Annotated in this window: 55 protein-coding genes (2 of these 55 only partly in view); 33 read left to right on the plus strand and 22 right to left on the minus strand. The window is 70.4% G+C overall.

Features of this window, described 5'->3' with window-relative positions:
• From ABT137_RS02645 to ABT137_RS02680, 8 genes are all read left to right on the plus strand, one after another.
• On the plus strand, window positions 1-170 hold the final stretch of the coding sequence (locus tag ABT137_RS02645; protein WP_351701273.1) for an ABC transporter substrate-binding protein. It extends 1405 nt beyond the left edge of the window; the window shows 170 of its 1575 coding nt (coding positions 1406-1575); its start codon lies beyond the left edge, outside the window; the stop codon is at window positions 168-170.
• On the plus strand, window positions 155-1204 hold the full coding sequence (locus ABT137_RS02650) for an ABC transporter ATP-binding protein (RefSeq protein ID WP_351701275.1): 1050 nt from the start codon (window positions 155-157) through the stop codon (window positions 1202-1204). Before ABT137_RS02645 ends, ABT137_RS02650 begins: the two co-directional genes overlap by 16 nt.
• Window positions 1194-2282 (plus strand): ABC transporter ATP-binding protein, encoded by a 1089-nt coding sequence (locus ABT137_RS02655; protein ID WP_351701278.1) that lies wholly within the window; start codon window positions 1194-1196, stop codon window positions 2280-2282. The genes ABT137_RS02650 and ABT137_RS02655 overlap by 11 nt, the downstream gene beginning before the upstream one ends.
• Window positions 2275-3111 (plus strand): SDR family oxidoreductase, encoded by an 837-nt coding sequence (locus ABT137_RS02660; RefSeq protein WP_351701281.1) that lies wholly within the window; start codon window positions 2275-2277, stop codon window positions 3109-3111. The genes ABT137_RS02655 and ABT137_RS02660 overlap by 8 nt, the downstream gene beginning before the upstream one ends.
• A 182-nt stretch (window positions 3112-3293) precedes the next feature.
• Window positions 3294-4301, plus strand: a complete 1008-nt coding sequence (locus ABT137_RS02665; protein WP_351701284.1) for a zinc-dependent alcohol dehydrogenase — start codon at window positions 3294-3296, stop codon at window positions 4299-4301.
• A gap of 47 nt (window positions 4302-4348) precedes the next feature.
• Window positions 4349-5098, plus strand: a complete 750-nt coding sequence (locus ABT137_RS02670) for an NADPH-dependent F420 reductase (protein WP_351701287.1) — start codon at window positions 4349-4351, stop codon at window positions 5096-5098.
• Window positions 5099-5147: 49 nt separating this feature from the next.
• Complete coding sequence (locus tag ABT137_RS02675) at window positions 5148-6035, plus strand: MBL fold metallo-hydrolase (protein ID WP_351701290.1); 888 nt, start codon at window positions 5148-5150, stop codon at window positions 6033-6035.
• Between the two features lie 210 nt (window positions 6036-6245).
• Window positions 6246-7556 carry a sialidase family protein gene (locus tag ABT137_RS02680; protein WP_351701293.1) on the plus strand — a complete coding sequence of 437 codons (1311 nt, stop codon included), beginning with the start codon at window positions 6246-6248 and terminating at the stop codon, window positions 7554-7556.
• An 80-nt stretch (window positions 7557-7636) separates the two neighbouring features.
• Here the strand turns inward: ABT137_RS02680 and ABT137_RS02685 are convergent, their stop codons facing one another.
• From ABT137_RS02685 to ABT137_RS02695, 3 genes are all read right to left on the minus strand, one after another.
• Window positions 7637-8545: an HpcH/HpaI aldolase/citrate lyase family protein gene (locus ABT137_RS02685; RefSeq protein WP_351701296.1), complete on the minus strand. Its 909-nt coding sequence runs from the start codon at window positions 8543-8545 to the stop codon at window positions 7637-7639.
• 38 nt (window positions 8546-8583) lie between these two features.
• Window positions 8584-9963 (minus strand): LLM class flavin-dependent oxidoreductase, encoded by a 1380-nt coding sequence (locus ABT137_RS02690; RefSeq protein WP_351701299.1) that lies wholly within the window; start codon window positions 9961-9963, stop codon window positions 8584-8586.
• 79 nt (window positions 9964-10042) lie between these two features.
• Entirely contained in the window at window positions 10043-10606 is a 564-nt protein-coding gene (locus ABT137_RS02695) for a nuclear transport factor 2 family protein (RefSeq protein WP_351701302.1), read from the minus strand.
• 320 nt (window positions 10607-10926) lie between these two features.
• On the opposite strand from ABT137_RS02695, the gene ABT137_RS02700 reads away from it, so the two are divergent.
• From ABT137_RS02700 to ABT137_RS02710, 3 genes are all read left to right on the plus strand, one after another.
• Window positions 10927-12123, plus strand: coding sequence for a CaiB/BaiF CoA transferase family protein (locus ABT137_RS02700; RefSeq protein WP_351701305.1), 1197 nt, complete (start codon window positions 10927-10929; stop codon window positions 12121-12123).
• A 55-nt stretch (window positions 12124-12178) separates the two neighbouring features.
• Complete coding sequence (locus tag ABT137_RS02705; RefSeq protein ID WP_351701308.1) at window positions 12179-13636, plus strand: aldehyde dehydrogenase family protein; 1458 nt, start codon at window positions 12179-12181, stop codon at window positions 13634-13636.
• 128 nt (window positions 13637-13764) lie between these two features.
• Entirely contained in the window at window positions 13765-14490 is a 726-nt protein-coding gene (locus tag ABT137_RS02710; protein WP_351701311.1) for a DUF4241 domain-containing protein, read from the plus strand.
• 7 nt (window positions 14491-14497) lie between these two features.
• Here ABT137_RS02710 and ABT137_RS02715 read toward each other — a convergent pair whose 3' ends face one another.
• From ABT137_RS02715 to ABT137_RS02755, 9 genes are read right to left on the minus strand one after another with little or no spacing between them, the layout of a single operon-like run.
• The gene (locus ABT137_RS02715) at window positions 14498-15442 is read right to left on the minus strand and encodes a hypothetical protein (protein WP_351701314.1); all 945 of its coding nucleotides are present in this window, start codon (window positions 15440-15442) and stop codon (window positions 14498-14500) included.
• A 35-nt stretch (window positions 15443-15477) separates the two neighbouring features.
• Window positions 15478-15891: a nuclear transport factor 2 family protein gene (locus ABT137_RS02720; RefSeq protein ID WP_351701317.1), complete on the minus strand. Its 414-nt coding sequence runs from the start codon at window positions 15889-15891 to the stop codon at window positions 15478-15480.
• A gap of 8 nt (window positions 15892-15899) precedes the next feature.
• The gene (locus tag ABT137_RS02725; RefSeq protein WP_351701320.1) at window positions 15900-16835 is read right to left on the minus strand and encodes a cyclase family protein; all 936 of its coding nucleotides are present in this window, start codon (window positions 16833-16835) and stop codon (window positions 15900-15902) included.
• On the minus strand, window positions 16832-17779 hold the full coding sequence (locus tag ABT137_RS02730; RefSeq protein WP_351701323.1) for an SDR family NAD(P)-dependent oxidoreductase: 948 nt from the start codon (window positions 17777-17779) through the stop codon (window positions 16832-16834). The genes ABT137_RS02725 and ABT137_RS02730 overlap by 4 nt, the downstream gene beginning before the upstream one ends.
• 16 nt (window positions 17780-17795) lie before the next feature.
• Window positions 17796-19415 carry a flavin-containing monooxygenase gene (locus ABT137_RS02735; protein ID WP_351701326.1) on the minus strand — a complete coding sequence of 540 codons (1620 nt, stop codon included), beginning with the start codon at window positions 19413-19415 and terminating at the stop codon, window positions 17796-17798.
• Between the two features lie 5 nt (window positions 19416-19420).
• Window positions 19421-20365 (minus strand): VOC family protein, encoded by a 945-nt coding sequence (locus ABT137_RS02740; protein WP_351701329.1) that lies wholly within the window; start codon window positions 20363-20365, stop codon window positions 19421-19423.
• A gap of 51 nt (window positions 20366-20416) precedes the next feature.
• Window positions 20417-21658 carry a cytochrome P450 gene (locus ABT137_RS02745; RefSeq protein ID WP_351701332.1) on the minus strand — a complete coding sequence of 414 codons (1242 nt, stop codon included), beginning with the start codon at window positions 21656-21658 and terminating at the stop codon, window positions 20417-20419.
• A gap of 59 nt (window positions 21659-21717) precedes the next feature.
• Window positions 21718-22458 carry an SDR family NAD(P)-dependent oxidoreductase gene (locus tag ABT137_RS02750; RefSeq protein WP_351701335.1) on the minus strand — a complete coding sequence of 247 codons (741 nt, stop codon included), beginning with the start codon at window positions 22456-22458 and terminating at the stop codon, window positions 21718-21720.
• Window positions 22459-22477: 19 nt separating this feature from the next.
• Window positions 22478-22855, minus strand: coding sequence for a carboxymuconolactone decarboxylase family protein (locus ABT137_RS02755; RefSeq protein ID WP_351701338.1), 378 nt, complete (start codon window positions 22853-22855; stop codon window positions 22478-22480).
• A 475-nt stretch (window positions 22856-23330) separates the two neighbouring features.
• Between ABT137_RS02755 and ABT137_RS02760 the strand changes: the two genes are divergently transcribed.
• Window positions 23331-25559: an MMPL family transporter gene (locus ABT137_RS02760; RefSeq protein ID WP_351701341.1), complete on the plus strand. Its 2229-nt coding sequence runs from the start codon at window positions 23331-23333 to the stop codon at window positions 25557-25559.
• Between the two features lie 135 nt (window positions 25560-25694).
• Here the strand turns inward: ABT137_RS02760 and ABT137_RS02765 are convergent, their stop codons facing one another.
• Window positions 25695-26348 carry a LuxR C-terminal-related transcriptional regulator gene (locus ABT137_RS02765; protein WP_350777214.1) on the minus strand — a complete coding sequence of 218 codons (654 nt, stop codon included), beginning with the start codon at window positions 26346-26348 and terminating at the stop codon, window positions 25695-25697.
• On the minus strand, window positions 26336-27553 hold the full coding sequence (locus ABT137_RS02770; RefSeq protein ID WP_351701344.1) for a sensor histidine kinase: 1218 nt from the start codon (window positions 27551-27553) through the stop codon (window positions 26336-26338). Before ABT137_RS02770 ends, ABT137_RS02765 begins: the two co-directional genes overlap by 13 nt.
• A gap of 271 nt (window positions 27554-27824) precedes the next feature.
• Here ABT137_RS02770 and ABT137_RS02775 point away from each other — a divergent pair, with 271 nt between their 5' ends.
• On the plus strand, window positions 27825-28220 hold the full coding sequence (locus ABT137_RS02775; RefSeq protein WP_351701347.1) for a hypothetical protein: 396 nt from the start codon (window positions 27825-27827) through the stop codon (window positions 28218-28220).
• A gap of 74 nt (window positions 28221-28294) precedes the next feature.
• The gene (locus tag ABT137_RS02780) at window positions 28295-29119 is read left to right on the plus strand and encodes an SDR family oxidoreductase (protein WP_351701350.1); all 825 of its coding nucleotides are present in this window, start codon (window positions 28295-28297) and stop codon (window positions 29117-29119) included.
• 129 nt (window positions 29120-29248) lie between these two features.
• Here the strand turns inward: ABT137_RS02780 and ABT137_RS02785 are convergent, their stop codons facing one another.
• Both ABT137_RS02785 and ABT137_RS02790 read right to left on the minus strand, forming a co-directional pair.
• A complete protein-coding gene (locus ABT137_RS02785; RefSeq protein ID WP_089103688.1) occupies window positions 29249-29950 on the minus strand; it encodes a TetR/AcrR family transcriptional regulator in 702 nt (233 codons plus the stop codon).
• A gap of 480 nt (window positions 29951-30430) precedes the next feature.
• Window positions 30431-31477 (minus strand): cyclase family protein, encoded by a 1047-nt coding sequence (locus ABT137_RS02790; protein WP_351701354.1) that lies wholly within the window; start codon window positions 31475-31477, stop codon window positions 30431-30433.
• A gap of 194 nt (window positions 31478-31671) precedes the next feature.
• On the opposite strand from ABT137_RS02790, the gene ABT137_RS02795 reads away from it, so the two are divergent.
• Both ABT137_RS02795 and ABT137_RS02800 read left to right on the plus strand, forming a co-directional pair.
• Entirely contained in the window at window positions 31672-32070 is a 399-nt protein-coding gene (locus ABT137_RS02795) for a nuclear transport factor 2 family protein (protein WP_089103690.1), read from the plus strand.
• Window positions 32071-32126: 56 nt separating this feature from the next.
• Window positions 32127-32519, plus strand: coding sequence for a nuclear transport factor 2 family protein (locus ABT137_RS02800; protein WP_089103691.1), 393 nt, complete (start codon window positions 32127-32129; stop codon window positions 32517-32519).
• A 193-nt stretch (window positions 32520-32712) separates the two neighbouring features.
• Here the strand turns inward: ABT137_RS02800 and ABT137_RS02805 are convergent, their stop codons facing one another.
• Window positions 32713-33279 (minus strand): GtrA family protein, encoded by a 567-nt coding sequence (locus tag ABT137_RS02805; protein ID WP_351701359.1) that lies wholly within the window; start codon window positions 33277-33279, stop codon window positions 32713-32715.
• Window positions 33280-33530: 251 nt separating this feature from the next.
• Here ABT137_RS02805 and ABT137_RS02810 point away from each other — a divergent pair, with 251 nt between their 5' ends.
• Window positions 33531-33731 carry an acyl-CoA-like ligand-binding transcription factor gene (locus ABT137_RS02810; protein ID WP_351702336.1) on the plus strand — a complete coding sequence of 67 codons (201 nt, stop codon included), beginning with the start codon at window positions 33531-33533 and terminating at the stop codon, window positions 33729-33731.
• 44 nt (window positions 33732-33775) lie between these two features.
• Here ABT137_RS02810 and mftG read toward each other — a convergent pair whose 3' ends face one another.
• Complete coding sequence (gene mftG / locus ABT137_RS02815) at window positions 33776-35350, minus strand: mycofactocin dehydrogenase MftG (protein WP_351701362.1); 1575 nt, start codon at window positions 35348-35350, stop codon at window positions 33776-33778.
• Between the two features lie 227 nt (window positions 35351-35577).
• Between mftG and mftA the strand changes: the two genes are divergently transcribed.
• The 10 genes from mftA (at window position 35578) to ABT137_RS02865 (ending at window position 45322) form a co-directional block, all read left to right on the plus strand.
• Window positions 35578-35718 (plus strand): mycofactocin precursor MftA, encoded by a 141-nt coding sequence (gene mftA, locus ABT137_RS02820; protein WP_351701365.1) that lies wholly within the window; start codon window positions 35578-35580, stop codon window positions 35716-35718.
• A 10-nt stretch (window positions 35719-35728) separates the two neighbouring features.
• Complete coding sequence (gene mftB / locus ABT137_RS02825) at window positions 35729-36004, plus strand: mycofactocin biosynthesis chaperone MftB (protein WP_329530381.1); 276 nt, start codon at window positions 35729-35731, stop codon at window positions 36002-36004.
• A complete protein-coding gene (mftC, locus tag ABT137_RS02830) occupies window positions 36001-37224 on the plus strand; it encodes a mycofactocin radical SAM maturase (protein WP_351701370.1) in 1224 nt (407 codons plus the stop codon). Before mftB ends, mftC begins: the two co-directional genes overlap by 4 nt.
• A gap of 33 nt (window positions 37225-37257) precedes the next feature.
• Complete coding sequence (gene mftD, locus ABT137_RS02835) at window positions 37258-38493, plus strand: pre-mycofactocin synthase MftD (RefSeq protein ID WP_351701373.1); 1236 nt, start codon at window positions 37258-37260, stop codon at window positions 38491-38493.
• 20 nt (window positions 38494-38513) lie between these two features.
• The gene (gene mftE / locus ABT137_RS02840; RefSeq protein ID WP_351701376.1) at window positions 38514-39251 is read left to right on the plus strand and encodes a mycofactocin biosynthesis peptidyl-dipeptidase MftE; all 738 of its coding nucleotides are present in this window, start codon (window positions 38514-38516) and stop codon (window positions 39249-39251) included.
• Complete coding sequence (gene mftF, locus ABT137_RS02845) at window positions 39248-40633, plus strand: mycofactocin biosynthesis glycosyltransferase MftF (RefSeq protein WP_351701379.1); 1386 nt, start codon at window positions 39248-39250, stop codon at window positions 40631-40633. The genes mftE and mftF overlap by 4 nt, the downstream gene beginning before the upstream one ends.
• Before the next feature lie 142 nt (window positions 40634-40775).
• Window positions 40776-42032, plus strand: a complete 1257-nt coding sequence (locus ABT137_RS02850) for an amidohydrolase family protein (RefSeq protein WP_351701382.1) — start codon at window positions 40776-40778, stop codon at window positions 42030-42032.
• Between the two features lie 212 nt (window positions 42033-42244).
• Window positions 42245-43450, plus strand: coding sequence for a cytochrome P450 (locus tag ABT137_RS02855; RefSeq protein WP_351701385.1), 1206 nt, complete (start codon window positions 42245-42247; stop codon window positions 43448-43450).
• Window positions 43451-43565: 115 nt separating this feature from the next.
• Complete coding sequence (locus tag ABT137_RS02860; protein ID WP_351701387.1) at window positions 43566-45038, plus strand: FadR/GntR family transcriptional regulator; 1473 nt, start codon at window positions 43566-43568, stop codon at window positions 45036-45038.
• A gap of 95 nt (window positions 45039-45133) precedes the next feature.
• Window positions 45134-45322: a ferredoxin gene (locus ABT137_RS02865; protein WP_089103703.1), complete on the plus strand. Its 189-nt coding sequence runs from the start codon at window positions 45134-45136 to the stop codon at window positions 45320-45322.
• A 59-nt stretch (window positions 45323-45381) separates the two neighbouring features.
• Here the strand turns inward: ABT137_RS02865 and ABT137_RS02870 are convergent, their stop codons facing one another.
• Window positions 45382-46230, minus strand: coding sequence for a VOC family protein (locus ABT137_RS02870; RefSeq protein ID WP_351701391.1), 849 nt, complete (start codon window positions 46228-46230; stop codon window positions 45382-45384).
• A 286-nt stretch (window positions 46231-46516) separates the two neighbouring features.
• On the opposite strand from ABT137_RS02870, the gene ABT137_RS02875 reads away from it, so the two are divergent.
• The gene (locus tag ABT137_RS02875) at window positions 46517-46780 is read left to right on the plus strand and encodes a carboxymuconolactone decarboxylase family protein (RefSeq protein WP_351701394.1); all 264 of its coding nucleotides are present in this window, start codon (window positions 46517-46519) and stop codon (window positions 46778-46780) included.
• An 86-nt stretch (window positions 46781-46866) separates the two neighbouring features.
• Window positions 46867-48105 (plus strand): cytochrome P450, encoded by a 1239-nt coding sequence (locus tag ABT137_RS02880; protein ID WP_351701397.1) that lies wholly within the window; start codon window positions 46867-46869, stop codon window positions 48103-48105.
• Between the two features lie 165 nt (window positions 48106-48270).
• On the opposite strand, the gene ABT137_RS02885 is transcribed toward ABT137_RS02880, so the two are convergent.
• The 3 genes from ABT137_RS02885 to ABT137_RS02895 all read right to left on the minus strand — a co-directional run bounded on the left by ABT137_RS02885 (window position 48271) and on the right by ABT137_RS02895 (window position 52374).
• Window positions 48271-49728: an MFS transporter gene (locus ABT137_RS02885; RefSeq protein WP_351701400.1), complete on the minus strand. Its 1458-nt coding sequence runs from the start codon at window positions 49726-49728 to the stop codon at window positions 48271-48273.
• Window positions 49729-50062: 334 nt separating this feature from the next.
• Window positions 50063-50836 carry an SDR family NAD(P)-dependent oxidoreductase gene (locus ABT137_RS02890; protein WP_351701403.1) on the minus strand — a complete coding sequence of 258 codons (774 nt, stop codon included), beginning with the start codon at window positions 50834-50836 and terminating at the stop codon, window positions 50063-50065.
• The gene (locus tag ABT137_RS02895) at window positions 50833-52374 is read right to left on the minus strand and encodes an acyl-CoA synthetase (protein ID WP_351701406.1); all 1542 of its coding nucleotides are present in this window, start codon (window positions 52372-52374) and stop codon (window positions 50833-50835) included. The genes ABT137_RS02890 and ABT137_RS02895 overlap by 4 nt, the downstream gene beginning before the upstream one ends.
• A gap of 166 nt (window positions 52375-52540) precedes the next feature.
• Here ABT137_RS02895 and ABT137_RS02900 point away from each other — a divergent pair, with 166 nt between their 5' ends.
• The 4 genes from ABT137_RS02900 to ABT137_RS02915 all read left to right on the plus strand — a co-directional run.
• Window positions 52541-53368: an enoyl-CoA hydratase/isomerase family protein gene (locus tag ABT137_RS02900; RefSeq protein WP_351701409.1), complete on the plus strand. Its 828-nt coding sequence runs from the start codon at window positions 52541-52543 to the stop codon at window positions 53366-53368.
• Window positions 53365-54423, plus strand: a complete 1059-nt coding sequence (locus tag ABT137_RS02905) for an alcohol dehydrogenase catalytic domain-containing protein (protein ID WP_351701412.1) — start codon at window positions 53365-53367, stop codon at window positions 54421-54423. Before ABT137_RS02900 ends, ABT137_RS02905 begins: the two co-directional genes overlap by 4 nt.
• Before the next feature lies 1 nt (window position 54424).
• Window positions 54425-55579 carry an acyl-CoA dehydrogenase family protein gene (locus ABT137_RS02910; protein ID WP_351701415.1) on the plus strand — a complete coding sequence of 385 codons (1155 nt, stop codon included), beginning with the start codon at window positions 54425-54427 and terminating at the stop codon, window positions 55577-55579.
• Window positions 55580-55658: 79 nt separating this feature from the next.
• Window positions 55659-56671: the 5' portion of an alpha-ketoacid dehydrogenase subunit alpha/beta gene (locus ABT137_RS02915; protein ID WP_351701418.1), read on the plus strand. 985 nt of this gene lie beyond the right edge of the window; 1013 of the gene's 1998 nt are visible here — the first part of the coding sequence; it begins with the start codon at window positions 55659-55661; its stop codon lies off the right edge, out of view.

Here is a 56671-nt window from a genome sequence, read left to right on the forward strand (position 1 = left end):
CGGACCGCAAGGCCGCCTACGAGACCGTGCAGCGGCGGCTCGTGGCACTGCGCCCCATGCTCTGGATCCTGCGCAGCGCCGGTAGCGCGATCTCCGGCAAGAACGTCGGCGGCCTCACCCAGTACGGGTTCGGCTCGCTGCTTCCGGAGGACCTGTGGATCAAGCACTAGGCGCCCCGGCCGGCTCGACCGACTTGATCGACCCCATCCTCGAAGTCCGCGATCTCCGGGTCCACATCGGGACGCCGCGCGGTGTCGTACGGGCCGTCGACGACGTCTCCCTCACGATCGGGCACGGACAGGCGCTGGGCGTCGTGGGGGAGTCGGGTTCCGGCAAGTCGGTGACAGCGAAGGCGGTCATGGGCATGCTGCCGAGGGGTGCGGGGTGCAGCGGTCACATCCTCTTCCGGGGACGGGACTTGCTCACCCTGTCCCGGAGCGAGCTCAGGAAGATCTGGGGCACGCAGGTCGCCATGGTGCTCCAGGACCCGGGGAGGTCGCTCAACCCGGTCGTACGGGTGGAGCGGCAGCTCACCGAGGGCATGCGCCGGCACCTCGGCGTCGGGCGCGCGGAGGCGCGGGGGCGGGCCGTCGATCTCCTCGTCGAGGTGGGCGTGCCCGACCCGGAGCGTCGGCTGCGCAACTATCCGCACGAACTGTCCGGGGGCTTGCGCCAGCGCGTGATGATCGCCATCGCGCTGGCGTGTGAACCCGACCTGGTCATCGCGGACGAGCCGACGACGGCACTTGACGTGACCGTCCAGCGCCAGGTCCTCGACCTGTTGCGCCGCATCCAGCGGGACCGGGGCACGGCCCTCATGCTGATCAGCCACGATCTCGCCGTGGTCGCCGGACGCACCGACCGTACGGCCGTGATGTACGCGGGCCGCCTCGCCGAAGTCGGGGCGACGCGGACCGTGTTCACGGCACCGCGCCACCGGTACACCCACGCCCTGCTGGAGGCGGTTCCCACGATCGACCACGAACGGCACACCCCCTTGCGCCTGATCCCCGGCACACTGCCGGATCCCGTCGCACCGCCGCCGGGCTGCCGGTTCGGACCCCGCTGCACCGCGGTACGGACCGAGTGCGGTGTGCCGGGGCCCGTCATGACCTCCGTGGGACCCGACCACCGGGTCGCGTGCTGCGTTCCGGTCGGCGCGCCCGGCACACCGCCGGTGACGGGGGGCCACGATGGCCGGTAGCGGGAACGCCCATCTCCGGGGTGACGGCGCCCTGTTGACCGTACGGGACCTGGTCGTCGAGTACGCCACCGATGCCGGGGTCGTGCAGGCGGTGTCCGGGGTCAGCTTCGACGTCCTGCCCGGCGAGACCCTCGGCATCGTCGGCGAGTCGGGTTGCGGCAAGTCCACCACGGGCCGGGCCGTGCTGCGCCTGGACCACGCGACCGGCGGCACGATCGAGTTCGACGGCGAGCGCATCGACCGGGCCCGCCCACAGCGGATGCGCACCCTCCGACGTGACATGCAGATGGTCTTCCAGGACCCGGTGGCCTCGCTGAACCCACGCCGCAGGGTCCGGGACGTGGTCGAGGAGGGCCTGGTGATCGGAGGCATGCCGGTCGCCGAGCGCACCGAGCGGGCTGCCACGGTCCTGGCCCAAGTGGGGCTCGCCGAGCCGCGGTTCGCCGAAATGATGCCTCGTCAGCTGTCCGGCGGCCAGGCGCAGCGGGTCGCCATAGCCAGGGCCCTGGCGCTGAATCCGAAGCTGTTGATCTGCGACGAGCCGGTGTCGGCCCTCGATGTCTCCGTGCAGGCCCAGACGCTCAACCTGATCGAGGACATCAAGGCCGCCTACGCGCTGACCGTCGTGTTCATCGCTCATGACCTCAGCGTCGTCCGCGCGGTCAGCGACGACGTCATGGTGATGTATCTGGGCAAGGTGTGCGAGTTCGGTGATGCCGACCTGGTGTACGAGCGGCCCGCCCACCCCTACACCAGGGCCCTGCTCGATTCGGTGCCGCTGATCGACTCCGACCGGGGGTTCGCCGGACCCGCTCTCGAAGGGGACATCCCCTCACCCCTGGCGCCCCCCTCGGGCTGCCGGTTCCGTACCCGGTGCCCGAGGGCGGAGGACCGGTGCGCCGTCAGCGAGCCGCAGGTGCGGGAGGTGCGCGCGGACCAGTATGTCGCCTGCCACTTCCCGCTTCAGGACACGCCCACGGGCGACGATCCGTCGGTGACCACACTGGCCGTCGATCCCCTGACCCAGCGGGGATGCCGGACGCCGGACCTTGGAAAGGCGGAGCGTGGTCATGCATGAACTCGGCACGAGCAAGCGGCCGGACTGGAGTCTGGCGGTGGTGGTCGGGGCCGGCGGCCTCGGCACGGCGGTGGCGCGACGGCTCGGCCAGCACCACCGGCTGCTCATCGCGGACATCGACAAGGACAAGGCGGACGAGGTCGCGCAGAGAATGCGCGACGAGGGCGGCGACGCCGAGCCGGTGCACTGTGACATCACGCGGCCTGAGTCGGTCCTGGAACTCGCCGAAGAGGTGAAGCGGCGAGGAGGGTTCGCCGCGCTCGCGCACGTCGCCGGGCTCTCCCCGTCGGCCGCGGACTTCGAGAGCGTCGTGCGGGTCAACCTCACCGGAGCCGCACTCGTCACGCGCGCGCTGCTGCCCTGCGCGGAGCCCGGCGCGGCGGCGATCCTCATCGCGTCCCTCGCCGCGCACACCGTGACACCGAGCGCCGCCGCCGAGGCCGTACTGCGCGACCCGCACGACGCCCGGACGCCGACCCGTCTCAAGGAGGCGCTCGGCGAAGAGGAGCGCACCTCCGCGATGGCGTACCAGCTCTCCAAATACGGTCTGCTGTCCCTGTGCCGACGTGAGGCATGGACGTGGGGACAGCGGGGGGCGCGGATCGTCAGTCTCTCTCCGGGGCTCATCGCCACCCCCATGGGGGCGTTCGAGTTCGCGCGCAGTCCGGTCAAACACGATCTCTATGTCAGGACCCCGCTCGCCCGTGAGTGCACGATGATCGAGATCGCCGGCGTGGTCGCCTTCCTCGCCTCCGACCAGGCGTCGTTCATCTCCGGCACCGACATCCTGGTCGACGGGGGCCTGGCCGGGACACTGCGCGGCGACTGAGCGCGCCGGTGCCGGCCCGGAGCCCGCGGAGAAAGTAGTCCGCCCAGCGGGACACCGGCCTCGGCGCGAGCCCCCACCGCCCTAGCTTTTCGCGAGCCGTGACTCCCCGGCGCGGTCAACACGCTCGCGGTGATCACCACGGGGAGACCTGGTGCCCCCTCTCGGACCGGAAGGACCCCACGATGAAATCCGCCATCTACAACGGGCCGTTCGACATCACCGTCACCGAGCTGGTGACACCCACCTGCGGTCCGCGGGACGTGCTGCTGCGCAACCTGTACGCCGGCATCTGCGGTTCGGACGTGTCGGTCTACCGGCACGGTCCCGGGGCGCACCAGATCCTGAAGGGCGAGCAGTTCGGCCACGAGGTCGTGTCCGAGATCGCCGAGGTGGGCAGCGAGGTGACCGGCCTGTCCGTCGGCGACCGCGTCTACCCCTACCCCCTGACGGCCAAGGGCGACCCGAGTCGCGCCGGATGCCTGGGCGGGTTCTCCGAGTACATCCTCGTCCCGAACTGCCGTGTGGGTGAGCAGGTGTTCAAGGTCGACGACCGGATCCCGACACCTGTGGCCGGACTCATCGAGCCTTTCACGGTGGCCCACCGCGCTGTGCGTCGCTGCCGTCCGCGGCAGGGGGAGAAGGCCGTCGTCGTCGGTGCCGGCACGATCGGGATCGCCGCGGCGGTGGCGCTGAAGAGCTTCGGTGCCGCGGAGGTCATGGTGGTGGACCTGTCCGACTTCCGGCTGGCGAAGGCCGCCGGACTCGGATTCGTGACCTGCAACTCCGCGCGGGAGGACCTGCGCAGGCGAGCCGATGAGGTGTTCGGCGAGGTGAAGACCCTGATGGGGACCTTCCCCGACGTCGACATCTACGTCGAGGCGGCGGGGCCCGACGAACTGTTCGCCACCATCCAGTCCATGGCGAAGCCCGGCGCGCGCATCGGCGCGGTCGCCGTCCACCCCAAGCCGGTCGCCGTCGACCTGGTCCGGCTGGCCTACGGCGAGCAGGAGATCATCGGACCGGGCGGCTACCGGCCCGAGGACGTCGTGGACGTCATGAAGATCATGGAGAGCGGACGGTTCGAACTCGCCTCCATCATCACCCACACCTTCGAGCTCGACCGGATCATCGAGGCGATCGAGACGGCGGGCGACCGCGAGTCGGCCCTCCACGTCGCCATCGCCTACTGAGGCACCGCTCGGCCCTCGCCGAACGGCGGCAAGGAAGGACCAGGGAAGTGACGAAGACCCTCGGGCTCATCGGAGCCGGACGGATCGGCGGGGCGCTGGCCCGGCTGGCGCTCACCGCCGGACTGGACGTGGTCGTCAGCAACTCGCGCGGCCCGCAGACGCTCATCGACACGGTGGGGCAGTGGGGAGAGGGCGCCAGGGCCGCCACGGTGGCGGACGCGGCGCGCCTGGGCGACATCGTGGTGGCCACCGTCCCCCTCGGCGCGCTCCGGCAGTTGCCCGTCGACGCCCTCGCGGGGAAGACCGTGGTGGACACCATGAACTACTACCCCGGGCGCGACGGCTCCCTCGCCGAACTGGACTCCCGCGAGCTGACCTCCAGCGAGCTGGTGCAGCGTCACCTTCCCGGGGCGCGGGTGGTCAAGGTGTTCAACAACATCGACTTCCGGCGGCTGGAGATCCTGGCCCGGCCCATCGGCGCCGTGGACCGCAGCGCGCTGCCTTTGGCCGGTGACAGCGCCGCCGCCAAGGAGGAGACGATCCGGCTGCTCGATGTCCTGGGGTACGACGCCGTCGACCTGGGTCCCCTGTCGGAGAGCTGGCGCAGCGAGCCCAACACGGCGGTCTACGTCCAGCCGTACCTGCCCGAACGCCCGGCGGGGCCGACCGGGGACGCGGACGTCATGAGGTGGTTCCTGGACTGCCCCGGTGCCCCGCTCCCCGCCGACCGGCTCGCCGGCCTGCTGCGCGATGCCGTGCGGCAGTCTCCCGCCGACGCACGGGAGCGCCTCGGCTGACGGCCGACCGCACGCCACCGCGAGACGTACTCACCGAAGGCATGACGACATGCGGACACTCAGCCTGGGCCATGCCCTGGTCGACCGGGTCGAGGAGCACACCCTGCCGGTCTCCCTGACCTTCCTGACCGGCGACGAGGCTCTCATCGCGCGGCGCGTGGACCCGCTGCCCAGCGGGTTCCTGGACCGGGCCACGATGAACTTCCAGTTCTCCAACCACAGTTGGGTGCTGCGGGTGGACGGCCGCGCGGTACTGGTCGACCCGTGTACCGGCAACGGCCGTACCGGCAGGGGGCCTTACTTCGACGGACTAGACGTGCCCTATCTGGACCGGCTCGCGGCGGCGGGTGTGTCGCCAGAGGCGGTCGACATCGTCTTCTGCACGCACTTCCACCACGACCACTGCGGCTGGAACACCCGGCGGAGCGAGGGGAGATGGGTGCCCACGTTCCCCAACGCCGAGTACGTGTTCGCGGCGGACGAGTACCGGCGGTGGGACACGGCGAGGCCGCCGCACTCCAACGACTTCAGCCCCAACGTGTTCGACGAGTGCATACGTCCGGTCGCCGAAGCGGGTCTGGCCAGGGTCGTCTCGCTGCCGTACGAGATCTCGCCGAGCCTGACCGTCGAGCACGCACCCGGCCACACGCTCGGTCACGCGGTGCTGGCGCTCGACTCCGCGGGCGTGCGGGCGTACTTCACCGGAGACGCCTTCCACCACCCGGTCCAGCTGACCCGTCCCGAACTGCACCTGCCGGGCTGCGACGACCTGGAGACGGCCGTCGCCACCCGGCGCGCACTCGTGCGACGGGCGCTGGACGAAGACGCGTTCCTCTTTCCCGCCCACTTCCCCGCCCCGCACTACGGCCGACTCGCCCTCGACGGCGACGAGGTCTGCTTCGTGCCGGGCGGCGCGATCCACACCACCGTTGGCTGACCGGCCCCGGGTCTGGTCCTCGAACGGCGCTCGCACCTCGCAGGCAGGAGCACTACGTCCTTCAAGACGTCCTTCAAAGGAGCAGGCATGAGATCACCGCACGGAGACGTCCCACCAGCGAGTGCGGACCCACAGTTACCCGAACGGCCCCGGGCAACGCGTCGGGTGACGGCGCCCGGGAAGTCGTTCCGCGCGCGGGTGAGGAGCGGGGTGAGGGTGTTCGGCGCCGGCCTGTTTGCCGCCATGGTCGCCGTGCCCTTCCTCGTGACCAGCGCGCAGGCAAGTCCGGCCGGTGGCCGCTTCGAGGTCGACGCGACCCCCGGCACACCGGACCGGGTGAACGGTCAGCCGGTCGTCGCGGTCAACCCCGAGAACCCGGAGAACCTGGTGTACGCGTCGACGGACCACATCGTCGACGGCGCCGCACTCGTGAGGGTGGAGTGCTACGCCGCGTTCTCGACCGACGGCGGCAGGACATGGACCCGCACGGCCTGGCCGGCCGGCGACAACCCCCAGTGCGGCGACCCGTACCTGGCCGTCGACTCGAAGGGGATCTTCTACCTCGCCTGGAACCAACTGGGTTGCCCCGACGACCCGACCGGACCGATCACCGGTACCTGCAACGATGTCCCGAACGCACTCGGTGTCGCCCGGTCGACCGACGGCGGCCGCACCTGGTCGCACGCCGTCGACACGCCGGCCGTCCGCGCCGCCACGCCCCGGCTGAGGGTGGACACGGCCACTGACTACGTCTACGCGGTCGGCGCCGGCCCGGTCGGGGAGCCCGGACCGTCGGCCGTCACGGTCAGCAAGGACCACGGCCTGACCTGGACCCCGGTCGAGGAACTCCCGGACCAGCCCTTCGGCAACCAGATCGCCGTGCACAACGGCGTGCTGGCCACCGCGACTTCCGAAGTGGTCGTGGGCGGGGTCTCGGTCGACCCCGTGAACCCCGTGTTCGAGGTGAGCCGCGACGACGGGAAGACCTTTACCGCCTTCCCGGTCACCGACAGCAGCGGAAACCCGGTGTCGCCGCCCTCGGGCGACCTCGTGCCGGACACCAGGCTCCTGGCGTCGGACCCGATCCCCTGGGTCTCCGCCGACCCCACCAGGACCGACCGGTTCGCGGTCCTGCTGCCCCGGGGCGACAATCTGGAGGTGTATCTCACCGACAACGCGGGCCGGACCTGGACCGGTCCGACCGTGGTCGCGGCACCGGGCGCGTCGAAGCCCTGGATCGAGTTCGGTCCCAAGGGAGCGCTGGGCATCATGTGGCGGCACGTGGTCGACGGGCTGGTCGACACCTACTCCACGGTCTCCTTGGACGGCGGGAAGACCTTCCTCCGGACGGTGAAGGTCAACCGGACGAGCGAGCCGTACACCTTCCTCGGCAGCGGCGGTGACGAATGGTCGCGGATTCTCATCCACGGCAAGTACGCCTACGTCACCTGGTCGGACGCACGCGACGGTGGCGCTGTCGACGGCATCGTCGCCCGGGTTCCCCTGTCGCTCTACCACTGAGTTCGCACGACCCGTCGTGATCCACGGCGCCAGGCGGCATCTCCCGCCTAGGAGATGCCGCAAGGGCTTCGTCACTGACGTCAGTCGGTCACGGCGGAGTGCTGGGCGAGGACGACTTCCGCGAGCTTCACATGCGCGGCGTCCACCAGCTGGCCGTCGACGCTGGTGGCCCCCAGGCCCTCCGCCTCGGCGGCCCGATACGCCTCCAGGACCCGTCGGGCCCGCCTGACCTCGTCGTCCGTCGCCCGGAAGACCTGGTTCGCGATCCCGATCTGCGAGGGATGGATCGCCCACTTGCCGTTGAACCCCAAGGAGGCCGCCGATCGTGCGTCCTCCTCGTAACCGGCCGGGTCACGGAAGTCGGGGTAGGGGGCGTCGACGGCCGCGATGCCCGCGATGCGCGCCGCGGTGAGCACCTGCATTCGCGCGAAGTACCAGAAGTCGCCCGGATACGGCTCACGCGGACGGAAGTTGGTGTCCACCCGGGCGCCCTGGGACACCGACAGATCGCCCGCGCCGAAGATGACGGCGTCCAGACGTGTGCTCGCGGTCGCGATCTCCTCGGCGTGCGCGACCCCCGCGACGTCCTCGATGAGGACCTCCAGCCGGATCCGCCTGCCCAGTCCGAGCCGCTCCTCCAACTGGCTCAGCAGCACGTCGACCCACCAGACGTCCCGTGCGGACGTGACCTTCGGGACGATGATGGTGTCCAGGTTCTCCCCGGCCCCTTCGACCACCTCGATGATGTCTCCATGGGCCCACCTGGTGCCGATCCCGTTGATCCGTACCGCGCGGACGGTGCTGCCCCAGTCGTACCCGTTGAGCGCCTGTACGGCCTTGCCCCGGGCCTGTTCGCGCAGCGCCGGGGCCACCGCGTCCTCCAGGTCGAGGAAGACCAGGTCGGCGTCCGAGGCGGCCGCCTTGGCGAACATGTGGTCGTTGGAGGCTGGCGTGGCCAGCTCCGAGCGTCGCAAGGGAGGTGTGTTCATCGTGTCCTGGTCTCTCCTCGGGTAGGTCTCGTCCACGGTCAGGCGCGTGTGTCGTGCCGTTCCTGTGTGAACAGGTTCGCCGGGCGGTCGAGGGAGAGGTTCTCCCGCAGGGTCCGGCCCGTGTACTCGCTCCGGACGAGCCCCAGGCGGCGGAGTTCGGGCACCACCAGCCGGACGAAGTCCTCGAAGGCGCCGGGGAAGTGGGTGGCGGCCAGGACGAAGCCGTCGCAGGAGCGCGCCTCGAACCACTGCCGCATCTGCTCGGCGATCTGCGGCCCGGTGCCCACGAACCGCGGCCCCTGGAGCAGGGTGGCCCGGTGGTTCGCCAGCATGCGCAGGGTCAGTTCGCGGTCGCCGAGGTGCCGCCGCACTCCCTGGACCAGGCCGCGGATCCCGGACACCGAGTCGATGAGTTCGTCGGTGACGACATCGTCGAGCGAGTGGCCGGCGAAGTCGTGGTTGGTGACCTCGGACAGCAGGGTCAAGGACGCCATGGGATGCACGAGTTCGTCGAGGAAAAGCGCCTCCTTCTCCCGGGCGATCGCCTCCGTCTCACCGGCGATCGTGTAGACCATGGGCAGCAGCCGTACGGAGCCCGCGTCCCGCCCGGCCTCGGTGATCAGGTCCTTCTGCTCCTGGTAGTGCTCGCGCGCGATCTCCTGGCTCGGATCGGAGGTGAAGATCAGGTCGGCCCATCTGGCCGCGAACAGCCGGCCCCGGCCCGACTGCCCGGCCTGGATGATCACCGGCCGCCCCTGTGGGGTACGCGGTACGGTCAGGGGCCCGCGCACGGTGAAGTACTCACCCTGGTGGGCGACTTCGTGGACCTTCTCCGGGTCGGCGAAGATCCCGGCCGTACGGTCGGCGACGACGGCGTCGTCCTCCCACGAGTCCCAGAGCTTCGAGACGACCTCGACGAACTCCTCGGCCCGGTCGTAGCGCTTGTCGTGTTCGAGGTGTTCGTCCAGGCCGAAGTTCTGCGCTTCCGCGTCGTTCACCGAGGTCACGACGTTCCAGGCGGCCCGACCGCCGCTGAGATGGTCGAGGGTGGCGAACGTCCGCGCCACATGGAAGGGCTGGTAGTAGGTCGTGGAGTAGGTCGCGCCCAGCCCGATGTGCTCGGTGGCGCCCGCGACGGCGCCCAGCACCGTGCTCAGGTCGAGCTTGACGGGCCGCGCACCGTAGCGGACGGCGTCGGCCGGCGAGTCGCCGTAGATCGTCGGCATCGCCAGCCGGTCGTCGAAGAACATCAGGTCGAACATGCCTTCTTCCAGCACGCGCGCGATCCGCTGGTAGTAGCGCACGTCCAGGTAGTCCGCCGCCGCACTGGGATAGCGCCACGAGCCGGAGTACACGGACACGTTGGACGCCTGGAGGAATGCGACCAGGGTCATCTGGTCGCCGCGTGACGTGGTCATCGGGGCCTTTCGTGAGCCGGTGGGGCGAGGGAGTGGGTGCGGGACGGCGAACCGAGGCGAGGCGCTGTGCCGGGTCGTGTCAGGCGTCGTGTCGGGCGGTGTGCGAACGGAACACCTCGTAGGAGGGATCGGTGTCGTCCCGGCGCCCCGAGGGCGCCTCGGCGGCTTCGGTGGCGTGCGTGACCTCGCGGTAGAGGTCACCGACGTAGACTCGGTGGTCGATGGCCCAGACGCCCGCACGCCGCGACCAGCGGTCGACGTACCGGCCCCGGTGGAACAGGTCGGTGACGTGACCGTCGGCGGGGCGTGTGCGCAGCCACACCGACACATACGCCTCACTGGCGGCCGTTCCCGCCGCCTCGTCGACCTCGACGAGCGCGTTGGACACCAGGTGCGAATGGGCGGCGAGTTGGGCGTGATAGGGCCAGACGAAGTCGAGGAAGCCGGCGGCGGACCCCCGATAGGAAGGGCCGTAGTCGGCCGTGCCGTCCGGGTGCCAGACGGTGTCGGCGAGCGCGCGGTCCATGCGGTCGAGGCCGCGACAGTACCGGTACAGGACCTCCGTGATCTCCTGCTTCGCCGCGAGCCGGGTGATCGGGGTCGTCGCGGCGATCGGGGTGATCGGCGCCGGGTCGGTCCGCATGGTTCGCTCCTCGTCAAGTGGCCTAAGAACAGGGCAGGTTGACGGCGCGGCTCGGCACGGCCGGGAAGCCCCTCGATCAACATAGGAAGTGCCGGGCCGGGAGCGATGTCCCGTGCCCGCTGAGCGGGATGGAAGCCGGGGACGGTACCGGTGCCCCGTTAGCGTGAGCGGTCCGTCCCATGGGCACGACGACGCGGCAACTCAGGCCCGCGGCCGGTGACTTCACCTCGGCTCCCGCGCACCGACCCCGGAGAGGCCGCACGCGGAACTCGCCCGGAGCACCACTGGACGACGCCCGACAGGAAGGCAGGGAACGCACCATGAACGCCGGACCACTGGCCGGACTCCGTGTCCTCGATGCCGCCACGCTCGCCGCAGGACCGCTCATCGCCACCTGGCTCGGCGAGCACGGCGCGGACGTCATCAAGGTCGAACAGCCCGACGGCGGTGACCCGCTCCGGCAATGGGGTGCCCAGAAGGACGGCGTCGGCCTGATGTGGAAGAGCGTGGGCCGCAACAAGAAGAGCGTCACCCTGAACCTGCGCCACGAGACCGGACGGGACCTGCTGCGCCGGCTCGCCCGCCAGTCGGACGTCGTGGTGCTGAACCTGCGCCCGTCGACCCTGCGGAAATGGCGCCTCGACCACCCGAGCCTCGCCGCGGAGAACGCCCGCCTGGTGATGGTGCACGTCACCGGCTATGGAGCGGGCGGACCGAAGTCCGACCGTCCCGGCTTCGGCACCCTCGGCGAGGCGATGAGCGGCTTCGCCCACCTCACCGGCAGCCCGGACGGCCCGCCGACCCTCCCGTCCTTCATGCTCGCCGACGGCGTCGCCGGCCTGACCGCCACCTACGCGGTGATGATGGCCCTCTACCACCGCGACGTGCACGGAGCCGACGGCCAGCTCGTCGACGTCAACCTGATCGATCCGCTGGCCCGGCTGCTGGAACAGTCGGTGCTGACCTACGACCAACTCGGCACCGTCCCCCACCGGACGGGGAACCGCTGGGACATCAGCGCCCCGCGCAACGTCTACCTCACCAAGGACGGACATTGGCTCGCCATGTCCGGCAGCGCCCCCACGATCGCCAAACGCGCCCTCCGGGCAGTGGGACGCCCCGAACTGACCGAGGACCCCCGCTTCGCCGAGGCACAGCAACGCCTGCGCCACGCCGCCGAGATCGACGCGATCATGGCCGACTGGATCGGTGCCCACACCCTGGACGACGCGATGGCCGTCTTCGAGGCGGCCGACGTCGCCGCCGCCCCCGTCTACGACGCCGCCCAACTCCTCGCCGACCCGCAGATGGTGGCCAGAGACGTCTATCAGTCCGTCCCCGACCCCCAACTCGGGTCCATGCGCGTCCAGGCACCGGTACCCCGCTTCTCGGCGACCCACGGCGGCATCAGCCACCTCGGCCCGGCCCTCGGCGAACACAACGACGAGATCTACGGCGGACTCCTCGGCCTCGACGCCGACCGGCGCCGGGAACTGTCGGAGCAGGGCGTGATCTGAGCCTTCAGCGATCCGGAACGTCAGCAACCAGAACATGCGGCGGCGGGAGGCCCCAATGAGCCAACTCGATGTGGACGCAAAGGACGTGAAGCAGATCACCGAGTCCTTCATCGACGGGGTGTCGGTCGGGACACCCGAGGTCTACGAGAACACCGACCCCTCGACCGGACAGTCCCTCGGCGAGGTGTCGAGAGGCGGCGCCGAACAGATCGACAGGGCGGTCGCCTCGGCACGCGCGGCACAGCGGGCCTGGCGCACCACGACACCGGAACAACGCGCCGACCTGCTCTGCCGGTTGGCCGACCTGATCGAGAGCCGGACGGAGGAACTCGCCCGACTGGAGAGCGAGGACTCCGGCAAACCCCTGTCCCAGGCACGCAACGACGTTCGGGTGTGCGCCCGTTACTTCCGTTTCTACGGCCGCGCGATCGACTCCTACTACGGCCTGAGCCTGCCCCTGCGCCCCGACCTCCACGTCTACACGCGCCGCGAACCCCACGGCGTCACCGGCCACATCCTTGCCTGGAACTATCCCCTGCAACTCCTCGCCCGTGGCGTCGCCCCCGCCCTCGCGACCGGCAACTGCGCCGTGGTGAAGCCGGCCGACGAGACACCGCGCACTGCGGTCGCCGTGGCCGGGCTCGCGATTCAAGCGGGCCTGCCTCAGGGGGTGTTCAACGTCGTGACCGGGCTCGGCGCCGAGGCCGGTGCCGCGCTGGCGGCCCATCCCGGCATCGACCATCTGGGCTTCGTCGGCTCCACCCGGGTCGGCGCCCTCGTGGCCACGGCCACCGCCGAGCGGGTGTCACCGGTGACGCTCGAACTCGGCGGCAAATCCGCCCACTTGGTGTTCCCCGACGCCGACATCGAGAAGGCGGCCCAGGTCGCGGCTGCCGCGATCCTGCAGAACGCCGGGCAGACGTGCTCGGCGGGATCACGCGTCCTCGTCCACGAGAGCGTGCACGCCGAAGTGGTGGAGCGCATCGCGGCGCACTTCGCCGAGGTGACGATAGGCCGGGGCCTCGACGACCCCGACCTCGGCCCGCTCGTCTCGCGCAAGCAGCAGGACCGGGTACGCGGCTATGTACGGTCGGCCGGCACCGGCGAGATCGTCTTCGGCGGTTCGGTGGCCGAGCCCGAAGGACTGGCGGAGGGCGCCTACTTCACGCCGACACTGATCGACGGAGTGGACCCGGCGGCTCCGATCGCCCAGGAGGAGATCTTCGGCCCCGTACTCACCACGATGCGGTTCTCGACCGAGGAGGAGGCCCTCGCCCTGGCGAACGGCACCGACTACGCCCTGCTCGGTGCCGTGTGGACCAGGGACCTGAGCCGGGCCCACCGGGTCGCCGCGGAGGTCGAGGCGGGCCAGGTCTATGTGAACACCTACGGCGCCGGCGGCGGCGTGGAACTCCCCTTCGGCGGGTTCCGCAAGTCCGGCTACGGCCGCGAAAAGGGTGTGGAGGCCCTCGACAGCTGCACCGCGACGAAGACGATCGTCGTGCAGCTCTGAGGGGGCGCTCGGACCGCCGTTGTCTCCGCGCGGACGTGCGGGGGCCGCTGCCCGAACCCCCGATGTCAGTGGGGCCGCGTACCTTTCCGATTGACCGCCCACCGGGGCGGCGAGGGAGGGGACGGGGCATGGAGTGGAGCGGGGACGCCCGGCTGGCGGCCGGGCCGGAGGCCACCCGGTATCTGGAGACGGCGTTCACACCAGGAGCCCATCTGGGGACGGTGTACGACGATCCGGAAACGCCCGTCGTCGTCACGGGCATCGAGGAGGTGACCACCATCCGCATCCCCAGTGGCCGCCTCGTCGTGGACGCGCCGTGGCACGACGACGAGATCTGGGAGTACGAGCGGGGGCTGCCCACGAGGCCCCCGAGGGAGCTGGCCGCGCGGATTCCGCCGGGCACCTACCGGGTGGAGTTCTCGTGGACGGCGGGGCCGTACGAGTTCATGGGTGAGCACTTCGACGGCGTCGAGTGCGCCGCGACTCGGCTGTGCGTCAGCGACGATCCCGTGGCCGGATGGGAGATGGGCCTGGGAGTCGACGACGACCTCGACGGGCTTGAGCCGGGCGAGCGGGTCGAGTTCGGCTCCGACGCCAATATCGGCTGCTTCGCCGACGCCGGCGCGTGGCCGACGTTGAGCGCGCCGTTTCGCACGTACAAGGACGGCAGATCGGCGCCGCGCGACAGCGAGCGGCTGTCCGACTCGTACGAGCGGATACGCGACGAGTCGCACCAGGCCGACCTGGTCACGTTCCCGGCGGAGTCGGGCGGCGTCGTCTGGCTGGGCCGCACCAGAACCGGCGAGGTGGCCTCGATCGTCGTCACCAGCGGCATGCCGGGCGCGAAGGCCTGAGACGGGGCTAGGAGTCGCTCCAGCGGACCGGGTGACCGGACGGATCCGTGGTGAGCCAGGTGCCGTCCCCGAGAGGCTGGACGTCGTAGGGGTTGTCCGTGCGCGCGTCGAACTCGGTTCCGACCTGGCCGGAGCGCACATCCACCCGGTAGTGCCGGAACCATTCCTCCTCGTCCTCGGTCTCGCCGCCGAGGGCGACGACGACGGTGTCCGGGTTCAGATAGCCGCCGCTCCATTCGACGTAGACCTCGTCGGGATCGTGTCCGAACGCCTCGACGGAGAGCGTGAACCTCATCTCGCCGTGGGGATAGGCGTGGAGGGCGACATCGGCCTGCTCGTGGTGAACGGTCATGAACTCGTGCCCGTCGGGCGACAGGGCGATGAGACACCGGTCGTCCCACGGATAGGCGACGAGATCCATCCGGCTCCCGGTCAGCGAAGCACGGAAGATCACCGAGCCGTCCTGTCCTTCGCCCACGTCGAGGAGGACCTCGTCGCCCGCCGGGTGCAGCAGGTGCTGCCCGCCGTGCCCGACGGTCGGCAGTTCGGCCTGTGCGAGGACCGCCCCGGTCCCGGCGTCCAGGGCGACCCACTGGTCGGGTCGCTTGCGGCCCGCCATGGCGTCGGGCCGGTAGGCCCACACGACGAGTTCGTCGGACGACAGCACACAGGCGGGCCGGTGTCCATGCCGCTGCTCCGACCGTGGCTCGAACCGCGACCGCCAGACCTCCGTCCCGTCCGCCGTCACGCAGACGACCGCGTCGAGAGTCGTGTAGTAGGCGCGCCGAAGGCCGACGGAGACGGCGTGGCCGACGACGTCGTCGCCGGGGGACGGCCGGCAGACCATGGCCGGCGACAGCAGGCCCCTGTCGTCGCCGGCCAGGTCATAGGCGCAGACGCGCCCGTCGACGAGCCGTGTGATCGTCGACGGGGGACGAGGTGAGGGAGCCATGCCCCGGAGGCTAGCGTCCTGCGGTTCTTCGACCGTCAGGGGGGATCGCCCACGTACTCGTCCACCCGGCGGCGCAGCAGCCAACGCCCCGCCGTCTCCTCGAACGTGTCGTGATAGCGCGCCACGATGGCGACGGACCAGGCGGAACCGGCGCGGACGAGCATCACCACGTCGCTGGTCGCCTTCGCCGTGCGGTCGTCCCACTTCGTCAGGAGCGTGTTGCCGACGAGGTGGCGCTGCGGCCGGTCCGGATCCGGCCGCCACCCCGGACGGGAGAACGCCTCACGGATGGCGTCGGCACCCACCAGGGGCTCGAAGCCGGGTATCTCGACCACGCCGTCCGGCAGGTACAGCGCGACCATGTCCTCGGTACGGCCCTCGTCCTGGGCGTGGGCGTGCGCGGCGATGGTCGCTCGCACGCCCGCGCTCACCTCGGCGAATTCCGCCACGGCCGGCCCTACTTGATGGCGATCGGAGTGATGGGGGAGCCGACGGAGCCCGTCACCTTCAGCCCCGGGGCGCAGAACAGCATGTCCCACACGCCGTCCTCCTCGCAGTCCGCGGCCAACTCCTCGAAGTTGAACATCTCGCCGAGGGTGAGGCCCATGTCCCGGATCACCACCTGGTGGAACGGGATCGTCGCGCCCTTGACGGGACTGGGCCACACCTCGCCGGAGTGGTTGTCCATCGCGAGCGCCGCGACCTCGCGTTCGTACAGCCAGTTGCAGGTGTCGAGGCAGGGCCCGGGGGCGTTGCCGAGGAAGTGTTCGCGGTCACCCTCCAGGAACCACTGGTAGGAGCCGGTGCGCAGCAGCACGATGTCGCCGGTCCCGACGCGCACGCCCTGCCGTTCCTCGGCGGCCAGCAGGTCGGCCTCCGTGATCTCGTACGAGTCCTCCAGCCGGTCCACGCCCTTCAGCCGCGCGATGTCGAGCAGGACCCCGCGGGAGATCAGCCGGTCGACGGCCTTGTGGAACGAGTTGCGGCCGGCACCCTGGAAGTTGTTGACCGCGGCGGCCGGCACGTTGTTGTAGAAGGTGCCGCCGTAGCCCGCGTGGGCCAGCCCGTCCCACTGGGTGGCGGCCTGCAGACCGGTGACGATCATGTCGTCGGCGGAGATCAGACCGTCCTGGGAGAACGCGGTGTCGGACGGCAGCAGCGTCATGACGTGGATCGGGTTGTTGCGGAAACCCCCGGACTTGAAAGGCCCGTTGCTGTCGAACGCCATGCCCAGGTCGAACGCCTTGCCCGTACGGACGAGTTGCGCGGCCTCGACGCGCTTCTGCGGGGTCACGAAGTTCAGGGTGCCGATCTCGTCGTCGTCTCCCCAACGACCCCAGTTGTTGAGCTTCTTGCCGAGTTCGTGATGGGGCCAGACCTTCTCTGCGCTCACGCTTCTCCCTCTTCTCCTTGCCGATGTGCCATGTAACGGCTGACGCATTCCATGAGGTCGCGGGGAACGTGGTATCCGGAGTGGTCCTTGATCCGGTCCAGGTTCCCGGCGATGTCCTCGGTCGTGACTTTGAGCGGGTCGGCGGGCAGATAGCCCTCGGTGACCCCGACGAAGAGGTGCGCGAAACGTCCGGCTCCGGCGAGGAACACCTCGCCGCTCACGTCGCACGCCTCGTGGGCGAGATACGCCACCATGGGCGCGACAAGCGTGGGATCCAGCACGCCGCCACCGGGCTGGCGCTGTTCGCGCAGCGCGTCCATGCCCTCCGAGGGGCCGCCGCCCATCCGCGTCATGGCGTTGGGGGCGATCACGTTGACCTTGATGTCGTGGCCGCCGGCCGAGGCCGCCATGCTGCGGGCCATCCCGATCATCGCCGCCTTGGCGGTGGCGTAACCGAGGTTGTCCGGGAGCCCGAACATTCCGATCGAGCCGGTCAGCACGACCCGGCCGTAGTTCCGCTCCAGCATGTACGGCCAGGCGGCGCGTGTGGTGTGGAAGGCTCCGAGGACGTGCACCGCCAGGTGGCTTTCGATGTTCGCGGCGTCGATGTCCGGCAGCCCGGCGAACCGTACGTTGCCGGCGTTGTTGACGACGATGTCGATCCGCCCGAAGGCCTCGACGGCGGCTTCGACGGGCCGCCGTCCGCCGTCCGTGGTGGAGATGTCACTCGTGTCGGCGATCGCCGTACCGCCGGCGTCGTTGATCTCCGCGGCGACGGCCTCGGCGGGACCGCTGTCGGAACCGAAACCCTCCATCGAGCCGCCCAGGTCGTTCACGACGACCTTCGCGCCCAGTTCACCGAGGAGCAGGGCGTAGGCCCGCCCGATCCCGCGTCCGGCGCCGGTGACCACCGCGACGCGATCGTCGAATAGGTGTTGCCGCATGACCATGCCTTCCGGTTCAGGAAAGGAAGCGGGAGTATTTCGACTGGAGGACCTCGCCCATGAACTCGCGCAACTTCGGGCGTCCGCCTGGATTCAGCAGGAAGCTCTTGGGCTTCCCGGCGATGTTGGAACCGAAGAAATAACTGTGCTCACCGAACGGGGAATACACGGCGAGTTCCGCGACCATGGCGTTCCAGCCGGCTTCCGTGTCGGCGGGGACCTCGATCACCCGGTGGCCGTGATCGCGCAGGTACTCGATCGCGTCGGCGATGAAGTTCACCTGGTCCTCGGCGTACCGAGGGTTGTTGCCGGCCGCACCGTGCGGGCCGCCCGGAAAGAAGAAGTTCGGAAAGCCATGGCTCATGAGCCCGAGGAACGTGCGCGGACCGTCGGCCCAGTACTCCTCCAGGGCCCGCCCGCCGCGGCCGCGCACCCCCATCCGGTTCAGGGCGCCGGTGCCGAAGTCGAACCCCGACGCCCAGACGATGACGTCGAACTCGCGCAGCCCGTCGGCCGTTTCGATGCCGGTCTCTGTGACCCGGACGAACGGGTTCTCCCGCAGATCGACGAAGCTCACCTTCGGATCGTTGTAGACCTCGAAGTAGCCGGTCACGAAGGGCGGCCGCTTCCCGGCCCAGCCGTGGTCGGAGGGGATGAGCCGCTCGGCCGTCGCCGGGTCCTCGACGATGCCGCGGACCTTCTCGGCCATGAAGGCGCACCAGTCGTCGTTGGCGGCCTTGTCCGTGAGCATGTCGGCGTAGTGACTGATCACCTTGGCGAAGCCCGGGCTGTGCCACATCCGGTCGTGGAACTCCCACCGTTCGGGCTTGGAGTCCTCGAAGGCCCTGCGGTCACGCGGCTGGTGCAGGAACCCGCTCGCTGAGGCGTTCAGGTTCTCCCGTAACTGCTCGAAATCGACCCTCAGTTGGGCCTGTTGCTCGGCCGTGATCGGCTCGTTGTTCAGCGGGGTGCACCAGTTGGGTGAGCGCTGATAGACCGTCAGGGAGGCGACGTCCGCGAGGATGGCGGGGATCACCTGGACGCCGCTGGAACCGGTGCCGACCACCGCGACCCGCTTGCCCGCGAAGTCGACGGGAGTGTCGGGCCACAGGCCGGTGTGGTGGGCCACGCCCCTGAAGTCTTCGCGGCCGGGTACCTCGGGGAAGACCGGTACCGACAGCACACCGGTGGCCGCGACCACGAACCGCGCCCGCACCTCGGTGCCGTCGGCCGCCCGCACCAGCCAGGTGGCCGAAGTCTCGTCGAACAGCACGGAGTTGACCCGCGCCCCGAACCGGATGCGGCTGCGCAGGTCCAACTTGTCGACGGCGTAGTTGAAGTACCGCTCGTTCTCCGGCTGCCCGGCGAACCGCTCGCACCACTCCCAGCCCTCGAACAGCTCCTTCGAGAACAGATAGCCGTAGGTGTAGCTCTCCGAGTCGAGGCGCGCGCCCGGATACCGGTTCCAGTGCCACACCCCGCCGACCCCCTGGCCGGCCTCCAGCAGCAGCGCGGAGAGTCCTGCGTCGAGGGCCCGCTTCAGCTGATGGATCCCGGTCACACCGGCACCGATGACCAGCAGGTCGACATCGGCGTCCACGGTGGCCCGGCTCTCGTCCCCGGCAGGGACTGCCAATGCACTCACCCCCTGCGCGGATCGCCGGCCGTCAGCCTGGTGGTGAAGCCCCAGGGAATGCCGAGGCCGGTCGCGGCGTCGGTGACGAGCGTGTCGCTCGTGCGCGTGCGTATCCCCACGCCCTGCGCGTCCAGATGGCGTGCGACGCGGTCGAGGTCGGCGACCTTCCAGGTGATCGAGTGGTACGTGTCGTTCGGCGCCCCGGTGGCCCAGTCGGCGTGGGCCGGGGTGCCGTCGTCGGGGACCGTGTACTCGAAGACCGCGTCGGCCAGGTGGACGTAGGTGCTCTGCGCGCCCAGCACCTCGTTGCGTCCCGTGTGGATGACCGTCCCGCCCAGGCCGTCGACCATCACGCGCAGGGCTCGGTCGACGCGGTCGGTCAGCACGGTGTGGTGCGAGCAGCGCTCGATGCCGAGCGGGTCGTCCTCGGACACCGGCGGCAGCTGCCAGTCCGGGGCCAGCCGGTGGTCCAGAGGGAACGGGATCTGCGGCAGGAACTCGTAGCGCAGGCCCGCGTCCTCGGGCACGGTGAAGAAGATCGGCATCGGGGAGTTGGGCGCGGTCGGGGGATCGTCTCCCTCGGCGACCTCGTCGAGCTGACCGACCATGCCGATGCCGAGCTCCTTGAGCGCGCGATAGGCGTCAGCGATGCCGTCCACGTACCAGCCGAACCCCTTGAGGTGCGGCTTGTCGACCGCGGCGTAGCGCTGGACGCCCTGGAGGACGTAGCGCTTCGGGTCGATCGTGTCGAACAGGACGTCGTTGATCGGCGTGAACGTCGAGTAGTCGGTCGGATAGCCCTCACTGACGGGGGCGCCCCGCATCATCTCGGCCATCGGCCGGCTGGGCCGCCCGAAGACGCGCTCGAACCACGCCTCGGCCTCGCGGAGATCGGTCACATGATGGCTGGGGTGGTACAGCCGGGTCACACGAAAGCCGCCGTCGGTCATGGCGGTCCTCCCTCTCTCAGGTCTGTCGTACGAGCCGTGCGGGGCCGGCGGTCACCAGGCGACGGGCAGTTCGTAGATGCCGTAGGCCTGCGAGTCCTCCTTGAACGCCAGGTCCTCCAGCCCGGCCGCCAGCCGCAACGTGGGGATCCGGCGGAACAGGGTGCCGAAGACCACCTGGAGTTCGATGCGGGCCAGCTGCTGTCCGACGCACTGGTGGGGGCCCCAGCCGAACGCGAGATGGTGGCCCGCGGCGCGGTCCAGGGTCAGCACCTCGGGGTCGGGGAACGCCTCGGGGTCCCAGTTCGCCGCCGGCAGACTGGCGATGACCCCCTCACCCGCGCGGATCGTCACCCCCTCGAACTCGACGTCCTCGACGACCGCCCGGCGGGCCAGCAGATGGGCGATGGTCAGATAGCGCAGCAGCTCCTCGACGGCCTTCGCCACGTAGTCGGGGTCGCCGGAGTTCTCGCGCAGGGCGGCGAGCTGGTCCGGGTTCCGGAGCGGCAGCGCCGTCCCCAGCGTGATCATGTTGGCGCTCGTGTCGTGACCCGCGACCAGCAGGATGTGGCCCAGCGGCGCGGCTTCCTCCAGCGAGAGCTCACCGGCCTTGATCCGCGCCCCCAGGTCCGAGAGCACGTCCTCGGCCGGGTCGTCCATCTTGGCTTCGATGAGCTTGGCGATGTACGCGCGCAGAGCGCTCCCCGTGGCCGCGTTCTCCTCGGGGGTCTTGTGCACCGCGTTGGTGACACCCGCGTGCTTCTGGAAGAAGGCGTGGTCCTCGTACGGCACCCCGAGCAGCTCGCAAATCATCAGCGACGGCAGGGGCAGGGAGAGGGCCTCGTTCAGCTCGGTCGGGTTGGGGCCGTCCAGCATCCTGTCGATGAGGTCGTCGGTGATCTGCTGGATCGCCGGCTGAAGCTTCCGCATCCGGTGCCGGGTGAAGGAACTGGTCAGCATCCTCCGCCAGCGGGAGTGCTCGGCGCCGTCGGTGTTGTTGATCGACGGCTGCATCTCGTCCGCGTGCGCCTTCATGGCCGCCGTGGTGTGCGGGTATCCCGGCGCGCCGATGTTCGCGCTCATCCTCGGATCGGCGAGGAACGCGCGCTGGGCGGCGTGAGAGAGGACCAGCCACGGGGTGGTGCCGTCCCAGCTGCGCACGCGCATCACCGGCTTGCCGGCGTCACGGAGTCCCAGCAGGTCGGGTGGGGGAGCGAAGGGGCAGGTGCCCGACCTCGGCGCCGGGAACTGCGGCGGTTCCTCCGTCGCTTCGGTGTCCGTCACGGTCTCTGTCATGGTCGTCCCTTGCCTGTGGCGTTGTTCGTGGCGTTGTTCGTGGCCTTGTGCGTGGCCGCTCAGACGAAGTAGCGGCCGCCGTTGACGCTGAGGGTCTGTCCCGTCACGTATCCGGCCTCGTCGGACGCGAGGTAGGCGACGGCGTAGGCGATCTCGTCGGGACGCCCGGCCCGTTTCATGGGCATGGTCGCGCCGAGCGCGTCGGGGTCGAATCCCTCGCGGAGCAGGGGCGTGTCGATGAGGCTCGGCGCCACGTTGTTGACCGTGATTCCGGTGTCGGCGAGTTCCAGGGCGAGCGCCTTGGTCAGGCCGATCACCCCGCCCTTGGACGCCGCGTAGTGGGACACCGCGGGACCGCCGGTCTGGGCGGACGAGGACGAGATGTTGACGATGCGTCCGTGCCCCGCCGTCAGCATGTCGGGCACGAGGGCTCGCGTGACCAGGAAGGGGCCTTTGAGGTTGATGCGGATCATCCGGTCCCAGGTCTCCTCGGTGAGATCGGGGAACGGCACGTAGTTGGTGATACCGGCGTTGTTGACCAGGACGGTGACCGGGCCGAGTTCCGCGTGCGTCTGCTCCGCCGCGGCCGCGACGGCCGTGGCCTCGGCCGCGTCGCCGACGACCGCCACCGCCTTGCCGCCCGCCTCGCCGATCGCGTCGGCCGTCTCGCGGGCCCCCGTGCCGTCCAGGTCCCACACGGCGACCGTCGCGCCCTGGGCGGCGAGCACCAGGGCGATCGCCCGTCCGATACCTCGGCCGCCACCGGTGACGACCGCGTTTCTTCCGCTCAGTGACATCATTCAGGACTCCAGGTAGGGGCTACTGCTTCGGTTCTGCGGGGATGTCACCCCTCGCATCGCCGGGTGCCGGACCCAGTGCCTTCCGGGCGGCCTTTCGTGCGGCCACGGCCCGGGGAAAGCCCGCGTATCCGGCCGAGTGGTACAGGACTTCGGCGATCTCGTCTTCCGTCAGCCCGTTGTTCAGCCCTATCCGGACATGGCTGCCGAGTTCGTCCTCGGCGCCCAGTGCGATCAGAATCCCCAGCGTGACCAGGCTGCGGTCCCGTCGTGCCAGACCCTCGCGCGACCAGAGCTCGGCCCAGACGCTGACCAGGCCGATCTCCACGAGGTCCGCACCCACACCTTCGTCACGCAGGTCGACGTCCTCGGCGAGGGGGGTGTTGACGACCGAGGACATCGTTCGGAGTCCGAGTCCGCGCAACTCGGCCGCTGCCGTGGGATTTACCGGGGATTCTCCGTGCGTCCCGCTCACCGGGACGGACTTTCTGTTGCCTGCACTCGCCACACCCTTCTCTCGGCCACGTCTCGGGGAATCGCGGCAACCGGAGGTGCTTCGGCGCTCCGGGCCGTCCGTGGCAATCGGATTACGTATACAGATAGGTGAAATTAGCTAGCTGATTGAACCGTATGTGAAGGGGGGTGGATACGGCAATGCCCTGGACGCGGGAGCGAGGACCGCTCCGTGGTGTAGCGGGCTACACCACGGATACGGGAGGGCGCTCCCTCGTGGCTCCGCCCGCCTCACGGAAGGGTGAGGTGTGGAGACGGACGCTTCCCTGAACCCACTGTGAACAGGGCGGACTTTCCCATGCCGAGGCGATTCCGGCTCCATGCGCAATGCCGGAACCGCTGATGTGGAGGCTTCCCTCGTCATGGCAACTGTCCTGTATCACCTGGGCCGCGCGGCCTTTCGATGGCGATGGTTCGTCGTCGTCCTGTGGGTGGCGGTGCTTGGCTCCGTCGGATTCGCCGCGTCCAAGGCGCCCGCAGCCGCCGACGAAGGTTTCACGATGCCCGGGATCGAGTCCCAGAAGGCGTTCGACCTGATGGAGCAGCGCTTCCCCGGGACCACGGCCGACGGGGCGAGCGCGCGCATCGTGTTCATCGCCCCGAGCGGGGAGAAGGTGACCGCGGCCGGCAACCGGGCCGCGATCGAGAAGCTCGTCGACGAGGCGGTCGACGGCTCACAGGTCGCCGCCGCCGTCGACCCCTTCCAGGCCAAGGCCGTCAGCGAGGACGGTACGACGGCGTACGCGACCGTCTCCTTCAAGGCGACGGCCGATGACCTCACCGACGCGAGCAAGAAGCACCTGGAGTCCGCCATCGACGTGGCCCGGCAGGCGGGCCTGCGGGTGGAGGTCGGCGGCGACGCGCTGGCGACCCAGCCCGCGGCCGGCGGACCGGCCGAGGTGATCGGCATCGCCGTCGCCGCCGTCGTCCTGCTGATCACGTTCGGATCCCTCGCCGCCGCCGGTCTGCCGCTGCTGGCCGCGATCATCGGCGTGGCCGTCGGCATGACCGGGATCATGGCCCTGTCCCAGACCTTCGGACTGTCGGAGAACACCGGCACGCTCGCCACCATGCTGGGCCTGGCCTGCGGCATCGACTACGCCCTGTTCGTCGTCTCCCGCTACCGCGAGGAACGCGCCAAGGGCCACGTACCCCGGGAGGCGGCGGGTCTCGCCGCCGGCACGGCCGGCTCCGCGGTCGTCTTCGCCGGGCTCACCGTCGTCATCGCGCTGGCCGGTCTCTGGGTCGTCGGTATCCCGATGCTCACCAAGATGGGGCTGGCCGCCGCCGGCGCGGTCCTCGTCGCCGTGCTGATCTGCCTGACCCTGGTCCCGGCGGTCCTGGGCTTCTGGCCGAACGCCGTGCTCTCGCGCGGCGCCCGCAAGAACTCCAGGCGGTACCGCAGGCAGCAGCGGAAGACCGACAACGGCGGCTCGCGCTGGGCCAGGGCCGTCGTCCGCCTGCCGCTACCGGTGCTCCTGCTGGGCGTCGTGGGCCTGGGCGCGGTCGCCACACCGGTGATGGACCTTCAGCTCGGCATGCCGGGCGACGAGGCCAAGCCCACCTCCACCACCGAGCGCCGCGCCTACGACGCGCTCGCCGAGGGTTTCGGCCCCGGCTTCAACGGCCCCCTGACGATCGTCGTCGACGCCAAGGGTTCCGACGACCCGAAGGCGAACGTGGCCACGATCACGAAGGACATCGCCGCCACCAGGGGCGTCGTCTCCGTCTCGGCCGCCCGCTTCAACCAGGCCGGTGACACCGCGGTGTTCTCCGCCACGCCCGCCACGAGCCCGACCGACCAGAAGACCAAGGACCTCGTCAAGACCATCCGGGACGAGCGCCCCGGCATCGAGAAGGACGCGGGCGTGTCCTTCGAGGTGACCGGCAAGACCGCCCTGGACATCGACGTCGCCGGGAAGGTGCAGGCCTCGCTGGTGCCGTATCTCGCGGTGGTGGTCTCGCTCGCCGTCGTGCTCCTGCTGCTGGTCTTCCGCTCCCTGCTGGTGCCTCTGAAGGCGGCCTTCGGGTTCCTGCTCTCCGTCCTCGCGGCCCTCGGCGCGGTCGTCGCGGTCTTCCAGCAGGGTCATGGCGCGGCCCTCCTGGGCGTGGAGTCCACCGGCCCGATCATGAGCATGATGCCGATCTTCCTGGTGGGCATCGTCTTCGGCCTGGCGATGGACTACGAGGTCTTCCTGGTCTCGCGGATGCGCGAGGCGTACGTCCACGGCGAGGAGCCCAAGCAGGCGATCGTCTCGGGCTTCCGCCACAGCGCCCGCGTGGTCGTGGCCGCGGCGCTGATCATGATCGCGGTGTTCTCCGGCTTCATCGGCGCCGACGAGTCGATGATCAAGATGATCGGTTTCGGACTGGCCGTCGCGGTCCTCTTCGACGCCTTCGTCGTCCGCATGGCGATCGTCCCGGCCATCCTCGCCCTGCTCGGCCACAAGGCCTGGTACCTGCCGAAGTGGCTGGCCCGGCTGCTGCCGAACATCGATGTCGAAGGCGAGAAGCTGAGCCGAAAGGTGCCCGTCCCGACCGCCGGGACGACCGACGAGTCACCCTCCGTGGAGCCCGTCGGGGCCCGCTGAGCCGGGGAGGGGCCGCCAGCACGCGGCGGCCCCTCCGCTGCCTTCACCTGCGGCTCGTGCACAGCCGGCCGGGGATTGGGCGGCCACGGCATGGGCGGTGGGTGCCGCGCGTGCTGAGGTCGTCCCTCCGGACGTTCAGGCCTGCGGTGTGTGGGCCAGGTAGGCCAGGACGGCGAGGACCCGGCGGTGGCCGCTGTCGCTCTGCGGCAGGCCCAGTTTCAGGAAGACGTTGCCGATGTGCTTGTGGACGGCACGTTCGGTGACGACCAGAGTCCGGGCGATGGTCGCGTTGTCATGGCCCTCCGCCATCAGCTTCAGCACCTCCCGCTCGCGCGGGGTGAGCGAGTCCAGCGGCGAGTTCCTGCGCCGGGTGAGGAGCTCGGCGACGACCTCGGGGTCCAGTGCGGTGCCGCCCGCCGCGACCCGCTCCAGTGCGTCGAGGAACTCGTCGACGCGGCCCACCCGGTCCTTGAGGAGATAGCCGATCCCGTTGGTGCCCCCGCTCAGGAGCTCGGCGGCGTACGACTCCTCGACGTACTGGGAGAGCACCAGCACCGGCAGGCCGGGAATCGCCTGCCGTGCTTCGAGCGCCGCGCGCAGACCCTCGTCCCTGAAAGCGGGCGGCATCCGTACGTCGAGCAGGGCGATGTCCGGCCGGTGTGCCAGCAGCGCGGGCATGATCTCGGGGCCACTGCCGGCGACGGCGGCGACCTCGTGCCCGGCCGAGGTCAGCAGGAGGACCAGTCCCTCCCGCAGGAGGGCGTTGTCCTCGGCGATCACCACACGCACGGCAGCTCCACTTCGATCACGGTCGGGCCCCCGACGGGGCTGGACACATTCATGGTTCCGTCGAGAGCGGCGACCCGTCGCCGCATGCCGGGCAGCCCCGAGCCGGCGGTCTCTCCCCCAGAGCCGAATGCCTGGGAGGTACCCCCAGCACCGCCACGGCCCTCGTCCCGGACTCGGACGCGCAGCCCGCGCCGGGCCCGGACCAGCCGGACCTCGGCGCGGGTGACCCCGCTGTACTTGGCCACGTTGGTGAGCGCCTCGGCCACCACGAAGTAGGCCGCCGCCTCCACGGCCGCGGGTGCCCGCACCCCTTGGTCCAGGCCGCCGTCGTCCAGGGCGACCTGCAGTCCTCCCCCACTCTCGGCTTCGCTCGAGCGGGGGGACCCCCACCTCGCCGCCAGTGCCCGCAGCGCGCCGGCCAGGCCGCGGTCGGTCAGGATCGGCGGATGGATGCCGCGTACGACGTTCCGCAACTCCGCCAGCGCCTTCTCGGCCTGTTCCTGGGCCTCGTCCAACAGCTTGAGCGCGGTCTCCGGGTCACGGCCGTAGGCGCGTTTGGCGAGCCCGATCCGCATGGACAGCGCCACGAGTTGCGCCTGCGCCCCGTCGTGCAGATCGCGTTCGATGCGGCGCAGTTCGGCGCCGTGTGCGGCGATCGCGTCGGCCCGCGTCCGGGCCAGCCGTTCCACCCGGGCCGTCAGCAGCGCCTCCGGGGACGGCTTGAGCAGGGCGGTCGACCAGTCGGCCTCCAGGTCCGCGAGCCGCACGATCAGCGGCAGCACGACCGCCTTCCGGCGCAGCAGGCCGCACCACACGCCGTCGACGACCAGTCCCACCGGCCACAGCGGTACGGCGAGGGCGAGCAGGGCGCCGTAGAACCAGTAGGCCACCATCCACCGCAGATCCCTGCGGGTGCCGGTATCCCGTACCGCGGTGGCCACCCGCTCGCGCACCGTCCCGGTCAGGGGGCGGTACACCTCGGGGATCTTCACGCCGGTCCAGTCGGCGGTGAGGTTCCGCTTGGCCCCCGCGATCCGCCGGACGAGCAGGACCGTCTCGGGCAGCAGCCAGATACCGACCAGTGTCAACGTACCGACGGCGGTGATCAGCAGCACGGTGATGAAGATCCACGTGCCGAACGCCGTGAGCGCCGTCAGAAAGAGGTGGGTTGTGGCCCTCCCGGCGCGCTGCACCGATTTCCACATGGCAGGAAGCTAAATGATTCAGTTGAGTCAGGCAAATACCGGTTGTGGCAGGCGAGTTCCCGTGCACCTCCTTCGCTGCCCGTCGGGTGCCCGTCGCGTGTCCGTCCGGTGCGGTCCGAGGGTGTAGTGGGCTACACCCTCGGTTCGGGAGTCCGCTCCCGTGTCCCGACGGGTGAACGACGGAATCGTGGCACTGCGATCCGCTACCCGCGTTCACCCGACCACCGGCTCCACCCACACGCACCGCCCGGTACGAGGAAGGGACACACCCATGACCGCACGCCGCCACCATCGCGTCACTGCCGTCGCCACCGCCGCAGCCGCTGTCGCGCTCACCGCGACACTCGCCGCAGGGTGCGAGTTCGGCGATTCGCCGGACTGCCTCTCCAGCGCCGGCACCGTCGCCGACAGCGTCACCGCCATCCACAGAGCGGGTGCGGACGCGATCGAGGACCCCACGCGGACCCAGGAGTCCATCGACACCATCGAGAAGAATCTCGACAAGATCAACGACAGGACGGACGACAACAAGGTCGCCGATGCGGTCGACGACCTGAACAAGGCCATCGCGAACTACAACAAGGCCATCCTGAACGGCGACACCGACCCGGACAGCAGCAAGATCGACGCGGCGGCCGATCAGCTGAAGGACATCTGCACGTCGTGAACGGGTGCCCCGGACACGGCCGCCTGCGAGACACTCGTCCTCAGTGACAGGTGTCTTTCAATGAGGAGTGACGCATGACCACGGTAGGTATCGCCACCGGCGCCGCCAGCGGGACGGGAGAGGCATGCGCCAGGCGCCTCGCCGACGTGGTGGATGTGCTGTTGCTCGCCGACGGGAACGAAGCGGCGGTGGCCGCGGTCGCGAAGGACCTGTCCGGCCACGGGAAGCGGGCCCTCGTCGAGCCCTTCGCGGTCGATGTCACCGACCGGGAAGACCTCGCCCGGCTCGCCGACCGGGTCAGGGCGGCCGGCACGCTCCGGGCCGTCGCGCACGCCTACAGCATCCCGCCCGAGGAAACCGACTGGCGCCGGATCATCGAGGCCGACTTCGTCGCGGCGGCGCTGCTCACCGAGACGCTCCGGCCACTCGCCACGGCCGGCACGGCGTTCGTCTACCTGGCCTCCGTGTCTCCGCTGATCGCGCACATCGAGCCCGACCCGGCGGTGGCGGCCGTCCTGGACGATCCGTTGCAGGAGGACTTCCTCGACCGTATCCGGGAGGTGGTCGGTCCCGCCGTCGAGGATCCGGCCTGGGCGTACCCGTGGGCCACGTACGGTGTGCACCGCCTGACCCGCGCGGAGGCCGTACGGTTCGGCCCCGTGGGCGCCCGCGTGTGCTCGCTGTCGCCGGGTGCGATCGACACCCCGGAGACTCGGCTGGAGGCGGCACGGTACGCATCGATTCGACAGCTCATCGAGCGCACGCCACTGGGCCGCGTCGGCCGGTACGAGGAGGTCGCCGCCGTCGCGGCTTTCCTGCTGTCGGACGAGGCGAGCTTCGTGAACGGCGTCGACATCGTCGTCGACGGCGGCCTGTGCGCCTCGCTGCGGGACGACTGACGTCGGAGGAGGCGCGCTACGACCGGTGCGGGACGACGCGTCCCGCACCGGCACTTCCGGCGGGCGACGTCGGGGCAGTGACCCGCTTGGGTCGCCGTGCGCTCGGCGGGGCGACCGGCGCGCCTGTCATCAGCCGGCGGTGGCCTCCCACTCGGCCTCGGGGTCGAGTGGCAGCCCGGGCCGGTCGCGCTTGAACTCCTGTGCCTGTTTCTCGACCTTGGGCAGGGCGTGATCAGGCGCGCCGAAGCCGCGGAACAGGGTCGCGCAGTACTCATGGGACAGGAACTGCGCGTCCCACTGCCCGTCCGGCTTCACCCACTGGTACGTGTGGTTGTGCAGGTTGAGGAACTGGAGGGTGGCCAACCGGGGCGACATGGTGCGGAACATGCCCTGCTCCATGGCCTGCGAGAGCAGGTCCGAGATCAACTGCTCGAAGTCGGAACGCTGGGCGAGCAGGGTCTTGAGCTCGTCGCCGCTGAGACTGCGATAGTCGTGTTCGTAGACCCAGATGTGGTCGAGCCGGCGAAAGATGATCGTCAGAAGCGACTCCGACAGCAGACGCAGGCGCAGCAGCGGGTCCATGTCGAGGTCCGCGATCTGCCGCGCGCGGGACAGCAGCGGCCCCATGACCCGCGACTGGATTTCGACCAGCAGGTTCTCTTTCGAGCCGATGTAGTAGTACAGGGCTCCCTTGGCCAGCCCGACCGCGCGCCCCAGGTCGTTGATGGAGGTCGCGGCGTACCCCTGCTGAGCGAACAGGGAAGCCGCGATGTCAATGATCTTCTGGCGTCTGACCTCGAAGCCCGGTCCATGGCCTGGCGGTCGTGGCATGGATTCACTCCCCGCGTGATGTGGCGACATGTCGATGGGGATCGACTCCCGTGCCCACGTCGGATGCCTTTCGGTATATCCGGGGGAAGCGGACCACGGGGCGCCGCTTGCTTTTACTGGACCAATCGGTACATTAAACCATGAAAACCCGTCGTCTCAAGCCCGCACCGCCTGCCGGAGCATGGCAACGGCGCGCCGGGCCCACGGGGCCGGTGCTCCGGCGCGCCGGCATCGGCTCCGGACGCCTGGACGACCTGGCGCAAATGTACCGCCGCAGGTGACGCATCCGACGGTCCGCGGACCGGGTATCCGAACTCCACGAACCCTACAAGGCGACGGAGTTCCCCGGGTTCCCGCATCGGTCGACGGGGCAGTGGATCCGCCGCCGGGATCCGGGCCGCCCCTTGCGCGTCCGCCGTGGGCCCGGCCGCTCGGGCAGGACTGGTCGGGCCCACGGCGGACCCCGGTCGAGTCCGTGGTTCAGACGGTCGCGACCGGTGTCAGCGGACTGCCCTGGGTGCCGGGCAGGTTCAGCGGGGGAGCCGTCAACAGGAACCGGCTGCGGCCGTGCTCGCGCAGCCAGCCGGCCAGCTCGTGCAAGTACCACAGTTCGCCGAGGGGGACGCCCAGCTTGAACAGGCACAGGTGGTGGATCGGCAGCAGCGTGTGCGGACCCTGGGCCTGTGTGACGCCCACGCCTTCGACGGCATAGTTGTCCGCCACCAGCGCCGAGATCTGCGACTCGGTGATCCATTCGAGCAGCGCAGGGTCGTCGGCGTCCAGATAGGCGGCGGTCTGATGGATCGCCACGGGGTCGGGGTTCTTGCCCCAGGCGAGGATCTGGGTGGCGAAACCGGTGTGCAGCAGCAGCATGTCGCCGGGTTCGACGACGACGTTGTCCGCGGCCATGATGTCCTGAAGGGTCTTGAAATTCACCGCCTGGTAGCCCGTGCCCAGGTGGTGTGCCAGGTCGACCAGGACGCCCCGGCCCTGCACGCCGTGCTCCGCCATGTGTTCCAGGCCCAGGTGACGGGCGTGGCTGAGGCTCCCGCTGCCGTCGCCCTTGGCGTCCTCCTGCGGTCCGACGATGTCGGTGCCCGCGCGGTATCCGTTGTAGTAGACGGGCTCGGCCACCCCGTCGCCGTCGGTGTCGAACTCGGCGCCCTGGTGGGCGAGGGCGTCCCACTGGGTCGAGTACTGCAGCCAGAGGGTGACCACGTCGTCGGACCACACGTCGATGAGCTCGGGTGAGATCTGTTCACGTGCGACGACGTTGTAGAAGACGTCCTGCTTGTGCGCCAGGTCCTCGGTGGGCCTCAGAATCGGCGGATAGCGCCGCTGGTTCATGGCCGAGCCGCCGGGATAGTCGAGCGGCAGGCTCAGGCTGAAGCTGATTCCGTGCTCGACCTCGCGCACGCCCTGGAGGACTTTCTCGGAGGTCAGCAGGTTGATGCGGCCCAGCTCGTCGTCGTCACCCCAGTCGCCCCACGTCGAGCCCGGCGGACGCTGCTTCCAACGCTTCGTCACGATTACGCCTCCTTCGGCGACAGTCCCGATGACAGCCGTGGGCATGCTATTCAGATTGTACCGATCGGTCAATGAGTTGGGTTTAATGCGAATGACCTCTCCCTTTTCCCTCTGCGGCAGTAATAGACTGAGTGGTCGAAAGAAGTGGTGGGGTGCTGCTGCCGAGCGCAGGCCCGTCCGACCTTGGAGAGAGAATGAGCGAAGCCGCACAGGCGTGGGTCGCAGAGGGCGTGCGCGCCGTGATCGGGGCCCACGCCCAGGCGCAGGACGCCGGCCGTACCGACGAGGTCGTCGCGTTGTACACGCCCGACGGCGTTCTCGAGGTGCCGGGCATGGATCCCGTCGAGGGTCACGACGGGATCCGGGAGGCCTTCAAGGGCTGGGCCCCGACCCGGCCGCAGCTCCACGTCGTGACCAATACCGTCGTCACCTCCGCCGCCGAGGACGAGGCCACGGCGGTCAGCGACGTGGTCTTCTTCCTGCGCGCGGAGCCGGGCTGGGCACCACAGCTCGTGGGCCGCTACGACGACACCTTCCGCCGCGTCGACGGCACGTGGCTGTTGCACCGTCGCCGGACCACCTACCAGGCCTAGCTTCCCGCCTCGATCCACTCCGCCCATCGAATCCGCCCCGGGAGAGAAGAAGACAGATGACCATTTCCGCCGAAGCAGCCCTGGCCGGTGTACAGACCGCCATCGCCGCCTACGCCCACGCCATCGACGCGGGCCGCACCGAGGCCATCCCCGACCTGTTCACCGAGGACGGCGTCGCCGAGATCACCGGTCAGGGCACCTTCGAGGGCCGGGAGGCCATCGGCAAGGCCTACGCGGCGTTCACGCCGCAGGCTCCGCAGCTGCACCTCGTCGGCAACACCCTCCTGACCTCCCCGCCCGGAGACGAGGTCACCGCCAGCAGCAACCTGGTGTTCTTCGTCCGGGGCGAGGAGGGCTGGGCCGTCCAACTCGTCGGGACCTACGAGGACACCCTGGTCCGCGTGGGTGACGAGTGGAAGTTCCGCAGGCGGGTCACCACCTTCAAGTAGCCCCGAACGCAGAACGGCCGTGCGGCCGGCCCACCACTCGTCCGGATCGGCCGCACGGCAGCGGTGTTCCCTTTGACCGACCCGGCACCGATCGACACCCTGGCGACTCGGCCGGAGGCGGCGCGAGCGAACTCGCTCCACAACGAACCGAGTTCGCCTTGGATCTCGCTCCGCACAGCAGGGCGGGCGGCTGTCAGGAGGGGACGGGGAGCGCGATGGTGCGGGGACTGCGGAGCTGTGTCTCCGGCCCCGCCGGGCGTTCGTGATGTGGCCACACCGCGCCTGTGCGTTTCCGCTCGGCGAAGACCCACAGGCGCAGCACGGCGTATCGCCCGATGCCCGCGAGCCCGGAGGCGCTGAGGTAGACGACCTGCTCCCACATCACCCCGGTGGACGGCCGCACGGTGTGCAGGACGAGCACCGCGGCCGAGGTCAGAGCGTAGGCGGCGGTGGCCGACCCGGCCGACTGCCAGTGCTGCCGCCACCCGGCACGCCGCCCGGTCCCGAAGGTGAAGCGTGCGTGGAGCTCCGTGCACAGGAGGGTCGTCGCGACCGTCACCAGCGCGTTCGCCACCGCCCAGGGCATCGAGAGGGCGAGCAGCGTCACTGCTGGGCCCGAGGCGAGACCGACACCTCCGCCGCACGCCACGAACCGGACGAACGAAGCCAGCGGTCCAGGGCTGTCCGGAGACCGGCGCGTCACCGGCACGAACGACGCTGTCCGTGCCGTCACCGGCTTCGACGAGAGCGTCGGGGGCATGGCGTTTTCCTTCCGGACGGAGCGTTGCGAGCCGCCGTGAGCGGCTGGTTTCCACGATCCCGTCGCCTGCCGATCCGAACGAGGACGTGGGCTCCCCGACCGGAGGTGTAGCCAGCTCCACCGAGGCAGCTGAGGACCGGGCCGAGGACCGGCACGTGTCCCTGCCGACCGGTCGAACCGCCCGGCGAACGCGTGCCCGGCAGGCCGCCCTCAGGACCGTGCATCATGTGCGGTGCTGATGCCGGCGCCGAATCGCCGAGTTCGCCGCGCGCCGCTTGAACCGGCCCGAGTCCGACCTGCTGCCCCGGCTGATCGGCAGTACCGTCCTGGCGGCGTGTGTCGCCGCGTACGAGCAGTGGCTCACCGACGAGGACGCCGACCTGTGCGGCCTGCTGGACCTGGCCATCCGCCAACTCGCCGCCGGATACGGGGAGTCGGCCCTTCGGGCGTAGTGCCGATCACGTCGCGGGGCCGGGTCCGCGGACGCCGGGGCGGCTCAGGCCAGACCGCGCCGCATCGCGTCGGCGACCACCTCGCCGACGAGGACGGCGGTGGCCGCCGGTCCCCGCAACGGGGGCGTCGGCAGGATCGAGGTGTCCGCGACCCGCAGACCGTCGAGGCCGTGCACCCTGCCGTAGGGGTCGACCGCCGCCCGGGGATCGTCCGCGGGGCCCAGGGGGACCGTCCCACAGGTGTGATGCGCGGTACCGAGATGCCCGAGGATCCACTGGTCGAGCAGGAGGTCGTCCTCCAGTACCGGCGCCATCGGCTCGACGAGACCGCCGCAGACCTCCCTGAAGTCACTCGTGTCTGCCAACTCGGCAGTGACGCGGACCGCTTCGCGCATGCGCCGCCGGTCCGCCGCGGTCGCCAGATAGCCGTAGGAGAGGCTCGGAGGTGTCGCGGGATCTGCGGAACGGGTGCGCATCCGGCCGCTCAGCCGCGGTGTCTGCACGGAGACGAGGAACGCCAGAGGCGCGCCGGGCACGGACACCTTCCCGCGGGTCAGCCCGGCCATGGGGACGAGGGACTGCAGGATCTCCAGGTCGCCCGGATGGCTGCCGTCCGAAGAGCTCAGGTGCAGCACTCCGCCGAGCCATGAGCCGGAGGGCGCCACCATGGGGCGCCGGGGCACCCACTCCAGGACCACTTGGGGATGGTCGCCGAACCTGGCTCCGACGGCGGGAGCGTCCCTGACGACGGCGATCCCGAGGGCCTCCAGGTCACGGCGCGGCCCGATGCCCGACAGGTGCAGCAGCTGGGGAGAGCGGAACGCCCCCGCGCAGAGTACGACTTCGCCGCCGCGGAGCATCCTGCGGCGCCCGTGGCGCTCGACCTCCACGCCGGTGGCGCGGTCCCGTTCGACGATGACCCTGTGGACCGTACTGTCTCCTTCCACCCGGAGGTTGGGGCGGTCCAAGGCACCCAGCAGGTAGCTGATGCCGGTGTTGACGCGTACCCCGTCCACGGCGTTGGACGGCACCGGGCCGAACCCCGGCGGATCCTGGGCGTTCTTGTCCGGTTCCGCGGGGAAGCCCAGCCGATGCGCGGCCGCCCGGAACGCGACGGCGGCGGGATGGCGGAGTTCCGTGCGGCGGACGTGTACCGGCCCGCGGCCGCCGTGCAGGGCGTCGGCACCGTGGTCGAGGTCGGTCTCCAGAGCGCGGAGAAACGGAAGCACCCGGTCGTACGACCAGACCGCGCCGCCCACATCCGCCCAGCGTGCGAAGTCGGCCCGCCGGGCACGGACGAAGTACCCGCCGTTGACGGTGGTCGAGCCGCCGAGCCAGCGCCCCCGGACGACCCGGTACGGACGCGTCGGGGTGAGGTGTACGTCGTAGGCCAGGAGGGCCGGGTGACCGGGCTGTGCGCCGGGCACGAGCCGCGCGTCCAGCAACTCGGGCGCGAACGCCCACGAAGTACGCGGCACAGGGCCCGCCTCCAGCACCAGCACGGTGCGGCCGGGGTCCTCGCTCAGCCGTGCCGCGAGAGCGGCCCCGCTGCCGCCGGCGCCCACCACGATGACGTCCGCGCCGTGTGCCTCGTTGTTCCCGTGCTCCGTCCGCCTCATGGACACGTGATTGAAGACGCGCCGGCCTCTGCGCGCGGTGACGTGTCCCGCTGACCGGGACAGCCTCGGGCGCCCGGCGTACCGGTGACCTAGCGTCAGGTGTGCCGGACGGGTCGGCGGTGCGGACCGCCCTGGTTTTGACATCGAGTGCCATTAGCTCGCCCCCGCATCCGGGGGAGAGTCCGCAGCGTGCGACCGCGAAGCCGTAGGAAGCCAGGGAGAGTCGCATGAACGAACTCCGCTCCACCGTGCCCGAAGAGACGGCCTTCGACGCCGAGCACGACCAGGACTGTGCCTCGCCACCGCTCATCGAGGCCGAGGACCTCCTGGAGGAGATCTCCATCGACGGCATGTGCGGCGTCTACTAGGCGTCGCCGGATGACACGGCTGGACCTCGACCGCGCCTGGGACCTGCATCCGCAGGTCTCGGTGCGCCCCGAACCCTTCGGTGCGCTGCTCTACCACTTCGGCACCCGAAGGCTGACCTTCCTCAAGGACCGCCGGCTGCTCGCGGTCGTCCAGCACCTCGCCCACGCCCGGACGGCCCGGGCCGCCTGTCTGGCCGCCGGCGTCGACGAGGGTGAACTGGCCCGGTACGGCAGGGCCCTGGCCGCACTCGCCGACGCGTCGATGCTCGTCGGAAGGATCACATGACCACCGCACCCACGGCCCTCGGGCCCACGCCCCGGACGCCACGGCTGGTCGACCTGTTCGAGCACGGACTCGACGCCCCGATCTGCCTCACCTGGGAGCTGACCTACGCCTGCAACCTGGCCTGCGCCCACTGCCTGTCCAGCTCCGGCCGACGCGACCCCCGGGAGCTGAGCACGGCGGAGGCCAAGGCGGTCATCGACGAACTGGAGGCCATGCAGGTCTTCTACGTCAACATCGGCGGCGGCGAACCCACCGTCCGCCCCGACTTCTGGGAGCTCCTGGACTACGCCACGGCACACCACGTGGGGGTGAAGTTCTCCACCAACGGCGTCCGGATCACTCCGGAAGCCGCCGGGCGTCTCGCCCGCAACGACTACGTGGACGTCCAGATCTCGCTCGACGGCGCGACGGCCGACGTCAACGACGCGGTACGCGGGCCCGGTTCGTACGCCACGGCGCTGCGGGCGCTGAAGCACCTCGCCTCCGCCGGAATGCGCAACTTCAAGATCTCCGTGGTCTGCACCCGGCACAACATCCCCCAGCTCGACGACTTCAAGGCCCTTGCCGACCGCTTCGGAGCCCAGCTGCGCCTGACCCGGCTGCGCCCCTCCGGACGCGGCGCGGACGTCTGGGACGACCTGCACCCGACGGCCGGGCAGCAACGCGAGCTGTACGACTGGCTGCTCGCCCACGGCGACAACGTGCTGACCGGGGACTCCTTCTTCCACCTCTCCGCCTACGGTCAGGCGCTCCCCGGCCTGAACCTGTGCGGTGCCGGGCGGGTCGTCTGCCTGATCGACCCGGTCGGCGACGTGTACGCCTGCCCGTTCGCCATCCACGAGGAGTTCCTCGCCGGCAACGTCCGCGAGACGGGCGGCTTCGCCGCAGTATGGCGGGACTCCGGGCTGTTCCGGCGGCTGCGCGCCCCGCAACACGGCGGAGCCTGCGCCTCCTGCGCGTTCTACGACACCTGCAAGGGCGGATGCATGGCCGCGAAGTTCTTCACCGGCCTTCCGCTGGACGGCCCGGATCCCGAGTGCGTGCAGGGACACGGCGAGCAGCGGCTTGCGGAGGGTCGGGACGGCCGGCCACGCCCGTCCGCGGACCATTCCCGGCGCCCGCGGCCGGTGGACCTCGTCCTCACCCGCCGCGAGGACCCGGCCCGGCCTCCGGTGAGCGACTGCGCCCAGGACCCGCTGGCCGGGCTCCGACTGACCTGAGGACCGGATCTCCGAATCTCCGAGGAGTGGCAGATGCGACGCCGGAACCCCTGGTTCGAATCGGTCGCCGAGGCACAGCGACGGGCCGAGAAGAGACTGCCGAGCACGATCTACGGCGCGCTCGTCGCGGGCTCGGAGCGCGGCCGGACGATCGACGCCAACATCGCGGCCTTCGCCGAACTGGGCTTCGCCCCGCGGCTCGTGGGCCACCACGCGGAGCGCGATCTGTCCACGACCGTGCTGGGCGTACCGACGGCCCTTCCCGTGCTCATCTCACCGACCGGCGTGCAGGCGGTGGACCCGGAAGGAGAGGTGGCCGTGGCCCGCGCCGCAGCCGGGCGGGGCGTCATCATGGGCCTGAGCTCGTTCGCGAGCAAGCCGGTGGAAGAGGTCACCGCCGCCAACCCGAACACCTTCTTCCAGCTGTACTGGAGCGGTACCCGGGACGCGATGGTGCAGCGCATGGACCGGGCCAGGGCGGCGGGCGCCAAGGCGCTGATCGTCACCCTCGACTGGTCCTTCTCCCACGGACGGGACTGGGGGAGCCCGGCCATCCCGGACCGCATCGACTGGAGAACCGCGCTGCGCCTCACCCCCGACGTCCTGCCCCGCCCGGGCTGGCTGTGGAGGTATGCGAGGTCCGGCCGTGTCCCCGACCTCACGGTGCCCAACCTGCGGCCACCCGGCGGCGACGCCCCCACGTTCTTCGGCGCCTACGGCGAGTGGATGCAGACCACGCCGCCGACCTGGGAGGATGTCAGGTGGCTGCGGGAGGAGTGGGGCGGGCCCTTCCTCCTCAAGGGCGTGACCCGGCTGGACGACGCCAAGCGGGCCGTCGACGCCGGCGTGTCGGGCCTGTCGGTGTCCAACCACGGCGGGAACAACCTGGACACCACTCCGGCTGTCATCCGCGTGCTGCCCTCCATCGCGGCAGCGGTCGGCCACCAGGTGGAGGTTTTCCTCGACGGCGGGATACGGCGCGGCGGGGACGTGGCGAAGGCGCTCGCCCTCGGGGCCCGTGCCGTGCTGATCGGCCGTGCCTACCTCTGGGGCCTCGCGGCGAACGGACAGGCGGGCGTCGAGAACGTGCTGGACATCCTGCGCGGCGGGCTCGACTCGGCCGTGCTGGGCCTCGGGCACGCCCGCATCGACGAGGTGGGGCCCGGGGATCTGGTGATACCACCGGGCTTCCCGCTGACCCTGGGCGGCGGGGACCTCCCGGTGCCGCCCGAGGCCGTCCCGGCCCACCTCGAATCACCGGTCGCCTGAGCATGCCGGAGGACACCAGCGTGCGAGACCTCTCGGACGCCGTCTGGCCGGCCGTACCGTCCGGTGCGCTCGTCCTGGTTCCGGTCGGGTCCACCGAACAGCACGGCCCGCACCTGCCGCTGGACACCGACACCGTGGTCGCCCACGCGGTCGCCCGGCGGACGGCCGACGCCCTGGCCGGCGGACCGTACGGCCAACCGCTGGTGGCACCGCCGCTCGCATACGGCGCCAGCGGCGAACACGCGGACTTCCCGGGCACCGTCTCGATCGGGCACGAGGCGCTGCACGCGGTGATCGTGGAGCTGGCGCGCTCGCTGTTCCTGTGGGCGGGCCGCGTCGTGTTCGTCAACGGACACGGCGGCAACACGGCCACCCTCGACAGGGCCGTCGGTCTGCTGCGTGCCGAGGGCTACGACGCCGCCTGGACCTGCTCCGAGGTACCGGGCGGCGACGCGCACGCCGGCCGGGCGGAGACCGCACTGCTGCTGTACCTGACACCCGACCGGGTACGCCTCGACGACGCCGTCGCCGGTGACACGCGGCCGCTCTCCGTCCTCCTGCCGGAGCTGATGGCCCGGGGCGTCCGCGCGGTCTCCTCCTCCGGTGTGCTCGGCGATCCCGCCGGTGCCTCGGCCGAGGAGGGCCGCCGGGCGCTGGAGGCGCTGGTGTCCGCGACCGTCGGCCGGATCGGCGCGTGGACCTGCGACGACCGGGGCCGTCTCGGCGATCCGACCCGTCCGGAGGCCGTAGGCCCATGACGCTTCCCATCGGATCCGTGGTCCAACTGGACCGGCACACCCGGGTGATCGACGGGGGCAGGGCTCTCCTGGGCGGGTTCCCGACCCGGCTGCTGCGGCTGACACCGCGGGCCCGGCGGCTCCTCGTGGACCGGACAATCCCCGTACGGGACACGGCGAGCGCGCTGCTCGCGGACCGGCTGCTGGCGTGCGGCATGGCCCACCCCGTGGCCGCATCGCTGCCCGCACCCCCGGACCCCCGCTGCACGGTCGTGATCCCGGTCCGGGACCGCCCACGCCAACTGGACCGGCTGCTGCGGAGCATCGGCACGGACCATCCGGTGATCGTGGTGGACGACGCCTCACGGCACCCGGCGGCCGTGGCCGCCGTCGCCGCCCGGCACGATGCCCGGCTGGTCGCCCTGACCGCGAACGTCGGACCCGCCGGCGCCCGCAACGCCGGGCTCCGGCTCGTCACCACCCCGTATGTGGTCTTCGCCGACTCGGACATCGTGCTCGACGCCGACACGGTCCCGACCCTGCTGCGGCACTTCGCCGATCCCCGGGTCGCCATGGCCGTACCGCGCATCACCGGCCTGCCCAACGCCGCCACGACCTGGATCGAACGGTACGAGAACGGCCGGTCCTCCCTCGACCTCGGCGCACATCCGGCGCCGGTCCGCCCCGGCTCGCCCGTGTCCTGGGCGTCCTCGGCCTGCGTGGTGGCGCGGGTGGACATGCTGGGGGAGGGCTTCGACGACGGCATGCAGGTGGGGGAGGACGTCGACCTGTGCTGGCGGCTGGTCGACGCGGGGCTGCGAGTGCGCTACGAGCCGGTGGTCCGGGCCGCCCACGAGCACCGCGTACGCGTAGGGGACTGGCTCCGGCGCAAGGCCGTGTACGGCACCGGGGCCCAGCCCCTCGCCGAGCGCCACCCGGACTTCATCGCTCCCGCCGTGTTCGCCCCGTGGAGCCTGGTGCTCGTCACCGCGCTGCTCGCCCAGCGCCGTTGGTCGGTGCCGGCCGCGGGGGCCGTCCTGGGGGTGGTCACCGTGCGCATCGCCCACAAGCTGGACGGCACCCGGCATCCGTACCGGCTCGCCGTGCGGCTCACCGCCAACGGCGCTCTCGGCACCTTGTCGCAGGCCTCCGCGCTGCTGACCCGCCACTGGTGGCCTCTCACGGTCGTCGGCTGCACGATGTCCCGCCGGGTGCGCAGAGCCACGGCGGTGGCGGCTCTGGCCGACGTGGCACTGGAGTACCGGCACGAACAGGTTCCTCTCGACCCCCTCCGCTACGCCGTCGCCCGCCGTCTGGACGACCTCGCCTACGGAGCCGGCGTATGGCTCTCGGCCCTGCGAGGCCGCTCCACCGGCGCGCTGCGGCCGCGCGTCACCCGCTGACGCGACGTCGACGCGACATTCCGTACCCTCAATTATTGACTCGACCGATCGGTACAGTTAACTTCGTAGGCAAGCCCGGGTGAGTCCTGCAGCGAACGACGAGGTTCGAAAAGGGGTACTTCCTGTGTTCAAGGAATTTGTCGTGTCCGGTGACTCGCACATCATCGAGCCGGTCGATCTCTTCAAGACCCGGCTGCCCAAGCACCTCCGTGAACGAGCTCTGTGGGAAGAGGAGTTCACCCTGGACGAGCCGATCGTCCCGGGCGGTCACACGGAGTTCAAGAAGCTCCACACCATCGGATTCGACGGCTGGACCATCTCCAAGTACCGCCAGCACGGCGGGGAGACGCCGGACGGCGAGCCGGAGCACATCATCCGCGACATGGACCTCGACGGCGTCGACGCGTCGGTCATGTTCCCCAACCTCTCGCTGTTCGTCCTGTTCACCGACGACCACGAACTGTCGATGGCTCACGCGCGCGTGTGGAACGACTACATCGCCGAGCGCTACCTCCCGCACCGGGACCGCCTGCGCCCCACGGCGGCGATCCCGCTCACCCGCATCCCCGACGCGGTCGCCGAGATCGAGCGGTGCGCCCGGCTGGGGATCGGCGCGATCCTGCTGCCCGACATCCCGCCGGTGCCCTACTGGTCGCCGGAGTACGACCCGGTGTGGGCCGCGGCCCAGGCGAACGGGATGCCGGTGTTCTTCCATGTCGCCACCGGCGGGGTCAAGGTCAGGGAGAACGTCTCGGAGACCGCGGTCACGGTCCGGGGCCTGATGACCTCCATGAACATGGGCAAGGGCCAGCTGACCGACGCCATGGTGGCGAGCCGCACCATGAGCGCCGGGGGCGGCGGGGCGGCCGGTCCGCAGGGGATCATCGCCGACCTGGTGGCCGGCGGCGCCTGCGAACGCTTCCCCGACCTGCACTTCAACCTCATCGAGTACAGCGCCGGCTGGCTGGTCTCCTACATGGGGTTCATGGACAAACTCTGGAAGACCGGCACCGGCCAGGACCCCGACTGGTGGCTCGGCTTCTGGGACGACTCGCGCTCGCCGAAGGAACAGCCGGCGATGGGACGGCTGTTCGCCGTGAACAGCCGCTGGCCGCACCCGCTCAAGCCCAGCGAGTACGTCCGGCGCCAGATCCATGTGCAGTTCGCCGACGACCCCACAGCGGTCAAGGCCCGCCACATCACCGGCCTGTCGACGATCATGTGGGGCAACGACTACCCGCACGCGGAGGGCACCTTCCGCAGCAGCGCCGACTGCGTCGCCGAGAACTTCGTGGACGTCCCCGACGCGGACCGTGCGGCGATCCTGGGCGGCACGCTCGCCGGGATCGTGGGCTTCGACGCGAGCCGGAAACTGGCCCCCGTCCCGCAGGGCACCTGAACCGCGACCGAGTGACGGACCGGCCTCGGAGCGACCGGGCTGCGGGGCCGGCTTTGCAGACGGCCCCGCTCCCCCGGAGAAGTCAGCCTACCCAAGCATCCCTAAAAAAGTACACTCATTAGGGCCGAAGACCGGTCTTGCCGGGGACGAGCTGATCGCGTTCGGGATCGACAGCGAGGCGCTCAGACGAACGTACGACGAGAGGAGTCGCGATGACCACGACACTCGAACCCGACGGAACCCACGACGGTGTCGCCGCCTACCACTTCGACAACCGGCTCGGCGGGCCGGTGCTCAGCCATCAGAACCGCTGGGACGAGATGGCCGCCGCGCACTCGGGCTTCCGCAGCACCGTCGCCCGCGGCCACTGGGTCGTCACGGACGGCCCGGCGGTGCAGAAGGCGCTCCAGGACTGGCGCACCTTCTCCAACAAGTCGGTGACGGCGCTCGATCCGGATCCGACGTTCCTGTGGATCCCCGAGATGCTGGACCCGCCCGTGCACACCGTGTGGCGGCGGCTGCTCGGCCACTACTTCTCCCCGAAGACCGTCGCGGCCCGCGAGCCGGAGATCCGCAGGGTCGCGGGCGATCTGATCGACGCGCTGAAGGAGCGTGGCGGCGCCGACGTCCTCGACGAGTTCGCGCGCCGTTTCCCGACCCTGATCTTCATGCGCCTGATGGGGCTGCCCGAGGAGGATCTGCCCACCTTCCTGGACTGGGTGCACGAACTGCTGCACCTCTCCCACAGCGAGGACCCGGACGGCAGCAGGCGGCTGTCCGCCATGCGAGCGGTGTCGGCGTACTTCGAGGAACAGATCGCGCTACGCCGTTCGGCCCCGCGCGACGACCTGCTCTCCCACGCCATGACCTGGACCGTCGACGGCACACCGATCAACGACCGGGACATGCACGCCTTCTGCATCCTCCTCTTCCAGGCCGGCCTGGACACGGTCCCGATCTCCATCGGCTGGGCGCTGTACCACTTCGCGACGCATCCGGAGCAGCGCCGGGAGATCGTCGCCGACCCCTCGCTCATCGCCACCGGCGTGGAGGAGACCCTCCGGGTCTACTCCTTCGTCGTCCCGGCGCGGAAGGCGACGCGGGACGTCGAGGTCGGCGGCTGTCCGGTGCGGGCGGGCGAGATGGTGATGCTCCCGCTGGCGGTCACCAACCGCGATCCCGACCGGTTCGACAACCCGAGCGAAGTGGACCTGCGTCGCAAGGCCGTCAACCACATCGCGTTCGGCTCGGGCCCCCATCGCTGCCTGGGTTCGCACCTCGCCCGCCTCGAACTCAACGTGGCGGTCGAGGAGTGGCACCGCCGCATCCCCGACTACCGGATCGCGCCCGGTCAGGATCTCTGGCAGCACGGCAACATGTACGGCATCAAGTCGCTCCGCCTGGAGTGGCGTGGCTGAGCGGGCTCGCGGTGCGGCCGCGAAATGAGGGCACTCCATTTGTGGCACCGTCTCGTTCCTCCGGCGTGGTGACGCATAGACTCGGGAGCTGCGAGAGCCACCGGAGGAGTGACCCATGGCGACTGCCGTCGATCGCGAGTTCGCCGACGGCGAGACCCCTGCCGCGGTCGGCAAACTCGCCGCGCAGACCGCACTGCGTATCGAGGCCACCGTGATCCGCCGGGGCTGGCCCGTCGGCGAGTCACTGGGCTCCGAAGCGGACCTGCGGGAACGCCTGGACGTGAGCCGTGCCGTACTGCGCGAGGCCGTGCGGCTGGTCGAGCACCATCAGGTCGCGAGGATGCGGCGCGGCCCGGGCGGCGGGCTGATCGTCCGTGCCCCCGACGCCGGACCCGCGACCCGGGCCGTGGTGATCTATCTCGAGTACGTCGGCACCAGCGTCACGGACCTGCTCCAGGCCCGCCGGCTGCTGGAGCCCATCGCGGCGGGACTCGCGGCCGGGCGCCTCACCGAGGACGGGATCGCCACCCTGCGAACGGCGCTCGACGACGAACTCGCCCACCTGGACGACCCGTCGGTCCACTCGCAGGAACCACTCCACCCGATGCTCGGCGAGCTGTCGGGCAATCCCGTGCTGCACCTGTTCATCGACGTTCTCACCCGCCTCACCGCCCGGTACGCGCACACCTCCCGCTGGCTCTCCAGGGCGGAGACGCGCGCGGCGAAGGAGTTCTCGCACCGGGAGCATCGCGCGGTCGTCGACGCCGTGATCGCCGACGACGGTGCCCGCGCCCAGACGGAACTCACCGCGCACCTGGAGTCGGTGACCGCCTGGGTCGCGAAGCACCGCGTGCGCCGCGGCCGGCGCGTCGAGGGGAACGTCGTCGAACCCGAACCGGTCGAGGGCCCGAGGGCCAAGCTCGCCGAGGTCGTGGCGGCCCGGATCCACGACGACATCGCCGCGCGGGGCCGGCGGATCGGGACGGTGCTCGGTTCGGAGGCGGACCTGTTGGCCAGGTACGGCGTCAGCAGGGCCGTGCTGCGCGAGGCCGTCCGGCTCCTCGAATACCACTCGGTCGCCCGGATGCGCCGGGGCCCGGGCGGCGGGCTGATCGTCACGGAGCCCGACCCCCGGGCCAGTGTCGACACGATGGCGCTCTTCCTCGAATACCAGGGCGTCACGGCCGACGACCTGCGGATCGTCCGCAACGCCATCGAACTCGGCGTCGTCGCCAGGGTGACCGCCCGGCACGCCGAGGGCGACCCGGAGGTCGCCGAGCGTCTGTCGAGGGCCGTGCGGTGGACCACGGACGGCCCGGCCGGAGAGCCCCGCAAGGCCGACCTCTTCCACTCCGAACTGGCGGACCTGGCCGGCAACCCGGTGCTGTCGCTCTTCCTCGACATCATCACCGAACTGTTCCGCCGGCACGCGTCCGGCCACGACCGCCCCCTGCCCGGTGACACGGCCGCCGACGAGGTGCGCCACGTCCACCAGCGCATCCTCGACGCGATCCTGCAGGGAGACGCCGGGGTGGCACGGCACCGCATGCGCCGTCACCTGGACGCGCTCATGCCCTGGTGGCACTGATCCCGACGCCCGCCTCGACCCTCGGCCCCCGTCCCTTCGCCCGATAAATAAGTATCCTGAATATCGAAGCAAGCCCGGTAGAACGGAGTAGCTGAGTGAAGATCACCATCGATGCGGCGCAGTGCTCCGGGCACGCGCGATGCGCGGCAGCGGCGCCCGGACTCTTCCGTCTCGACGACGACGGTTATGCACTGCCCTACGACGGAGACGTCCCCGAGGACCTGGAAGAGGCAGCCCGGGACGGAGAGTCGGCCTGCCCGGAACGGGCGATCACCACAGGGTGACGCCGTGAACGCACGAGCCCCACGGCCTCGGGCCGTGGGGCTCGCGCATGTCCGGTCGCTCAGCCGGCCGGCTGCGGCGGCGGCGTGAAGTGGTGCCCCCAGAACGCGCCGTCGGTGATCTCGTAGACGGGGACCGGCTCCGGCACCTTCAGGCCGTTCCAGCCGAACTCCACGGCATAGTTCTCCGGTGACCACACGTAGAACGACACCATGTGGTCGTTCGTGTGCTTGCCGAGGCTGTGCATCATCGGCACCTCGTACGTGCCGGCCCGGTCCAGGGCGCGTCCGACGTCGTCCAGCGTCGCCGCCTCGACCATGAAGTGCAGCAGGCGCCCGGGGCCCGGCATCGGGGTGACGCCGAGGGTGTGGTGCCGGGGATTGCAGCCCATGAACCAGGTCGTGCCGCCCGGCGAGCGCATGGTGTTCCGCTCGATGAAGCCGAGCACGTTGACGTAGAACTCGAACGTGGTCCGTGCGTCCTCGGCGGACACGATCGCGTGCCCGAACCCCATGTCCCCGGTGACGAACTTCGACACCAGCGGGGTGTGCACGGGCACGTGGTCGAGGACGGTGCCGTAGAAGAGCTCGACCGGGTTGCCGCCGGGGTCGTTGAACTTGACGAACCCGGTGACCTTCCGGTCCGCCGCCTCGGCCTCGGTGCCGGGCGTCACCTTGATCCCGGCCTTCTCGACGTCCGCGACCAGGCGTTCGAGCTCCCGCTCGTCCAGGACCTCGAAACCGATCGCCGTCATTCCGGGCTGGGCGCCCGGGGAGACGACGATACGAGCCGGGTAGTCGTCCATCCGGAAGGACAGCGACTCGGAGCCGCCGCCCTCGACCGGCATGAGCCCGAGGAAGTCGGCTCCGAAAGCCTTCCACTTCTCGATGTCGTTGGACTCGAGCCTCAAGTACCCGAGCGAATGAACTCCCATCCGACTCTCCCCTTCACGCTGGTCAGTCCGGGGCGGCCAGGGCCCCGGTTCCTCCATGTGCGCGACGGTAGGCGCTTCGGTGTGCCCACCGCCCGGGGTCGTCCCACTGACCGGGAGAGACGGGAACGATCGACAGCGGCCGAGTGGGACCGGTCCGGCCCGCGAGGATCCGTCCGTTGTGCCATCCACGAGGTGTTTATTGTATCGACCGGCTATTCTATTTTTCGCTCGAGGATGCGAAGCCGCGCAACGGGAGCGAGTCATGACCGACAAGGGCCTCACCAGTGTCCGGGGGTCGTTGTGGGCTCGCGAGGGACTGGCCCCGCGCGATCGGAGCCTGGTCACCCTGGGCATCCTCATCGCCCTGGGGGCGGAGAGCGAGCTGAAGACCTACGTCCGTGTCGCGCTGACCAACGGACTGACACGGGACGAGATCGCGGAGGTCGTCTACCACTCCAGCGGCTACACCGGCTTCCCGCGTGCGGTGGCCGCCCGTACCGCCGCTCGCGAGGCGCTGGAGGACTGACCTGGCCGTCCGTCCGCGTGGCGGAACAGCCGCCGTCCCGCCCCCGATTTTCCCCCATCCCCCCACTCCCACCTGGAGGAAAGACCATGGCCGAGGCCGACACCAAACCCGCCCTCGACGAACGGATCTACGACTACCAGGACGACCGGGACGCCAAGTGCCCGTTCGCCCCGCCGCCCGGACTGCGCGCTCTGAACGAGAAGGCTCCCGTGACCCGCGGCCGGATCTGGGACGGCAGCACCCCCTGGCTGGTCACGGGGCACGCCGCCCAGCGCGCGATACTCTCCGACCCACGGGTGAGCTCGGACGACAAACAGCCCGGATTCCCGCTGCCCAACCGGGCGATGGCCGAGAACGTCCACCACCATCCGCTGACCATCTTCAACGCGGACGGCGAGGACCACAGCCGCATCCGCCGCATGATGACCCGGCCGTTCACCCGACCGCGGATGGAGGCACTGCGGCCGGAGATCCAGCGGTTCACCGACGAGCTGATCGACAAGATGCTGGCCGGTCCCAAGCCGGTGGACCTGGTGACCGCGCTGTCGCTGCCGCTGCCCTCGCTGATGATCTGCGCGCTGCTCGGAGTGCCGTACGAGGACCACGACTTCTTCCAGGAGCACGCCTCCTTCGCCACCCGCAGCGACAAGACCGCCGAGGACGACCGGCGGGCCAACGAGGCGCTCGGCGGATACCTGGCGGCGCTGCTTCAGACGAAGATGGAGAACCCCGGCGACGACGTGCTCTCGGACTTCGCCGCGCGGATCAAGGACGGCGACCTCACCCTTCCCGAGGCGACCCTGCTCTCGATGATCCTGCTGATCGCCGGGCACGAGACCAGCGCCAACATGATCACGCTGGGCACCGCCCTGCTGCTCGAAAACTCCGGGCAGCTGGCCCGCTTGCGGGAGATCGACGACACGAAGGCCGTCGCGGGCGCGGTCGAGGAGATCCTGCGCTATCTGACCGTCGCCCAGTTCGGACAACGGCGGATCGCCAAGGTGGACTTCGAGTTCGAGGGCGTGCGCATCGAGGCCGGCGACGGCATCGTCGTCCCGCTGCCCGCCGGGAACTGGGACCCGACGGCGTTCCCCGAGCCGGAGAAGCTGGACCTCGACCGCAAGGCGAGCCACCACCACGCCTTCGGCTGGGGCATCCACCAGTGCCTCGGCCAGCAGCTCGCCCGGATCGAGCTCCAGGTCGTCTACGGCACCCTCTACCGCCGCGTCCCGACCCTGCGTCTCGCGGTCGACCGGGAGGAACTCGCCTTCCGGCCGGCCGACTCGCTCGCCTTCGGCATCAAGGAGCTGCCGGTCACCTGGTAGCCGGGGCTCCGTCAAGACGTACCTGCGCCACATGGGTTCGGGCCGCCGCACCGCGGGTAGCAGTGCGGCGGCCCTGTTCAGGTCACGGTACGGTCGAGGTCCTCCGCTCGTGCCGACCTCATGGTCCTGGGACGAACACCCCGGTGATCACACCGGGGGACGGGATCAGGCGGCCTGGCCGACCTCCGCGTCCTGGAGACGCTCGGCCTTCGGCACCAGGGCGACGCACAGTCCACCGAGGGCACAGCAGCCGACGACCAGCCACATCCCGTTGGTGAACCCCTTGTCGAGGTAGAACTGAGTACCCTTCAGGACCATTCCGTGCTGTGCCATCACCACGTAGGCCACCTGGGAGACGATGATCTGCGCCACTCCCTGAGCGAGGTTCTGCGCGCCGTTGGCCAGAGCCTGCTCCTCCGGGCTGACCACTTCGATGATCATGATGGGGACGACGGCGACGACGATGCCGGTGCCGAGTCCCGCGACCACGCCCCAGGAGATGATCTGGGCGGCGGTGTGGTGGTACTGCGTGCCGATGCCGTAGCCGAGGACGGCCAGCGCGGCCCCGACGGCCAGCAGGAGCCGGCTGTCCCGGCGACGGGCGACCATGCCCGTCCCCACGGCACCCACGATGATCATGACGCTGATCGGGCTGGTGACGATGGCGTTGTGCGTTCCGGACCAGCCCAGGCCGTCGGAGACGTGCGGGATCTTCGGCATCAGCACCAGCAGCTGGATCACCACACCGACGGCACTGAGCGAACCGGCCGCCACGGAGGTGGCGAGCAGCGCCGTCCACACGGTGCGGCGCCGCGTCATGGCCAGCGGGAACAGCGGCTCGGCGACCCGGCGTTCGACGAGCAGGAAGGCGATCAGCGCGACCACCGCACCCACGACGAATCCGATGAACTTGCCGCTGCCCCAGCCCCAGTCCGCCCCCTCGCCGACGGCGTAGACGAGGAGGGTGACGCCGCCGCCGAGGAGGATTCCGCCGGCCCAGTCCATCCGGCCGCCGCGCTCGCGGACGGGGCTCTCCGGGACGAGGAACGTCACCAGCAGCAGGCTCACGGCCGTGCTGATCGCCATGAACCACAGAACGCCGCGGAAACCGTGGTGGTCGAGCAGCCAGCCGGACAGGAAGGGGCCGCCGAAGGCGACGAGACCCACACCGCCGGCCATGATCCCGTTGGCCAGCCCGACCCAGCGGCGGGGGAAGATGTCACGGGTGATGGCATAGCAGATCGGAGTGGCCGCCACGTAGATGCCCGCGATGCCGCGCCCGATCAGCAGCGTGCGGTAGTCGGTGGCGACGGCCGCGACGAGGTCTCCGACGAGGCCCAGCGCGGTGGCGACGATCAGGGCACGCTTCTTGCCGAACAGGGCCGCTCCCTTGACCACGAAGGGCAGGAAGAAGGTCCCGCTCAGCAGGGTCAGCAGGGTGAACCAGGCGATCTGGGTGGTCTGGAAGTGGATCGCGACCGCGGCCTGGGTGACGCCCGACAGCGCGGCGACGAGGGACACCAGCTGCACGGCCCACATCAGGGCGACGACGATGACCACGTTGCGCGGGGTCGAGCGGGATCTCTCCGGCGTCTCGGGTGGTGTGATCTGTGTCTGGGACATGGAAGGGCCTTCCGTGGGTGAGCGGAGGTCCAGGGAGCGGCTTTGTTCCGGGCGGCGTGGGGGGCGCCGGGAGCGGGATCGGTCCCTGTGGACGGTGTCGTTCCGAGTGGCCGCGGCCCGGAGGCGGGGAGCGGCTCGGCTCTCGTCGCCGCCCTGACCGACCGTGTCGGTCGATGCGGTGGGCCCGGAAGGGCGGCGGCGCAGGGTGGTGGTGCGGGATCTGCGGCGCGGGGTGCCGAGCCGTGCCCGTAAAATAGACCCAACGGTCGGTACAATCAATGGTTCGGTCAGGAAAAGCAGTCGGTCAGCCGTGCGCGGCGCTGTGCCGCGCCCGCTACCAGGCCGTCCAGCCGCCGTCGACCGTGACCGTGGTGCCGGTCATGAAGCGGGACGCGTCCGAGGCGAGGAAGACCGCGGCGCCGCCCAGCTCGTCGGCTTCGCCGACCCGGCCCAGGGGAGTACCGCGGACGATCCGTTCGCCCCAGCGGCTGTCGAGCAGGCCGGAGCTGAGATCGGTGCGGAAGTAGCCGGGCGCGAGGGTGTTGACACGCACCCCGTGTTCGGCCCATTCGACGGCGAGCGCCTTGGTGAGCGCCTCGACGCCGCCCTTGCTCGCGGCGTACGCGGCGATCCGCTCGAAACCGGTGCCGGCGTGCACCGACGAGACGTTGACGATCGACCCGGAGCCCTGCTCCAGCATCACCTTCCCGGCTTCGCGGCAGCAGTAGAAGGTGCCCGCCAGGTTCACGTCGAGGACCTGCTGCCAGTCCTCGTCGGTGACGTACTCGCTGCGGGTGAAGTGCGGACTGATACCTGCGCAGTTGACCACGACGTCGAGGCGGCCCGCCCACTCGGTGACGCGGCCGACGGCCGTCCGTACGGCGGTCGAGTCGGCGACGGAGGCGGGCACGGCCAGTACCTTGCCGCCGTGGGCCGACAGTTCGCCGGAGAGCCGCTCCAGATCGGATGCGGTGCGTGCCGTCACGGCCAGGGTGGCCCCCGCCTGGTGGAGAGCCACCGCCATGGCACGGCCGAGGCCCTTTCCGGCACCGGTGACCCAAACCGTCTTGCCGTCCAGGCGCAGTCGGGTGTTCACGTCGTCGGTCATGCCTGCTCCTCCGTGGGGATGTCGCGCAGGGTCCGCTTGAGGACTTTGCCGGAGGGGGTACGGGGGAGCGCGTCGACGACGTCGAAGCGGGCGGGCACCTTGAACTTGGCCAGGCGTGCCCGGCAGAACTCGCTCAGCTCCTCCGACCTGGCCGTGCTGCCCGGCCGGAAGACGACGAAGGCGCGCGGGACTTCACCCCAGCGGGGGTGCGTCAGGCCGACCACGGCGGCTTCCAGGACGGCGGGGTGCTCGTACAGGACCCGCTCGACCTCGGGCGTGGCGATGTTCTCCCCGCCGGAGACGATCATGTCCTTCTTCCGGTCGTCTATATAGAGGAAGCCGTCCTCGTCGACGTGCCCGATGTCACCGGTGTGGAACCAGCCGTCCCTCAGCGCGGCGGCGGTGGCCCGCTCGTCGCGCCAGTAGCCGGCGAAGACCTTGGGGCCCCGCAGGGTGATCTCGCCGAGCTCGCCCGTGGGAGCTTCCTCGCCGGAGTCGCCGACGATGCGGATCCGGGTGTGGGGCACGGGGCGGCCGACGGATCCGAGCTTCGTCAGGGAGTGCTCACGGTCGAGGAAGGTGTCACCGGAGACGGTCTCGGTCAGGCCGTAGGCGTCGGCGAACCAGGCGTGGGGGAAGGCGGTCATGATCCGGCGCAGCACCGGCTCGGGGGTCTTCTCGCCGCCGCCCAGGACGAAACGCACGGACGCGGTGTCGTACGCCTCGCGGTCCGGGACCTCCAGGACGGCGTTGACCATGGCCGGCGCCAGCCACACGTTGGTGACCTTGTGATCCTGGATCGCGCGCAGCACGCCCTCCGGGTCGAACTTGCGTTGCAGGACGACCGAGCCGCCCGCGTACAGCACTCCGAGGGCGGGCATGTCCAGCCCACCGACGTGGTACAGCGGGCCGCAGACCAGCGTGGTGTCCGCCGCGGTCAGCCCGAAGTGCACGATGTGGGCGAGGTTCTTGGCCTGCACGTTCCCGTAGGTGATGCACACGCCTTTGGGCCGTGAGGTGGTGCCGGAGGTGTACATCAGACGCTGCAGGTCGCCCGGGACCACGTCCACCGGCTCCACCCGGGCGCCCTTGTGGCGGGCCAGCAGCTCCTCGTAACCCGTCCAAGGCGGCTGGGTGTCGGGATCGGCGTCGAGCTGGATCCGGTGCTCCAGGTGGCTCAGTCCGGCGTCGATCCGAGCCACGGCGGGGACGAACTCCGGCTCGGTCACGATCACCTTGGCACGGGCGTGGTCGAGGATGTACTGCCATTCGTCTTCGGACAGCCGGTAGTTCAGCGGCAGGAAAACCGCCCCGATCCGGTTGACGGCATAGACCAGCTCCAGGAACTCCGGCCGGTTGTAGAGCAGCAGCCCCACGATGTCGCCCCGGCCCACGCCGAGTTCGGACAGGCCGGCGGCCAGCTGATTGACCCGTTCATGCAGCTCGCGCACGGTCAGGTGCCGTTCGTCCTGGACGACGGTCACGGCGTCCGGCCGTTGGATCACGTGGTAGTCGAGGATGCTCGCGAAATTGTGCACGGCGACTCTCTCGTTCGGCGACCGGCATTGTCCCGACCGGTCGGTTGCCCACTACAAAGTTTTCGTGTACTCATTGGTCTATAAAACCGTAGCCGCACTTTACGGCGCTCCGCAGCCACCGACAACCGCCGTGCGGAGCGATTTCCCGCCGAGGAGGAGGGTCTCTGTGCCACGTATTCGATGGGAGGCCGACGGGCCGGTCGTGGTCCTCCGGCTGACAAACCCACCGATGAACGCCTTCGACTCCGAGCAGCGGCGCGAGCTGGCCGCCGCGGCGCGCGAGCTGGCCGACTCCCGCGACGTGCGGGCCGTGGTGCTCTACGGCGGTGAGCGGCTGTTCGCGGCCGGTGCCGACATCCAGGCGCTGGCGGCGATGGGGCCCGAGGAGATCCGGAGCTGGAACCGGGCCCTGCAACGGACCTTCGACGAGGTCGCCCGGCTGCCGATGCCGGTCGTCGCGGGGATCACCGGCTACGCGCTCGGCGGCGGCCTCGAACTGGCGCTGTGCGCCGACTACCGGGTGGCGGCCCGGGACGCCCTGCTCGGTCAGCCCGAGGTGCAGCTGGGCATCATGCCGGGCTCCGGCGGCACCCAGCGACTGGCGCGCCTGCTCGGCCCGGCACGGGCGAAGAACCTGCTGATGACCGGCCGCCGGGTGGGCGCCGAGGAGGCGCTGCGGATCGGCCTGGTGGACGAGGTGGTCCCGGCCGACGAGGTGCTCGCCGCCGCCCTCGACTACGCCAAGAGGCTCGCCGAGGGGCCCGCCGCGGCGCTGGAGGCGATCAAGGAGGCGGTGGACCACGGCGCCGACGCCGGCGTGTCCACCGGACTCGCCCTGGAACGGTCCCTGTTCACGGGGGTCTTCGGCACCGCCGACGCGGCCACCGGACTGCGCTCCTTCCTCGAACACGGCCCGGGAAAGGCGACGTTCGGAGGTCCCGGGCCGGACCGCGGCGAGACGGACCACGACGACACGGAGGGACGTAGGGCGTGAAGGCACTGCGCTGGCACGGTGCACGGGACCTGCGGCTGGACGAGGTACCCGACCCACCGCAACCGAGACCGCACGAGGCGGTCGTGGAGGTCTCCTGGTGCGGTGTGTGCGGCACCGATCTGCATGAGTTCCTCGAAGGCCCGCACATGATCCGCACGGGCCCGCACCCCCTCACCGGAGCGGAGCCGCCCCTGGCGCTGGGGCACGAGTTCAGCGGAACCGTCCTCGCGCTGGGCTCCGAGGTGCCCGGCATCGAGGTCGGTGACCGGGTGACCGCCGATCCCGTCTGGCGATGCGGCGTGTGCTACTGGTGCCTGCGCGGCGAGTACCACATCTGTCCCAGGAGCGGCTCCGTCGGACTCGCCTCCGCCGGCGCGTTCGCCGAGCGCGTCACCGTGCCCCTGGCCGGGCTGGTCCGGCTGCCCGACAACGTCACCGACGAGATGGCCGCGCTCGCCGAACCACTGGCGGTCGGACTGCACGCGGTGACCCGGGCCGGAGTGCGACCGGGCGACAACGTGCTGGTGGTCGGCGGCGGGCCGATCGGCTTCGCGGTCGTGCTCGCCGCCCGTCTCGCGGGAGCGGCCGGGCTGTATGTGAGCGAGCCGCTCAAGGAGCGCAGGGAAAGGCTCCTGGAGATCGGTGTCACCGAGGCGTTCGACCCGGGCGAGACGGACGTACGCCGCGAGGTGTTCCTGCGCACCGGCCGTATCGGCCCGGACGTGGTGATCGACGCCACGGGTGTGGCGGCGCTCGCGGGACAGGCGGTCGCCACCGTCCGGCGCGGCGGCCGGGTCGTCCTCGCGGGGGTGGGCCACGGCAACATCGAGGTGGACATGGGCCAGTTGGTCTTCTACGAGCGGGCCGTGCTGGGAACCCTCGGCTACACCTTCGACATCCCCCGCGTCATCGACCTGATGAGCACCGGGCGCCTGGACGCCTCACCCCTGCTCACCGGTCGGTTCTCGCTGGCCCAGGGCATCGGGGTCTTCGGTGACCTGACCGCGGACCGGGCCCGGCATCTCAAGGTTCTGCTGACTCCCAAGGGGCTGTGACATGGATTTCGACCTGCCGGAAGAGACGCGCGCGCTGCAGGAGATGGTCCGCGAGTTCGCGGCCCGCGAGATCACGCCGCACGCCGCCCAGTGGTCCGAGAACGAGGAGTTCCCGACCCACATCTTCACCAAACTGGGCGAACTCGGCCTGATGGGCATGCTGGTGCCCGAGGAGTACGACGGCGCCGGATCGGACCTGGTGTCCTACGTGGCGGTGATGGAGGAACTGGGCGCAGCCGACCAGTCCGTCGCCTCCTCCTGGAACGCGCACTCAACGATCGCCACCCTGCCGCTGCTCGCCTACGGCACTCAGGAGCAGAAGCACCGCTGGCTGGCTCCGCTGGCCCGCGGCGAGGCCATCGGGGCGTTCGGCCTGACCGAGCCCGGGGCAGGCTCCGACGCGGCCGGCATCGCCACCACCGCCCGGCGCGCGGACGGGGGCTGGGTGATCAACGGCACCAAGATGTTCATCACCAACGCCGGCACCGACATCAGCCAGGGCGTGACCCTGCTCGCGGTGACCGGACGCGACGACGGGGGGCGCAAGCGGTTCGCGACGTTCTACGTGCCGACGGACACGCCCGGTTACACCGTCGGCCGCAAGCTGAAGAAGCTCGGCTGGCACGCCATGGACACCCGGGAACTCGTCTTCACCGACTGCTTCATCCCCGAGGACCATCTCATCGGCGAGGAAGGCGGGGGACTGCGCCAGTTCCTGTCCGTCCTGGACAAGGGCCGCATCAGCGTGGCGGCACTGGGCATGTCGCTGGCGAAGGCGGCGCTCGCCCTCGCGGTCCAGCACGCCAGGGAGCGCGAGCAGTTCGGCCGTCCGCTGGCCGCCTTCCAGGCGGTGGCCCACAAGATCGCGGATCTGGGCACGGAGTTCGAGGCCGCCCGCTGCATGGTCTACCGCGCCGCGTGGCTCGCCGATCAGGGGCGTCCGCACGCCACGGAGGCGGCGATGGCGAAGCTGTACGCCTCCGAGGTCGCCAACCGCGCTGCCTCCCAGGCGGTACAGATCCACGGCGGCTACGGATACATGCGGGAGTCGGAGATCTCCCGCTTCTACGCGGACGCCAAGATCCTCGAGATCGGCGAGGGCACCAACGAGATCCAGCGCAACGTCATCGCCAGGGCACTGGTCGAGCGGGCGTGAGATCCGGGTGGCTCCGGCCCCGTGGCGCGGGGCCGGACACCAGCTCCACAAGGGGACGCAGGAGTAGTGAGGACGCACCATGACCCTGGCACCGCAGATGACCGGAGTGAGATCCACCCACGCGGAACAACTCCTTGAGATGTACCGGCGGATGAGCCGCATCCGCCGGTTCGAGCAGCGGGCGTCGGACCTGTACAAGGCCACCGAGATCCCGGGCTTCCTGCATCTGTCGATCGGACAGGAAGCCAGCGCGGTCGGTGCCTGCTGGCCCCTTCGCGACACCGACGGCATCACCTCCACCCACCGGGGCCACGGACACGTGCTGGCCAAGGGGCTGGACACGGCGTCGATGATGGCCGAACTGATGGGCAAGGAGGCGGGCACCTGCCACGGCCGCGGCGGCTCCATGCACATCGCCGACCCGGGCCTCGGCATCTACGGCGCCAACGGCATCGTCGGCGCCGGCCTGCCCATCGCCACCGGAGTGGCCACCGCCGCCAAGCTGCGCGACGCGGGGGACGTGGTGGTGGCGTTCTTCGGGGACGGCGCGGTCGCGCAGGGCATGTTCCACGAGGCGGTCAACCTCGCCGCCGTCTGGGACCTGCCGGTCGTCTTCCTGTGCGAGAACAACCACTACTCGGAGTTCTCGCCCGCCGCCGAGCAGCACCGGGCGCCACTCTCGGCCCGCGCCGCCGGATACGGGATCGGCTACGCCCACGTCGACGGCAACGACGTCCTGGCGGTGGCCGGGATCATGACCGACGTGGTGGAGCGGATCAGGCACGGCGGCGGCCCGGTCCTGGTGGAGGCGGAGACCTACCGCTGGCACGGCCACTACGAGGGCGACCCGCAGCGCTACCGCAGCCCGGAGGAGGTCGCCGAGGCCAGGGAGCGCGACCCCCTGCTCGTGGCCCGCCGGCATCTGGCGGCAGCCGGGGTGGACGCGTCCCAGGCCGACGCGGTGGACGAGGAGATCGACAAGGAGATCGACGCGGCGGTGGAATGGGCGAGGAGCCTGCCCGAGCCCGCCCCGGAGACCCTCCACGACTTCGTCTCCGCCCCGCGTACCGCCGTACCCGAGCCGGCCCCGCT

The organism is Streptomyces sp. NPDC001980 (assembly GCF_040296885.1).
Classification (GTDB): Bacteria; Actinomycetota; Actinomycetes; order Streptomycetales; family Streptomycetaceae; genus Streptomyces.

What these genes read in the sequence shown, in the direction of transcription:
- ABT137_RS02715 (WP_351701314.1), bottom strand. Translation starts at nt 15,442, where the DNA reads ATGGCTCCCTCACCTCGTCCCCCGTCGACGATCACACGGCTCGTCGAC.
- ABT137_RS02775 (WP_351701347.1), top strand. Translation starts at nt 27,825, where the DNA reads ATGACCGCACGCCGCCACCATCGCGTCACTGCCGTCGCCACCGCCGCA.
- ABT137_RS02685 (WP_351701296.1), bottom strand. Translation starts at nt 8,545, where the DNA reads ATGAACACACCTCCCTTGCGACGCTCGGAGCTGGCCACGCCAGCCTCC.
- ABT137_RS02740 (WP_351701329.1), bottom strand. Translation starts at nt 20,365, where the DNA reads ATGACCGACGGCGGCTTTCGTGTGACCCGGCTGTACCACCCCAGCCAT.
- ABT137_RS02730 (WP_351701323.1), bottom strand. Translation starts at nt 17,779, where the DNA reads ATGCGGCAACACCTATTCGACGATCGCGTCGCGGTGGTCACCGGCGCC.
- ABT137_RS02665 (WP_351701284.1), top strand. Translation starts at nt 3,294, where the DNA reads ATGAAATCCGCCATCTACAACGGGCCGTTCGACATCACCGTCACCGAG.
- ABT137_RS02780 (WP_351701350.1), top strand. Translation starts at nt 28,295, where the DNA reads ATGACCACGGTAGGTATCGCCACCGGCGCCGCCAGCGGGACGGGAGAG.
- ABT137_RS02690 (WP_351701299.1), bottom strand. Translation starts at nt 9,963, where the DNA reads ATGACCACGTCACGCGGCGACCAGATGACCCTGGTCGCATTCCTCCAG.
- ABT137_RS02745 (WP_351701332.1), bottom strand. Translation starts at nt 21,658, where the DNA reads ATGACAGAGACCGTGACGGACACCGAAGCGACGGAGGAACCGCCGCAG.
- ABT137_RS02890 (WP_351701403.1), bottom strand. Translation starts at nt 50,836, where the DNA reads ATGACCGACGACGTGAACACCCGACTGCGCCTGGACGGCAAGACGGTT.
- ABT137_RS02885 (WP_351701400.1), bottom strand. Translation starts at nt 49,728, where the DNA reads ATGTCCCAGACACAGATCACACCACCCGAGACGCCGGAGAGATCCCGC.
- ABT137_RS02705 (WP_351701308.1), top strand. Translation starts at nt 12,179, where the DNA reads ATGAGCCAACTCGATGTGGACGCAAAGGACGTGAAGCAGATCACCGAG.
- mftG (WP_351701362.1), bottom strand. Translation starts at nt 35,350, where the DNA reads ATGAGGCGGACGGAGCACGGGAACAACGAGGCACACGGCGCGGACGTC.
- ABT137_RS02695 (WP_351701302.1), bottom strand. Translation starts at nt 10,606, where the DNA reads ATGCGGACCGACCCGGCGCCGATCACCCCGATCGCCGCGACGACCCCG.
- ABT137_RS02795 (WP_089103690.1), top strand. Translation starts at nt 31,672, where the DNA reads ATGAGCGAAGCCGCACAGGCGTGGGTCGCAGAGGGCGTGCGCGCCGTG.
- ABT137_RS02655 (WP_351701278.1), top strand. Translation starts at nt 1,194, where the DNA reads ATGGCCGGTAGCGGGAACGCCCATCTCCGGGGTGACGGCGCCCTGTTG.
- ABT137_RS02700 (WP_351701305.1), top strand. Translation starts at nt 10,927, where the DNA reads ATGAACGCCGGACCACTGGCCGGACTCCGTGTCCTCGATGCCGCCACG.
- mftD (WP_351701373.1), top strand. Translation starts at nt 37,258, where the DNA reads ATGCGACGCCGGAACCCCTGGTTCGAATCGGTCGCCGAGGCACAGCGA.
- ABT137_RS02880 (WP_351701397.1), top strand. Translation starts at nt 46,867, where the DNA reads ATGGCCGAGGCCGACACCAAACCCGCCCTCGACGAACGGATCTACGAC.
- ABT137_RS02860 (WP_351701387.1), top strand. Translation starts at nt 43,566, where the DNA reads ATGGCGACTGCCGTCGATCGCGAGTTCGCCGACGGCGAGACCCCTGCC.
- ABT137_RS02750 (WP_351701335.1), bottom strand. Translation starts at nt 22,458, where the DNA reads ATGATGTCACTGAGCGGAAGAAACGCGGTCGTCACCGGTGGCGGCCGA.
- ABT137_RS02760 (WP_351701341.1), top strand. Translation starts at nt 23,331, where the DNA reads ATGGCAACTGTCCTGTATCACCTGGGCCGCGCGGCCTTTCGATGGCGA.
- ABT137_RS02785 (WP_089103688.1), bottom strand. Translation starts at nt 29,950, where the DNA reads ATGCCACGACCGCCAGGCCATGGACCGGGCTTCGAGGTCAGACGCCAG.
- mftA (WP_351701365.1), top strand. Translation starts at nt 35,578, where the DNA reads ATGAACGAACTCCGCTCCACCGTGCCCGAAGAGACGGCCTTCGACGCC.
- ABT137_RS02910 (WP_351701415.1), top strand. Translation starts at nt 54,425, where the DNA reads ATGGATTTCGACCTGCCGGAAGAGACGCGCGCGCTGCAGGAGATGGTC.
- ABT137_RS02710 (WP_351701311.1), top strand. Translation starts at nt 13,765, where the DNA reads ATGGAGTGGAGCGGGGACGCCCGGCTGGCGGCCGGGCCGGAGGCCACC.
- mftB (WP_329530381.1), top strand. Translation starts at nt 35,729, where the DNA reads ATGACACGGCTGGACCTCGACCGCGCCTGGGACCTGCATCCGCAGGTC.
- ABT137_RS02770 (WP_351701344.1), bottom strand. Translation starts at nt 27,553, where the DNA reads ATGTGGAAATCGGTGCAGCGCGCCGGGAGGGCCACAACCCACCTCTTT.
- mftC (WP_351701370.1), top strand. Translation starts at nt 36,001, where the DNA reads ATGACCACCGCACCCACGGCCCTCGGGCCCACGCCCCGGACGCCACGG.
- ABT137_RS02875 (WP_351701394.1), top strand. Translation starts at nt 46,517, where the DNA reads ATGACCGACAAGGGCCTCACCAGTGTCCGGGGGTCGTTGTGGGCTCGC.
- ABT137_RS02675 (WP_351701290.1), top strand. Translation starts at nt 5,148, where the DNA reads ATGCGGACACTCAGCCTGGGCCATGCCCTGGTCGACCGGGTCGAGGAG.
- mftF (WP_351701379.1), top strand. Translation starts at nt 39,248, where the DNA reads ATGACGCTTCCCATCGGATCCGTGGTCCAACTGGACCGGCACACCCGG.
- ABT137_RS02805 (WP_351701359.1), bottom strand. Translation starts at nt 33,279, where the DNA reads ATGCCCCCGACGCTCTCGTCGAAGCCGGTGACGGCACGGACAGCGTCG.
- ABT137_RS02855 (WP_351701385.1), top strand. Translation starts at nt 42,245, where the DNA reads ATGACCACGACACTCGAACCCGACGGAACCCACGACGGTGTCGCCGCC.
- ABT137_RS02660 (WP_351701281.1), top strand. Translation starts at nt 2,275, where the DNA reads ATGCATGAACTCGGCACGAGCAAGCGGCCGGACTGGAGTCTGGCGGTG.
- ABT137_RS02800 (WP_089103691.1), top strand. Translation starts at nt 32,127, where the DNA reads ATGACCATTTCCGCCGAAGCAGCCCTGGCCGGTGTACAGACCGCCATC.
- ABT137_RS02755 (WP_351701338.1), bottom strand. Translation starts at nt 22,855, where the DNA reads ATGTCCTCGGTCGTCAACACCCCCCTCGCCGAGGACGTCGACCTGCGT.